The 56,732-nt window shown below is 68.1% G+C and carries 55 protein-coding genes, 1 tRNA gene and 2 pseudogenes (2 of these 58 only partly in view); 39 read left to right on the top strand and 19 right to left on the bottom strand.

All coding sequences use genetic code 11. From position 1 onward, the window contains the following. From mfd to ACFQWG_RS07390, 7 genes are all read left to right on the top strand, one after another. Positions 1-233, top strand: partial view of a transcription-repair coupling factor gene (gene mfd / locus ACFQWG_RS07420; RefSeq protein ID WP_380973819.1) — the end only. Its footprint begins 3,415 nt before the window's first position; 233 of the gene's 3,648 nt are visible here — the last part of the coding sequence; its start codon lies off the left edge, out of view; it ends in the stop codon at positions 231-233. An 89-nt stretch (positions 234-322) separates the two neighbouring features. Next, entirely contained in the window at positions 323-931 is a 609-nt protein-coding gene (locus tag ACFQWG_RS07415; protein WP_380973816.1) for a hypothetical protein, read from the top strand. A gap of 99 nt (positions 932-1,030) precedes the next feature. Next, positions 1,031-2,311: a phosphopyruvate hydratase gene (gene eno, locus ACFQWG_RS07410; protein ID WP_380973814.1), complete on the top strand. Its 1,281-nt coding sequence runs from the start codon at positions 1,031-1,033 to the stop codon at positions 2,309-2,311. Positions 2,312-2,455: 144 nt separating this feature from the next. Further along, positions 2,456-3,004 carry an FtsB family cell division protein gene (locus ACFQWG_RS07405; RefSeq protein WP_380973811.1) on the top strand — a complete coding sequence of 183 codons (549 nt, stop codon included), beginning with the start codon at positions 2,456-2,458 and terminating at the stop codon, positions 3,002-3,004. A 6-nt stretch (positions 3,005-3,010) separates the two neighbouring features. Then, positions 3,011-3,565, top strand: a complete 555-nt coding sequence (locus ACFQWG_RS07400) for a DUF501 domain-containing protein (RefSeq protein ID WP_380973808.1) — start codon at positions 3,011-3,013, stop codon at positions 3,563-3,565. A 22-nt stretch (positions 3,566-3,587) separates the two neighbouring features. Beyond that, positions 3,588-4,571 carry a Ppx/GppA phosphatase family protein gene (locus ACFQWG_RS07395; RefSeq protein ID WP_380973805.1) on the top strand — a complete coding sequence of 328 codons (984 nt, stop codon included), beginning with the start codon at positions 3,588-3,590 and terminating at the stop codon, positions 4,569-4,571. Between the two features lie 17 nt (positions 4,572-4,588). Beyond that, positions 4,589-4,662, top strand: a tRNA-Leu gene (locus ACFQWG_RS07390). Here ACFQWG_RS07390 and ACFQWG_RS07385 read toward each other — a convergent pair. After that, positions 4,622-5,011 (bottom strand): integrase core domain-containing protein, encoded by a 390-nt coding sequence (locus ACFQWG_RS07385; RefSeq protein WP_380976279.1) that lies wholly within the window; start codon positions 5,009-5,011, stop codon positions 4,622-4,624. The two genes, ACFQWG_RS07390 and ACFQWG_RS07385, sit on opposite strands and share 41 nt — an antisense overlap. 63 nt (positions 5,012-5,074) lie before the next feature. Then, on the bottom strand, positions 5,075-5,560 hold the full coding sequence (locus ACFQWG_RS07380; protein WP_380973802.1) for an IS3 family transposase: 486 nt from the start codon (positions 5,558-5,560) through the stop codon (positions 5,075-5,077). 195 nt (positions 5,561-5,755) lie between these two features. On the opposite strand from ACFQWG_RS07380, the pseudogene ACFQWG_RS07375 reads away from it, so the two are divergent. The 9 genes and pseudogenes from ACFQWG_RS07375 to ACFQWG_RS07335 all read left to right on the top strand — a co-directional run. After that, a pseudogene (locus tag ACFQWG_RS07375) lies at positions 5,756-6,571 on the top strand (IS256 family transposase); the annotation flags it as partial. Positions 6,572-6,705: 134 nt separating this feature from the next. Continuing rightward, positions 6,706-7,926, top strand: coding sequence for a site-specific integrase (locus ACFQWG_RS07370; RefSeq protein WP_380973072.1), 1,221 nt, complete (start codon positions 6,706-6,708; stop codon positions 7,924-7,926). Beyond that, positions 7,923-8,864, top strand: a complete 942-nt coding sequence (locus ACFQWG_RS07365; RefSeq protein ID WP_380973798.1) for a tyrosine-type recombinase/integrase — start codon at positions 7,923-7,925, stop codon at positions 8,862-8,864. Before ACFQWG_RS07370 ends, ACFQWG_RS07365 begins: the two co-directional genes overlap by 4 nt. Then, the gene (locus ACFQWG_RS07360; protein ID WP_380973077.1) at positions 8,861-9,853 is read left to right on the top strand and encodes a tyrosine-type recombinase/integrase; all 993 of its coding nucleotides are present in this window, start codon (positions 8,861-8,863) and stop codon (positions 9,851-9,853) included. The genes ACFQWG_RS07365 and ACFQWG_RS07360 overlap by 4 nt, the downstream gene beginning before the upstream one ends. A gap of 106 nt (positions 9,854-9,959) precedes the next feature. After that, a pseudogene (locus tag ACFQWG_RS07355) lies at positions 9,960-10,409 on the top strand (transposase); the annotation flags it as partial. A 272-nt stretch (positions 10,410-10,681) separates the two neighbouring features. After that, positions 10,682-12,169 (top strand): threonine synthase, encoded by a 1,488-nt coding sequence (gene thrC, locus ACFQWG_RS07350; RefSeq protein ID WP_380973795.1) that lies wholly within the window; start codon positions 10,682-10,684, stop codon positions 12,167-12,169. Continuing rightward, positions 12,166-12,882 (top strand): glutamine amidotransferase, encoded by a 717-nt coding sequence (locus tag ACFQWG_RS07345; RefSeq protein ID WP_380973792.1) that lies wholly within the window; start codon positions 12,166-12,168, stop codon positions 12,880-12,882. The genes thrC and ACFQWG_RS07345 overlap by 4 nt, the downstream gene beginning before the upstream one ends. 119 nt (positions 12,883-13,001) lie before the next feature. Continuing rightward, the gene (locus ACFQWG_RS07340; RefSeq protein ID WP_380973789.1) at positions 13,002-13,928 is read left to right on the top strand and encodes a Bax inhibitor-1/YccA family protein; all 927 of its coding nucleotides are present in this window, start codon (positions 13,002-13,004) and stop codon (positions 13,926-13,928) included. 46 nt (positions 13,929-13,974) lie between these two features. After that, positions 13,975-14,373, top strand: coding sequence for an FKBP-type peptidyl-prolyl cis-trans isomerase (locus ACFQWG_RS07335; protein WP_380973786.1), 399 nt, complete (start codon positions 13,975-13,977; stop codon positions 14,371-14,373). A 6-nt stretch (positions 14,374-14,379) separates the two neighbouring features. Here ACFQWG_RS07335 and msrA read toward each other — a convergent pair whose 3' ends face one another. After that, entirely contained in the window at positions 14,380-15,021 is a 642-nt protein-coding gene (msrA, locus tag ACFQWG_RS07330) for a peptide-methionine (S)-S-oxide reductase MsrA (protein WP_380973783.1), read from the bottom strand. Positions 15,022-15,269: 248 nt separating this feature from the next. On the opposite strand from msrA, the gene ACFQWG_RS07325 reads away from it, so the two are divergent. Beyond that, on the top strand, positions 15,270-16,598 hold the full coding sequence (locus ACFQWG_RS07325) for an AI-2E family transporter (RefSeq protein ID WP_380973780.1): 1,329 nt from the start codon (positions 15,270-15,272) through the stop codon (positions 16,596-16,598). Positions 16,599-16,681: 83 nt separating this feature from the next. Here ACFQWG_RS07325 and greA read toward each other — a convergent pair whose 3' ends face one another. Both greA and trhA read right to left on the bottom strand, forming a co-directional pair. Beyond that, the gene (greA, locus tag ACFQWG_RS07320; RefSeq protein WP_380973777.1) at positions 16,682-17,161 is read right to left on the bottom strand and encodes a transcription elongation factor GreA; all 480 of its coding nucleotides are present in this window, start codon (positions 17,159-17,161) and stop codon (positions 16,682-16,684) included. A gap of 134 nt (positions 17,162-17,295) precedes the next feature. Beyond that, positions 17,296-17,976: a PAQR family membrane homeostasis protein TrhA gene (gene trhA, locus ACFQWG_RS07315; protein WP_380973775.1), complete on the bottom strand. Its 681-nt coding sequence runs from the start codon at positions 17,974-17,976 to the stop codon at positions 17,296-17,298. 173 nt (positions 17,977-18,149) lie between these two features. Between trhA and ACFQWG_RS07310 the strand changes: the two genes are divergently transcribed. Continuing rightward, the gene (locus ACFQWG_RS07310; protein ID WP_380973772.1) at positions 18,150-18,914 is read left to right on the top strand and encodes an isoprenyl transferase; all 765 of its coding nucleotides are present in this window, start codon (positions 18,150-18,152) and stop codon (positions 18,912-18,914) included. Between the two features lie 179 nt (positions 18,915-19,093). On the opposite strand, the gene ACFQWG_RS07305 is transcribed toward ACFQWG_RS07310, so the two are convergent. The 5 genes from ACFQWG_RS07305 to ACFQWG_RS07285 all read right to left on the bottom strand — a co-directional run bounded on the left by ACFQWG_RS07305 (position 19,094) and on the right by ACFQWG_RS07285 (position 23,360). Beyond that, complete coding sequence (locus ACFQWG_RS07305; RefSeq protein ID WP_380973769.1) at positions 19,094-20,038, bottom strand: carbohydrate kinase family protein; 945 nt, start codon at positions 20,036-20,038, stop codon at positions 19,094-19,096. Positions 20,039-20,117: 79 nt separating this feature from the next. Beyond that, positions 20,118-20,372, bottom strand: a complete 255-nt coding sequence (locus ACFQWG_RS07300; RefSeq protein WP_380973766.1) for an exodeoxyribonuclease VII small subunit — start codon at positions 20,370-20,372, stop codon at positions 20,118-20,120. A 115-nt stretch (positions 20,373-20,487) separates the two neighbouring features. Continuing rightward, on the bottom strand, positions 20,488-21,819 hold the full coding sequence (xseA, locus tag ACFQWG_RS07295) for an exodeoxyribonuclease VII large subunit (RefSeq protein WP_380973762.1): 1,332 nt from the start codon (positions 21,817-21,819) through the stop codon (positions 20,488-20,490). 52 nt (positions 21,820-21,871) lie between these two features. Continuing rightward, positions 21,872-22,522 carry a hypothetical protein gene (locus ACFQWG_RS07290; protein WP_380973759.1) on the bottom strand — a complete coding sequence of 217 codons (651 nt, stop codon included), beginning with the start codon at positions 22,520-22,522 and terminating at the stop codon, positions 21,872-21,874. Between the two features lie 178 nt (positions 22,523-22,700). Then, the gene (locus ACFQWG_RS07285; protein ID WP_380973756.1) at positions 22,701-23,360 is read right to left on the bottom strand and encodes a DUF6318 family protein; all 660 of its coding nucleotides are present in this window, start codon (positions 23,358-23,360) and stop codon (positions 22,701-22,703) included. Between the two features lie 343 nt (positions 23,361-23,703). Between ACFQWG_RS07285 and ACFQWG_RS07280 the strand changes: the two genes are divergently transcribed. The 5 genes from ACFQWG_RS07280 to ACFQWG_RS07260 all read left to right on the top strand — a co-directional run bounded on the left by ACFQWG_RS07280 (position 23,704) and on the right by ACFQWG_RS07260 (position 29,619). Then, positions 23,704-24,729 carry a 4-hydroxy-3-methylbut-2-enyl diphosphate reductase gene (locus tag ACFQWG_RS07280; protein ID WP_380976277.1) on the top strand — a complete coding sequence of 342 codons (1,026 nt, stop codon included), beginning with the start codon at positions 23,704-23,706 and terminating at the stop codon, positions 24,727-24,729. 153 nt (positions 24,730-24,882) lie between these two features. Then, positions 24,883-25,965, top strand: a complete 1,083-nt coding sequence (gene ychF, locus ACFQWG_RS07275; RefSeq protein WP_380973753.1) for a redox-regulated ATPase YchF — start codon at positions 24,883-24,885, stop codon at positions 25,963-25,965. A gap of 29 nt (positions 25,966-25,994) precedes the next feature. Further along, positions 25,995-27,476 (top strand): ApeA N-terminal domain 1-containing protein, encoded by a 1,482-nt coding sequence (locus ACFQWG_RS07270; RefSeq protein ID WP_380973750.1) that lies wholly within the window; start codon positions 25,995-25,997, stop codon positions 27,474-27,476. Between the two features lie 177 nt (positions 27,477-27,653). Then, positions 27,654-28,706 carry a DUF4238 domain-containing protein gene (locus tag ACFQWG_RS07265; RefSeq protein ID WP_380973747.1) on the top strand — a complete coding sequence of 351 codons (1,053 nt, stop codon included), beginning with the start codon at positions 27,654-27,656 and terminating at the stop codon, positions 28,704-28,706. Between the two features lie 184 nt (positions 28,707-28,890). Further along, entirely contained in the window at positions 28,891-29,619 is a 729-nt protein-coding gene (locus tag ACFQWG_RS07260; RefSeq protein WP_380973744.1) for a hypothetical protein, read from the top strand. Between the two features lie 8 nt (positions 29,620-29,627). Here the strand turns inward: ACFQWG_RS07260 and ACFQWG_RS07255 are convergent, their stop codons facing one another. Then, a complete protein-coding gene (locus tag ACFQWG_RS07255; RefSeq protein ID WP_380973741.1) occupies positions 29,628-30,224 on the bottom strand; it encodes a GNAT family N-acetyltransferase in 597 nt (198 codons plus the stop codon). 203 nt (positions 30,225-30,427) lie between these two features. On the opposite strand from ACFQWG_RS07255, the gene ACFQWG_RS07250 reads away from it, so the two are divergent. The 5 genes from ACFQWG_RS07250 (at position 30,428) to ACFQWG_RS07230 (ending at position 33,675) form a co-directional block, all read left to right on the top strand. Continuing rightward, positions 30,428-30,649 carry a hypothetical protein gene (locus ACFQWG_RS07250; RefSeq protein ID WP_380973738.1) on the top strand — a complete coding sequence of 74 codons (222 nt, stop codon included), beginning with the start codon at positions 30,428-30,430 and terminating at the stop codon, positions 30,647-30,649. Between the two features lie 122 nt (positions 30,650-30,771). Next, entirely contained in the window at positions 30,772-31,191 is a 420-nt protein-coding gene (locus ACFQWG_RS07245; RefSeq protein WP_380973735.1) for a GNAT family N-acetyltransferase, read from the top strand. Between the two features lie 83 nt (positions 31,192-31,274). Next, positions 31,275-31,997, top strand: a complete 723-nt coding sequence (locus ACFQWG_RS07240) for a hypothetical protein (protein WP_380973732.1) — start codon at positions 31,275-31,277, stop codon at positions 31,995-31,997. Next, positions 31,990-32,850, top strand: coding sequence for a GrpB family protein (locus tag ACFQWG_RS07235; protein ID WP_380973729.1), 861 nt, complete (start codon positions 31,990-31,992; stop codon positions 32,848-32,850). Before ACFQWG_RS07240 ends, ACFQWG_RS07235 begins: the two co-directional genes overlap by 8 nt. A gap of 222 nt (positions 32,851-33,072) precedes the next feature. After that, on the top strand, positions 33,073-33,675 hold the full coding sequence (locus ACFQWG_RS07230) for a mismatch-specific DNA-glycosylase (RefSeq protein WP_380973726.1): 603 nt from the start codon (positions 33,073-33,075) through the stop codon (positions 33,673-33,675). Between the two features lie 308 nt (positions 33,676-33,983). Here ACFQWG_RS07230 and ACFQWG_RS07225 read toward each other — a convergent pair whose 3' ends face one another. The 3 genes from ACFQWG_RS07225 to ACFQWG_RS07215 all read right to left on the bottom strand — a co-directional run bounded on the left by ACFQWG_RS07225 (position 33,984) and on the right by ACFQWG_RS07215 (position 36,098). Continuing rightward, positions 33,984-34,418 carry a hypothetical protein gene (locus tag ACFQWG_RS07225; RefSeq protein WP_380973723.1) on the bottom strand — a complete coding sequence of 145 codons (435 nt, stop codon included), beginning with the start codon at positions 34,416-34,418 and terminating at the stop codon, positions 33,984-33,986. A 204-nt stretch (positions 34,419-34,622) separates the two neighbouring features. Then, positions 34,623-35,231 (bottom strand): O-acetyl-ADP-ribose deacetylase, encoded by a 609-nt coding sequence (locus ACFQWG_RS07220; protein ID WP_380973720.1) that lies wholly within the window; start codon positions 35,229-35,231, stop codon positions 34,623-34,625. Positions 35,232-35,234: 3 nt separating this feature from the next. Further along, positions 35,235-36,098: a D-hexose-6-phosphate mutarotase gene (locus ACFQWG_RS07215; protein ID WP_380973718.1), complete on the bottom strand. Its 864-nt coding sequence runs from the start codon at positions 36,096-36,098 to the stop codon at positions 35,235-35,237. Positions 36,099-36,500: 402 nt separating this feature from the next. On the opposite strand from ACFQWG_RS07215, the gene ACFQWG_RS07210 reads away from it, so the two are divergent. The 5 genes from ACFQWG_RS07210 (at position 36,501) to ACFQWG_RS07190 (ending at position 44,596) form a co-directional block, all read left to right on the top strand. Beyond that, positions 36,501-37,484: an ABC transporter permease gene (locus tag ACFQWG_RS07210; protein WP_380973715.1), complete on the top strand. Its 984-nt coding sequence runs from the start codon at positions 36,501-36,503 to the stop codon at positions 37,482-37,484. A 28-nt stretch (positions 37,485-37,512) separates the two neighbouring features. Further along, positions 37,513-38,529 (top strand): ABC transporter permease, encoded by a 1,017-nt coding sequence (locus ACFQWG_RS07205; protein ID WP_380973712.1) that lies wholly within the window; start codon positions 37,513-37,515, stop codon positions 38,527-38,529. A 139-nt stretch (positions 38,530-38,668) separates the two neighbouring features. Then, entirely contained in the window at positions 38,669-40,939 is a 2,271-nt protein-coding gene (locus ACFQWG_RS07200; RefSeq protein ID WP_380973709.1) for an ABC transporter ATP-binding protein, read from the top strand. Positions 40,940-41,372: 433 nt separating this feature from the next. Then, positions 41,373-43,109 (top strand): ABC transporter family substrate-binding protein, encoded by a 1,737-nt coding sequence (locus ACFQWG_RS07195; protein ID WP_380973706.1) that lies wholly within the window; start codon positions 41,373-41,375, stop codon positions 43,107-43,109. Between the two features lie 755 nt (positions 43,110-43,864). Further along, a complete protein-coding gene (locus tag ACFQWG_RS07190; protein ID WP_380973704.1) occupies positions 43,865-44,596 on the top strand; it encodes a hypothetical protein in 732 nt (243 codons plus the stop codon). Here the strand turns inward: ACFQWG_RS07190 and ACFQWG_RS07185 are convergent. After that, a complete protein-coding gene (locus ACFQWG_RS07185; RefSeq protein ID WP_380973701.1) occupies positions 44,550-45,218 on the bottom strand; it encodes a PH domain-containing protein in 669 nt (222 codons plus the stop codon). The two genes, ACFQWG_RS07190 and ACFQWG_RS07185, sit on opposite strands and share 47 nt — an antisense overlap. 342 nt (positions 45,219-45,560) lie before the next feature. On the opposite strand from ACFQWG_RS07185, the gene typA reads away from it, so the two are divergent. Further along, the gene (gene typA / locus ACFQWG_RS07180; protein WP_380973698.1) at positions 45,561-47,477 is read left to right on the top strand and encodes a translational GTPase TypA; all 1,917 of its coding nucleotides are present in this window, start codon (positions 45,561-45,563) and stop codon (positions 47,475-47,477) included. A gap of 100 nt (positions 47,478-47,577) precedes the next feature. Here the strand turns inward: typA and ACFQWG_RS07175 are convergent, their stop codons facing one another. Continuing rightward, positions 47,578-47,763, bottom strand: coding sequence for a putative acetyltransferase (locus ACFQWG_RS07175; RefSeq protein WP_291498018.1), 186 nt, complete (start codon positions 47,761-47,763; stop codon positions 47,578-47,580). 164 nt (positions 47,764-47,927) lie between these two features. Here ACFQWG_RS07175 and fdxA point away from each other — a divergent pair, with 164 nt between their 5' ends. From fdxA to ACFQWG_RS07160, 3 genes are all read left to right on the top strand, one after another. After that, positions 47,928-48,266 (top strand): ferredoxin, encoded by a 339-nt coding sequence (fdxA, locus tag ACFQWG_RS07170; RefSeq protein WP_291498019.1) that lies wholly within the window; start codon positions 47,928-47,930, stop codon positions 48,264-48,266. Between the two features lie 133 nt (positions 48,267-48,399). Continuing rightward, the gene (dapC, locus tag ACFQWG_RS07165; RefSeq protein ID WP_380973694.1) at positions 48,400-49,575 is read left to right on the top strand and encodes a succinyldiaminopimelate transaminase; all 1,176 of its coding nucleotides are present in this window, start codon (positions 48,400-48,402) and stop codon (positions 49,573-49,575) included. 85 nt (positions 49,576-49,660) lie between these two features. Further along, on the top strand, positions 49,661-51,049 hold the full coding sequence (locus ACFQWG_RS07160; protein ID WP_380973691.1) for a citrate synthase: 1,389 nt from the start codon (positions 49,661-49,663) through the stop codon (positions 51,047-51,049). A 166-nt stretch (positions 51,050-51,215) separates the two neighbouring features. Here ACFQWG_RS07160 and dapD read toward each other — a convergent pair whose 3' ends face one another. The 3 genes from dapD to ACFQWG_RS07145 all read right to left on the bottom strand — a co-directional run bounded on the left by dapD (position 51,216) and on the right by ACFQWG_RS07145 (position 54,898). Further along, positions 51,216-52,205 carry a 2,3,4,5-tetrahydropyridine-2,6-dicarboxylate N-succinyltransferase gene (gene dapD / locus ACFQWG_RS07155; protein WP_380973689.1) on the bottom strand — a complete coding sequence of 330 codons (990 nt, stop codon included), beginning with the start codon at positions 52,203-52,205 and terminating at the stop codon, positions 51,216-51,218. A gap of 90 nt (positions 52,206-52,295) precedes the next feature. Continuing rightward, on the bottom strand, positions 52,296-53,066 hold the full coding sequence (locus ACFQWG_RS07150; RefSeq protein ID WP_380976275.1) for a Maf family protein: 771 nt from the start codon (positions 53,064-53,066) through the stop codon (positions 52,296-52,298). A 134-nt stretch (positions 53,067-53,200) separates the two neighbouring features. Beyond that, complete coding sequence (locus tag ACFQWG_RS07145; protein ID WP_380973687.1) at positions 53,201-54,898, bottom strand: DUF885 domain-containing protein; 1,698 nt, start codon at positions 54,896-54,898, stop codon at positions 53,201-53,203. A gap of 383 nt (positions 54,899-55,281) precedes the next feature. Here ACFQWG_RS07145 and ACFQWG_RS07140 point away from each other — a divergent pair, with 383 nt between their 5' ends. Beyond that, positions 55,282-56,268, top strand: coding sequence for an adenylate/guanylate cyclase domain-containing protein (locus ACFQWG_RS07140; protein WP_380976273.1), 987 nt, complete (start codon positions 55,282-55,284; stop codon positions 56,266-56,268). A 147-nt stretch (positions 56,269-56,415) separates the two neighbouring features. After that, positions 56,416-56,732: the 5' portion of a response regulator transcription factor gene (locus tag ACFQWG_RS07135; RefSeq protein ID WP_291498028.1), read on the top strand. 364 nt of this gene lie beyond the right edge of the window; only the first 317 of its 681 coding nucleotides appear in the window; its start codon is at positions 56,416-56,418; the stop codon falls past the right edge of the window.

Genomic DNA, 56,732 nt, shown 5'->3' with positions numbered 1-56,732 from the left:
AGATGACGACCCAGGGGCGCTTCATCCGGGTCGCGCCCGTGGAGCTGGCCGACTCCCAGGTCATCAGGCTCAAGCGCCTCCACCCGGGAGCCGTCATCAAGCCGGCTGTACGGCAGGTGCTCGTGCCCGTGCCGACGACCGCGCGCGTGGGCGGGCGGCCCCTGTCCGACGAGGCCCTGCTGGAGTGGGCCCAGACCCTCGTCACGACCGTGCTCATCCCCTTCTCCTCGTGAGACGGGGGCGTCCCCGCGGGAGAGGCCGCGCCGCGAACTTGACGTAGACTGAGAAGCGGCCGATGAGGCCCGAGCGAGGGAGGACGCACGTGATTCGCACTCGAACAGGGAGGCTCCTGGCGGGGCTTTCCACAGCCGCGCTGGTCGGCGGCGGGCTCGGGGCCTGCTCGGCCCAGCCCGGGGTGGCCCTGAAGGTCGGGGACACGACCTTCACCGAGGCGGACATCACCCATGCGGCCGAGCAGTACGAGGCGATGACGGGCAGCTCCGTGGACCGCTACCAGTACGTGTGGTCGCTGAGCACGATCCCGGCCTTCCTCGACGCCGCGGAGTCCCAGGGGGTGTCCGTCGACGACGCCACCCTGGACGCCGACCTCCAGTCGTTGGTGGACAGCCAGTCCCTCGCCGAGGTGCCGGACGACCTCAGCCCCGCACTGCGCGAGATCCTGCGCTACCAGTTCGTCTACAGCGAGCTGTCCTCCTCCGACGTCGACCCGACCACCTTCAACGCCGCCTACGACGCGGCCCAGAAGAGCATCCCCGTGACCGTGAGCCCCCGCTACGGCTCGGCAGCGCCCACCTCCTCCACGGAGGGGGTGAGCACCGCGCTCGCGGACGTCGTCTCCGCCGACTCACTGGCCTCGGACGAGTCGGGCTCCACCGACCCCGATGGCGGCACCTCCCAGAGCGGTGACTGACATGGAGCGCCTGCTCTCGTAACCGGGGGGTGCCAGACCCCTCACCCGCACTACCGCGACCTCATCCACGAGCTCGCGGCAACACCGAAGGAGAACAACGTGGCAAGGATTGAGGCAATCGGAGCTCGCGAGATCCTGGACTCCCGTGGGAACCCGACCGTCGAGGTCGAGGTCCTGCTGGAGGACGGAACCGTCTCCCGCGCGTCCGTCCCCTCCGGCGCATCGACCGGTGCCTTCGAGGCCATCGAGCGCCGCGACGGCGACAAGGGCCGCTACCAGGGCAAGGGCGTCCAGGACGCCGTCGACGCCGTCACCGAGGTGATCGCCCCCGAGCTCATCGACGAGGAGGCCACCGAGCAGCGCCACATCGACGAGGCCATGATCGACCTCGACGGCACGGACAACAAGGGCAAGCTCGGCGCCAACGCGATTCTGGGCGTGTCCCTGGCCGTCGCCAAGGCCGCCGCCGAATCGGCCGGCCTGCCGCTGTACCGGTACCTGGGCGGCCCCAACGGCCACGTCCTGCCCGTCCCGATGATGAACATCCTCAACGGGGGCTCCCACGCTGACTCCAACGTCGACATCCAGGAGTTCATGATCGCCCCCGTCGGCGCGCCGACCTTCCGCGAGGCGCTGCGCATGGGCGCCGAGGTCTACCACACGCTGAAGTCCGTGCTCAAGGAGCGCGGGCTGTCGACGGGCCTGGGCGACGAGGGCGGCTTCGCGCCGAACCTCGACTCCAACGCCGAGGCGCTCGACCTCATCATCGAGGCCATCGAGAAGGCCGGATTCAAGCCGGGCGCGGACGTCGCTCTGGCCCTGGACGTCGCCTCCTCCGAGTTCTTCGCCGACGGCCTCTACCAGTTCGAGGGCGAAGGCCGCACGACCGACTACATGGTCTCCTACTACGAGAAGCTGATCTCGGACTACCCGTTGGTCTCGATCGAGGACCCGCTGTCGGAGGACGAGTGGGACGCGTGGAAGTCCCTGACCGCTGAGATCGGCGGCCGCGTCCAGCTGGTCGGCGACGACCTGTTCGTCACCAACCCGCAGCGCCTGCGCAAGGGCATCGAGATGGGCGTCGCCAACGCCCTCCTGGTCAAGGTCAACCAGATCGGCTCGCTGACCGAGACCCTCGACGCCGTCGAGGAGGCCCACCGCAACGGCTACCGTTCGATGACCTCCCACCGCTCCGGCGAGACCGAGGACACGACGATCGCCGACCTGGCGGTGGCGACGAACTCCGGCCAGATCAAGACCGGCGCTCCCGCCCGCACCGAGCGCGTGGCCAAGTACAACCAGCTGCTGCGCATCGAGGAGGAGCTGGGCGACGCCGCCGTCTACGCGGGCCGCACCTCCTTCCCGCGTTTCTCCTTCTGAGAGGCGGGTGCCCTGGGGGATCCCGACGGGATCCTCCCAGGGCGCTTCCATATCCGGGCGCCGGGCCCGCCGCGCGGCGCCGAGGTCGCGGACATGCCGCGTCGGCTCGCGCGCCGGGAGGCGGGGTCGGCGCACCATGGACCCATGGTCGAGTCCGCGTCCCCCCAGCGCCCCCACGCGCCGCGCCGCCCCGCCCGTCCGACGGCCTCGGACGTCCCGGCCGCGGGACGGGCGGGACGCTCCCCGCGTCGAAGCGCGCCCGGGGGCGGAGCGCGCCCGGGCGCCGCCCGGCCGGCGCGGAGCCTGAGCTTCGGGGGGCTCACGATCTCCGTGCGGATGCTGGAGGTCGCCGTGATGGCCGCGCTGCTCGCCGTCATGCTGGTGCCCTCGATCTACCAGTGGTGGCAGCAGGAGCAGGACTACCGCGACATCACCGCCCGCGTCGCCGCGGCCCAGGCGCGCAACGAGGACATGCGCCAACAGCTGGAGCTGTGGAAGGACCCGGACTACATCGACTCGCAGGCCCGCGCGCGCCTCGGCTACGTCAAGCCGGGGGAGACCCAGTACGCTGTCACGGACCCCGGGGAGGACCATCAGGCGCCCGCAGTTTCGGCCGCCGCGAGCGGCCCCGACCGCCCCTGGGTCCAATTGCTCGTCGCCTCCCTGACGGAGGCCGATTCCCCGGGGGAGTGACCACCGTTGACCGAGACCGCCGATGCGGCTCCGCAGGCCTTCGCAGCGCCGACGCCCGCGACCCAGGAGGATCTCGAGGTCCTGCGCGGCCAGCTCGGACGGATCCCGCGGGGCGTCGTCGGGATCGGCGCGCGATGCGTGTGCGGGCGGCCCACGGTCGTCGCGACGGCCCCTCGGCTGGAGGACGGCACGCCGTTCCCCACGACCTTCTACCTCACCTGTCCGCCGGCCGTGCGTGGATGCTCGACCCTGGAGGCCGAGCACGTCATGGAGGACCTCACCCGGTGGGTGTCCGAGGATCCGGACGCCCGTTCGGCCTACCTGGGGGCACACCGCGACTACCTGGCCCGCCGGGAGGCGATCGCCCGGGCCGCCGGGATCGGGGAGGTCGCCGAGATCAGCGGCGTCTCCGCCGGGGGGATGCCGACGCGCGTCAAGTGCCTCCACGCGCTGGTCGGCCACGCGCTGGTGGCCGGGCGGGGCGTCAACCCGGTGGGGGATCGGGCGCTGGAGATGCTGGCCGAACGCGGCCTGTGGCGCCGGGACCGATGCACCTGCTGATCGGCGTGGGACAATGGGCCGTGTGAAACGCGTGGCTGCCATCGACTGCGGGACCAACTCCATTCGTCTGCTCGTCGCCGACACCGAGTGGGCGGACCTGCCCGGCGGGGGCCGCCGCCCGCGGATCGTGTCGGACCTCACGCGCCAGATGCGCATCGTGCGCCTCGGCGAGGGCGTCGACCGCACCGGTGTCCTGGCCCCCGCCGCCCTCGGCCGCACGTTCGCGGCAGCGGCGGAGTACAAGGAGATGATCGACCGCCTGGATGCCCAGGAGATCCGCGTGGTCGCCACCTCCGCCACACGGGACGCCGCGAATGCCGGGGACTTCTCCCGCGGGATGCGCGAGGTCTTGGGCGTCGAGGCGCAGATCGTCCCCGGCACGGAGGAGGCCGCGCTCTCCTTCGCCGGCGCGGTGAGCGCCGCCCCGCCGGACGCCGTGCGCCCGCTGCTGGTCGTCGACATCGGAGGCGGGTCCACTGAGCTCGTCCTCGGCTCCGACGCCGTCGAGCAGGCCGTCTCCATCGACATGGGATCGGTGCGCGTCACCGAGAAGTTCCTCGCGGGATGCCCCGCGGACGAGGGCGTCCCCGCCGAGGCGGAGGCCGCGGCCGTCGCCTGGATCGACCGGAGGCTCGACGATGCCGAGTCGCAGGTCGACCTCACCCGGGTGGGCACGCTGGTCGGCGTCGCCGGGACGATCACGACGGTGACCGCTCAGGCGCTGGACCTGCCGTGCTACCAGCCTGAGCGCATCGACGGGGCGTCGCTGCCGCTGGACCGCGTGGACCAAGCGGTCCGATTCATGGTCGACCAGCCGGTCGCCGTCAAGGCGGCGCTGGGGTTCATGCCGAAGGGCCGTGAGGACGTCATCGCGGCGGGGGCCCTGGTGTGGAGCCGGGTGATCGCCCGGGTCGTGTCCCGGGCCGCCTCGCGCGGGCACGCCATCGACCACACCGTGACCTCCGAGCATGACATCCTCGACGGGATCGCTCTGTCGATCGCCTGACCGGCTCCGCCGGATCCGCCCCCATAGCCCAATTGGCAGAGGCAGCCGACTTAAAATCGGCTCAGTGCCGGTTCGAGTCCGGCTGGGGGCACCCAACGCACAAGGCTCGAACCTTGGCCCAGCGAATCGGCCTGACTTTTGGGAGCTTTGTCCGGCAGGTGCCGGATTGGCTGATTCCAGGTCAGCGGAATACGCGTCTTCGACCTCGACGGGGTGCGTATGTCGAGTTCTCCGTGGAGGCGCTGGTTGTTCCACCACCACACCCACTCAAGGGTCGCGAGTTCGACCTGCTTGACCGTGCGCCAAGGCCCTTGCTGGCGGATCAGTTCGGTCTTGTAGAGGTTGTTCACGGCCTCGGCCATCGCGTTATCGAAGCTGTCGCCGACGGTCCCGGTCGAGGGAACAGCGCCGAGTTCGACGATCCGGTCGGTGTAGACCATCGCGGTGTAGTTCGACCCGTGATCGGCGTGATGGATGAACCCGCCGAGCCGTCCGCCGGCGTTCTAGGCGGCTATATCGAGTGCCTGCATCGACAGGATCTCCGACCGCAACGTGGAGGCGACGTTCCACCCGACGATGCGGCGGGAGTAGACGTCTGTGACGAACGCGACATAAGCGAATCCTGACCACGTCGCGACGTAAGTCACGTCACAGACCCAGAGCCGCCGCGGCGTAGGCGCCGTGAAGCGACGGTTCACGAGATCGCTGGGCAGCAAGGTCGTCTTATCGGAGCGAGTGGTGAACACCCGCTTCGACTTCTTCACGCTACGGACGCCGGCCAGCCGCATGAGGCGCTCAGTCTGGTAGCGGCCAATGGCCCACCCTTGTCGACGCATCAGCGCGTGCCTCTTCCGGCGTCCGTAGACGCCGTAGTTCTCCGCATGCAACCTGGCAACCTCAGGTACGAGCAGCTCATCCTTCAGCTGCCGGGCCGACGGCGCTCGACCGAGGGCGGCGCGGTAGCCGTGGGAGGTGAGGAAGCCCTGCACTGCCGGTCGGAGGACGCGGCAGATGAGCTCGCCCCCGAAACACCCCGGTGTTCGTCGATGAACCGGATCATCTCGGTCAGGGGCGGCCTGGCTCCTTCGCAAAAAACACGCTGGTGAGCTCGACCCGTTAACGCGACATCGGGGACTGTCAGGAGAACGGTGGATCTGGGACTGGCCTGACCGAAAGGAAGGGCTATGAGCCAGACCATCGAGATGATCGATCCTGTGACAGGAGAGATCATCGATCAGCAACAGATCGCCGAGCAGCTGCTCGCGCAGGCCAAGGAGCAGGGAGTCAGCCTCGTCGGGCCGGGAGGCCTGCTCGGCGGGCTCACGAAGACGGTGCTGGAGACCGCGCTGGAAGCTGAGATGACCGAGCACCTCGGTTACGACAAGCACGCGTCCTCGATCGGTGAGAACGCGCGCAACGGGACCCGCTCGAAGACGGTGCTCACCGAGGTCGGTGCCGTCGAGATCGACGTGCCGAGAGATCGTGACGGGTCGTTCCAGCCGAAGATCGTGCGCAAGCGGCAGCGGCGGTTGGACGGGATCGACGAGATTGTCCTGTCGCTGACCGCGCGCGGGCTGACGACTGGTGAGGTCGCGGCGCACTTCGAGGAGGTCTACGGCGCAAGAATCTCGAAGGACACGATCAGCCGGATCACCGAGAAGGTGACCGGCGAGTTGGCCGAATGGTCCTCGCGACCGCTGGACCCGCTGTATCCGGTGATCTTCGTCGACGCGATCGTGGTGAAAGTCCGTGACGGGCAGGTGCGCAACACCCCCTTCTACGTCGTGATGGGCGTCACGGTGAACGGCGAACGCGACATCCTGGGCATCTGGGCCGGTGACGGCGCCGAGGGCGCGAGGTTCTGGCTGGGCGTGCTCACCGAGATCAAGAACCGCGGCGTCGAGGACGTGTGCATCGTGGTCTGCGACGGTCTGAAGGGACTGCCGGAGTCGATCACCACGACGTGGGAGCTCGCGGTCGTGCAGCAGTGCATCATCCATTATGCCGATGTCCGGGTTATGCCGATGGTGCGGGTGGTTCCCTTGGGGCGCGTGGGTTCCGCGCTGGCGAGGTCGGCATAATCCGGTGATCTGATCGACGCTCTTCTCATCCGTTCTTGGAGAGGAGAAGAGTCATGGTCAAGGTGTTGCGTTCGATCGTGTGCGGCCCGTTGGAGCCGTATGCGGCCGGGTTCGTGGGTGAGTTGCTTCGTCGCGGCTATTCGAGTGGTGGTGCCGATCAGCAGGTGTGTTTCGTTGCCCATCTGGATCGCTGGATGCTCGCCGAGGGCGTCGGCCTGGGCGGGTTGAGCACGCCGACGCTGCAGCGGTATCTGGGACAGCGGCGCGCGGCGGGGTATCGGGAGTACTTGTCGATGAAGGCGCTCGCGCCTCTGCTGGAGTATCTGTCGCCGTTGGGTGTGTTGCCGGTAGAGGAGCCTGCCGCGCTCGGTCCGGTCGAGGAGCTGCTGGAGTCCTACCGCAGCTACCTGCTCGTCGAGCGCGGAGTGACCGCAGGGACGGCTCGCGGCTACGTGGACAACGTCCGCCCGTTCGTGACCACCCGGCTGCGCGGCAGCGCGCTGGATCTTGCTGGGATCAGCGCGGCCGACGTCACCGGCTTCATTGGGACGGTCTGCCCGGGTAGGGCGATCGGTTCGGCGAAGCTGATCGTCTGCGCGCTGCGGTCGCTGCTGGGATGGCTGTACCTGACCGGGCAGCTGCCGGTGTCGCTGGCTGGGGCGGTGCCGTCGGTGGCGGGGTGGAAGCTCTCCAGTCTGGCGAAGGGACTGGAGCCGGGTCAGCTCGCGCGGCTGCTGGGCAGCTGCGACCGGCGCACGCCGACGGGTCGAAGGGACTATGCGGTGATGCTGCTGTTGTCCCGGCTGGGACTGCGTGCCGGGGAGGTCGCGCGGCTCGGGCTGGATGACATCGACTGGCGGCGCGGCGAGCTCACCGTTGTCGGGAAGGGCAACCGGAGCGAGAAGCTGCCGCTGCCACCCGACGTGGGGAGGGCGATCGCGGCGTATCTGCGTCACTGCCGCCCGGCCAGCGCGGAAGGGCGCAGCGTGTTCGTCAGGGTCCACGCGCCGCTACGCGGGTTGACCGCCGGCGGGATCACGATGATCGTGTTCGACGCTGCGCAGCGCGCGGGGCTCCCGAAGATGCACGCGCATCGGCTGCGGCATACCGCTGCGACTGCGATGCTCCGCGCCGGCAGCCCACTGCCGGAGGTCGGGCAGGTGCTGCGTCACAGGTCCGTGCTGAGCACCGCGATCTACGCCAAGGTCGACCGCGACGCGCTCCGCGCGCTGGCCAGACCCTGGCCGCGCATCGTCGAGGACGGTGTGTCATGACCGGGCCGTTGAGGGATCAGCTCGCCGACTACCTGACGCTGCGTCGCGCGCTGGGCTACCGGCTGGAGCGACCGGAGAAGCTGCTCAACCAGTTCCTGGAGCACCTCGAACACCATGGCGAGGAGGCGATCACCGTCGCCGGCGCGCTGGACTGGGCGCGGCAGCCGGCAAGTGGAGCGTCGAACTGGTGGGCCTACCGGCTGGGTGTGGTCCGCGGTTTCGCGACCTATCTGCATGCGATCAACCCGGTCCACGAGGTTCCCGCGCGAGGGCTGCTGCCGCAACGGCCGCTGCGCGCCAGTCCGTATCTGTACTCCGATGTCGAGATCGCGGCGCTGATCGCCGCCACCCAGGCGCTGCGCACCCCGCTGCGGCAGGCCACGTTCGCGACGCTGATCGGGCTGCTCGCGACCACCGGGATCCGGATCGGGGAGGCGATCGGGCTGGACCGTGGCGACGTCGACCTTGCAGACGGGCGGCTCACGGTGCGGTCCGGGAAGTTCGCCAAGACCCGGGAACTCGCACTGCATCCCAGCACGATAGACGCGCTGCGCGCCTACCGTCGGCTGCGTGACAGGTCCGCGCCGCGGACGGGAACACCGGCGTTCTTCGTCTCCACCGCCGGGACTCGGCTGATCTACTGCAACGTCCACAACACATTCCACCGGCTCGTCCAGGGCGTCGCCCTGACGCCGCGGTCGCCATCATGCCGGCCACGCATCCATGACCTGCGACATACTTTCGCCGTCAACACGATGCTCGACGCCTACGTCGCAGGTGAAGACGGGCAGGCCCGGCTCACGCTGCTGTCGACATGGCTTGGTCATGTCCACCCCCGCCACACCTACTGGTATCTGTCCGCGGCGCCGGAGCTGATGGCCCTGGCCGGGCAACGCCTCGAAGCCCACCTGACCGGCGAATCGAGGGCACGATCATGAGCGCCCTCGCACCCACCCTGCAGGCGTTCTTCACCGACCGGCTGATCCGGCAACGAAACGCCAGCGATCACACCATCGCCGCCTACCGGGACACCATGCGGCTGCTGCTCGGCTACGTCACCGCGCAGACGGGCACCGCACCGTCACGGCTGGACATCGACCAGCTGGACGCACCGATGATCGGCAGCTTCCTGGATCACCTCGAGCACGAGCGCGCAAACAGCGTCCGCACCCGAAACGCCAGACTCTCCGCGATCCACTCCCTGTTCCGCTACGCGGCGCTGACCCATCCCGAGCACGCCGACAGCATCGCCCGGGTCCTCGCAATCCCGCCCAAACGGTTCGACCGGGCCGTGATCGCCTACCTCACCGAGGACGAGGTCGACGCGCTGTTGGCCGCCTGCGACGCGGGCACCTGGACGGGGAGGCGCGACCACGCCCTGCTGCTGCTTGCCACCCAGACCGGGCTGCGGATCTCCGAACTGCTCGCCCTCACACCACACGACGTGCACCTCGGCGCAGGGCCGCACGTCGCCTGCCACGGCAAAGGCCGCAAGGACCGGATCACCCCGCTCACCCAGGCCACCGTCACCGTGCTGCGCGCCTGGATCGCCGAACTCGGCGCGGACCCGGACGCCCCGCTGTTCCCATCGCGGCGCGGCACCCGGCTCAGCCGGGACGCGATCGAGCGCCGCCTCGCGCACTACACCACCCAGGCCAGCAGCGCCTCCCCGTCGCTGCGCGGCAAGACCGTCACCGCGCACGTGCTCCGGCACACCACCGCGATGCGACTCCTGCACGCCGGCGTCGACACCAGCGTGATCGCACTCTGGCTCGGACACGTCAGCGTCGAAACCACACAGATCTACCTGCACGCAGACATGACCCTGAAAGAGAAGGCCCTCGCCCGCACCAGCCCACCCGGCCGGCCGCGAGACAGCCGATACCGACCCCCAGACACCCTCCTGGCCTGGCTCGAAGCCCTCTGATTATGCCGACCTCGCCAGCGCGGAACCCACGCGCCCCAAGGGAACCACCCGCACCATCGGCATAACCCGGACATCGGCATAATGCACGTTATGCCGATGTCGGCATAACGTGCATCTGATCCGCAACTCGTTCCGTTACGCGGGCAGGCAGCATCGCGACGCGATCGTGAAGTCGCTCAAGCCTGTCTACACGGCCCCGTCTGAGCAAGCAGCGAAGGACCGGTTTGCCGAGTTCACGGCCGAGTGGGGCGAGCGCTACCCGGCGATTGTGCAGCTCTGGAACTCATCGTGGGCGGAGTTCGTGCCGTTCCTCGAATACGACGTCGAGATCCGCCGCATCATCTGCAGCACCAACGCGATCGAGTCCCTCAACGCCCGCTACCGCCGCGCGGTCAGGGCACGCGGACACTTCCCGAACGCCGCCGCCGCGGTGAAGTGTCTGTATCTCGTGACGAGGTCGCTTGACCCCACCGGCCGGGGTCGGGCACGCTGGGTGACGAGGTGGAAGCCCGCACTCAACGCCTTCGCGATCACCTTCGAAGGCCGAATCAACTGAAATGCGCCAGGCCAGATCCACCGTTAATCTGACACACCCAGGGATCGGTCATCGCCGTCCCGAGGCCCCTTCCTCGTCCGATCGGCCGGCAGCCTCCGGAGCCGGACCGCCCCGAGACGCTGGGCCGGCCGATGGTACCCTCGGCCGTGGGGACGACGCCGGCAGGGCCCCGGCGGACCGGGCGGGGTCCGTGCAGCGGGCCCTCTCGCCTCGGGGCCGGGTCGCGTCGCCGCCTTCCTCCGTCCCGATCCTCTCGCCGAAGGTCCAGCGCCATGAAGTACGTCTCCACCCGCGGTCACATGCCGCCCGCGCAGTTCTGCGACATCCTGCTGGACGGCCTGGCTCCCGACGGCGGCCTCGTGGTCCCCGAGGCGGTCCCCACGGTCGGCTCCGATGAGCGCGAGCGGTGGAGGGGCCTGACCTACCCCGAGCTGGCCGCCCGGGTCATCGCCCTCTACGCCACGGACATCCCGGGACCCGACCTCGAGGCCCTGACCCGCGCGGCCTACTCTCCGCGGGTCTTCCGCAGCCCCGTTGTCGTCCCCCTCACGCGGCTGGACGGGCGGACGACGCTCGTGGGCCTCTCGGAAGGGCCGACGCTGGCGTTCAAGGACCTCGCCATGCAGTTCCTGGGCCAGGTCATCCCCTACGTCCTGGAGCGCGCGGGGCGCACCCTCAACATCCTCGCGGCCACCTCCGGTGACACCGGGTCCTCGGCGGAGTACGCGTTCAGGGGGAAACCCGGGATCGACGTCTTCATGCTGTCGCCGCGGGGGAGGATGAGCCCCGTCCAACGCGCGCAGATGTACGCCCTCGACGATCCCAACATCCACAACCTCGCGGTCGACGGCGTCTTCGACGACTGCCAGGACCTCGTCAAGGCGATCACCGCGGACACCGCCTTCAAGGAGGCCCACGCCCTCGGAGCCGTCAACTCGATCAACTTCGGCCGCATCTGCGCGCAGATCGCCTACTACTTCTGGGCGTGGCTGCGCGCGACGGACGACCTCCCGCCCGCGGCACGGCGGAGCCAACCGGTGTCCTTCGCGGTGCCCTCCGGGAACTTCGGCAACGTCTACGCCGGCCACCTCGCGCGCCGTATGGGACTGCCGGTGCGCCGCTTGATCGTGGCCACGAACGAGAACGACGTCCTCGACGAGTTCTTCCGCACGGGCGTCTACGCCCCACGCCCGCGCGAACGGACGCTCGTCACCACCAGCCCGTCAATGGACATCTCCAAGGCATCGAATCTCGAGCGGCTGATCTGGGAGGTGCTCGGCGCGCACGAGTTCGCGTCGCGCTGGCAGCGGCTGGCGGAGGAGGGGCGCCTGGACCTCGGGGACCACCGCTCGCGCCTCGAGGACGAGTTCGGCTTCGTCAGCGGCTCCAACACCCACGGCGACCGGATCCGGACCATCCGGACGCTGTACGAGAGGACGGGCGTCGTCATTGATCCGCACACGGCCGACGGCCTCGCGGTCGGGTGGCGGCAGGCGGAGGCGGGGGTCACGACCCTGGTCATGGAGACGGCGAAACCGGAGAAATTCGGCGACACGGTCTCCGAGGCGCTCGGGGCGGACACCCCGCCGGTGCCGCCGCACATCCGTGAGCTGCTGGCCCGGCCGCAGCGCGTGAGGGAGGTCCCCGACGACGTCGCGACGGTGCGCGCCTACCTCGCCGACCACGCCCTGCCCGCTGCGCGCGCCGACAGCCCAGATGGCGCCCCGGCGCCGCGCGGCCAAGACTTGGGGCCGGCGTGACCGCGCGGGCTGTGGCCGTGCGCCACGTCCCCTTCGAGGACCTCGGCCTCCTCGCCCCGCTCCTGGAGGCCCGTGGATACCGCACCAGCTATCTCGACGCCGGGATCGACCCCCTCACGGCGCAGGCCGCCGTCGAGCCGGACCTGCTGGTCGTCCTCGGGGGGCCCATCGGCGTCCACGACACCCGGGACTACCCCTTCCTCGAGGAGGAGAAAGCCGCCGTGAGGGCGCGGGCCGAGTCAGGGCGCCCCCTCCTGGGGATCTGCCTGGGCGCGCAGCTCGTGGCGGAGGCGTTCGGCGCTCCGGTCGGGCCGGCGGGGCGCGCGGAGATCGGCTACGCGCCGCTCCAGCTCACCGAGCCCGGGAGGACGTCGGCGCTGCGGTTCCTCGAGGATGTTCCCGTCCTGCACTGGCACGGCGATCAGTTCGGCATCCCCTCCGGCGCGGACCGCCTGGCCGGCACGCCGGGCGTCCCCAACCAGGCGTTCTCGCGGGGGCCCGGCGTCCTCGCCCTGCAGTTCCATCTCGAGGCCGACCATCGGCGCCTCGAACGCTGGCTCATCGGACACGCCTACGAGCTGGCGGCACGCGGTGTGTCTCCGGGGAAGATCCGCGCCGAGGCACTGGCCCATGGGGATCTGCTCGCGCGAGGCGCCTCGGAGGCGTTCGGCGCGTGGCTTGACGACATCGAGACCGCCGCGGATCGCCGCTGAGGGCCCAGGCCCTTCCCCCGGATCGCCGTGGGCGAACAGCCGGGCGTCCCATCCACTGGCGCCGCGGCCCGGAACGTGCGACATTGGAGACGCACGACCAGCGACCTCTCGGAGGAGATATGGCCAACCCGGTGTTCAACAGGCTCGAGACGGAGTGGAAGCAGACCACTCCCGCGGGTTATCCGACGATGCCCGGATACCGGCCCGGCGCGCATTCCGCGCCGGAGGCCCAGCCCGATCCGCGCCACCCCTACGGTGCCGCCGGCCCGGTCACCGGCGCCGCGGGGACTCCCCCCGCCTTCGACCAGCACGCGCTGGAGGACGCCGAGCGCGCCTATGCCTCCGCACCCGCCGACGCTGTGGACCGCGGCCGTATGACATATGACGATGTGCTGGTCAAGACCGGCCTCCTCTTCGGAGCCCTGGTCCTCTCCGCCGCCGGCGCGTGGGCGGTCACGGCCGCGAACAGCGCCGCGGGCGCAGGGCTGATGATGATCGGGCTGGTGGCCGGCTTCGTCTTGGCCATGGTCAACATCTTCTCCCAGACGATCCGCCCGGCCCTCATCGTCTCCTACGCGGTGGCCGAGGGCGTGGCCCTGGGCGCCCTGTCCGCCGTCATGGAGTACATGTACCCGGGGATCGTCGTGCAGGCGCTGGTGGCCACCGTGGCGGTCTTCGGCGTCACCTTGGCGCTGTTCGCCTCCGGCAGGGTCCGCAACTCCTCGAAGCTCATGCGCTTCACCCTCATCGGTCTCATCGGGATCCTCGTCTACCGGGTGCTTGACTGGGTCCTCGCCCTCACCGGGGTCGTCCAGGGCGGTCTCTCCGGCGCCACGTTCATGGGCATCGACCTGGGGCTGGTCGTGGGCGTGGTGGCGGTCCTCATCGGCGCGATGTGCCTGATCGGCGACTTCGACCAGGCGAAGGTCGGCGTCGCCCGCGGCGTTCCGGCGAAGTTCGCATGGTCGTGCGCCTTCGGCATGATGGTGACGGTCGTGTGGATGTACGTCGAGATCCTCAACCTTCTCAGCTACCTGCGGGACTGAGCCTCGCTCCGTCTCCGCGACCATCCTCCGAAGGGACACACCCGCCATGGACAACGTCACCGTCTCAGGTGATTTCGGCCGCAAGCCGGTCGTCGAGTTCGCAGGCGCCGATCCCGCGCACGAGCTCCTCGTCGAGGTGCTCGCGCCCGGGTCGGGACGCGAGGTCGAGCCCGGGGACCAGATCCAGTGCCACTACCTCGGCCAGGTGTGGAACGGGAAAGTCTTCGACAACTCCTACGACCGTGGGCAGGCGCTGGCCTTCCAGATCGGGGTCGGCATGGTGATCCGCGGTTGGGACGACGGGCTGGTCGGCCAGCGCGTCGGCTCGCGCGTGCTGCTGTCCATCCCCTCCGACTACGGCTACGGCGACCGCGGCGTCCCCCAGGCCGGCATCCAGGGAGGGGACACACTCGTGTTCGTCACCGACATCCTGGGAGCCAGCTGACCGGCGTCACCGGCGCGCTCCGGGGACAACGGGGCAGGCGACCCCCGTGCGCACGTGGCACTGGTAGCCGCCCGGGTTCTTCCACAGGTAGCCCTGGTGATAGTCCTCCGCCCGCCAGAACGCGACGCCCTCGCCCCCCGCGTCTGGGACCGAGGAGGCGATGGCGGTGGTGATCGAGCCGAAGCCACGCGAGGAGATCTCACGCTGGTAGGCGTCGCGGGTCGCGATCGCCGCCGCTCGTTGGTCGGGCGCCGTGGTCCACACCGCGCTGCGGTACTGCGGGCCGACATCGTTCCCCTGTCGGTCGCCCTGGGTGGGGTCGTGGATCTCGAAGAAAAGGGCCAGGATCTGCTCGGTGCTCACCTGCGCCGTGTCGTAGACGACGCGCACGGTCTCGGCGTGGCCCGTGGAACCGGTGCAGACCTCGGGATAGGTGGGGTGGGCCGTGTGGCCGCCCATGTAGCCGACGGCGGTGGAGACGACTCCCGGCGTCTCCCAGAAGATCTTCTCCACGCCCCAGAAACACCCGGCGGCCAGGAAGATCAGGGCCTGGCCGGCGCCCGGCGCGAGGTCCAGAGGGGTGCCCAGCACGACATGGCGGGCGGGGTCGGTGCGGGGGGCGCTCAGAGCGTCGATGGACCGGAACACGGGGTCCTCCTTCGAAGCGGATGTGCCGCTCCATTGCAGCACAGCCCCGATCACCCCGCGCGCCGAGTGGTCGCGCGCAAGCGACCACTCGGCGGATCGGCGTGCGCGCACGGTAGGGTTTGTCAGCGACGCGAAGCAGGAGGTGGGACATGGAGGATCCGGGCACCCCGGCGGTGAGGGGGCCATTCGCTGCCCTCTTCGACCGGCTTTCCTCACAACGAGGCGGGCACGGGAGCAGAAGGACGCCGATGCCGCTGAGGGAGAACCCGGTGCGTTCCGAGGGCGATGCCACCCAGGCCGTCAGCTGGCCTCTGCGCGTGGCCGCCGCCTGGTCGTGGCGCTTCCTCGCGGTCGTGGCGGCCGCGGTGGTCATCATCTGGCTGGCCTCTCAGGTTCCCGGCGTGATCCTACCCGTCGCCATCGCCATGCTACTCGGCGTCTTCCTCGCCCCGTTCGTCGAGTGGTGCTCCCGTCATCTGCATCTGGGACGCACCTGGGCCACGGTCCTGATTCTCGTGCTCGCCATCGTCCTGATCGCGGGTCTCGTCAGCTATGCGGGCAACTCGGTCTTCAACCAGTTCCCCCGGCTGATCAGCAGCGCCTCCGGGGGGATGGGCGCGGCCGTCACCTGGCTCTCGGAGGGCCCGCTGGGCCTCGACACGACGGCCGTGGAGAGCTGGCTCAACGACTTTCAGGACGAGATCTCCGGTTTCCTCCAGTCGAACTCGTCCCAGCTCGCCTCGGGCGCGCTGTCGATCGGGTCCTCGCTGGTCTCCGTGGTCACCGGCGGATTCGTCATGATCTTCTGCCTGTTCTTCTTCCTCAAGGAGGGGCGGCGCATCTGGCTGTGGGTCGTGCGCCTCCTCCCCGCCCCCGCCCGCCGTCCCGCCCACGAGGCCGCGATCCGCGGATGGGTGACGATCGGCGGTTACGTGAAGACCCAGATCAAGGTCGCCGCCATCGACGCGCTCGGCATCGGTCTGGGAGCGTTCTTCCTGGGTCTGCCCATGGTCGTGCCCATCACCATGCTCGTCTTCTTCGGCTCCTTCATCCCGATCCTGGGCGCGTTCCTGTCGGGGGCGATCGCCGTCTTCGTGGCCGTGCTCGACCAGGGGCTGACGGCGGGTCTCATCATGCTGGCGGTCATCCTGGTCGTCCAGCAGATCGAGGGCAACGTCCTGCAGCCCTGGCTGATGTCCGACGCGGTGTCGCTGCACCCTGTGGCCGTGCTGCTGGTGGTGACGGGGGCGGGCTCCGTCGCCGGCATCGTGGGCGCTGTCTTCGGCGTCCCCATCGCCGCGTTCATCAACGCGGTCGCCCTCTACCTCCACGGCTACGACCCGATCCCCGAGCTCGCCTCCCGGGAGGATCGGCCGGGCGGCCCGCCCGGAATGCTCGACGAGATGATCGCGTCGAGCTACCGCTCGACCGCGCTGGCGGGCGCCGACGTCAGGCAGGAGCCCGCCGCCGGGGACACCGCCGGGGCGGGCGGTGACGCCCTCGTCGGGGACGACCCCGCCTCCGCCGGCGGCAGCGGCGACGAGGGCGGGGCGGAGACCCCGGCGGGCGCCTCCTGACGGCATGACGACGGGCCCGCCGCCCCTAAGGGGGAGGGCCCGTCGGAGGCGGCGCGGGGCCGCACGGCCCCCGCACCGCGGGCTCAGCCTGTGAAGGGCTTGCAGCCGAGGATCGCGACTTCGATCTCCCGGCCGTTGGGAGCCTGGTAGGTGAGCGTGTCGCCCGCTTTGTGGCCGATGACGGCCGCGCCGAGCGGAGCCTTCGCGGAGAAGACCTGCACGCCCAGGTCGCCGCCCGCATCCCTGGAGCCCAGCAGGAAGGTCTGCTCGCGGCCCGCGATCGTGGCGGTCACGACCATCCCCGGCTCGACGATGCCGTCGTCGGCCGGCGTCTCGCCGACCTCGGCGTTGGCCAGCATCTCCTGCAGGCTGGCGATGCGGGACTCGTTGAGCGACTGCTCGTTGCGCGCGGCGTGATAGCCGCCGTTCTCGCGGAGATCGCCCTCCTGCCGGGCCTCATCAATGAGGTGGGTGATGTGGGGGCGGCGCTTCTGGACGCGCTCGTCGAGCTCGGCTTTGAGGGCGTCGTACTGCGCCTGAGTGAGCCACTGAGTGTCTGCCATGGGTACCTCCAAAAAGGACCGGCACCGAGGGGTGCCGGTGGTGAGACGTCGGACCAGTATAGCCGGGGGCGGAGGAGCATTCCGGAGATCGCCGGATCAGGGGCTGCGGCGCCCTCGTGCGGCCCGGCGACGTCTCACCCGAGGACGGCCAGGTACACGGCGACGCAGTGGCAGGCCCAGGCCAGCACCGTGAAGAGGTGGAAGATCTCGTGGAAGCCGAACCAAGCGGGACTCGGATCGGGGCGCTTGAGCGCGTAGACGACCGCGCCGACCGTGTACAGGATGCCACCGGCGAGGACCAGCCACACGACGGCGGGACCGCCTGCCGCCCACAGCTGGGGAAGATACCACACCGCGACCCAGCCCAGGATGACGTAGACCACAGTCGTCAGCCACCGGGGCGCCGTGGGCCAGAAGACGCTGAGCAGGACTCCCGCGGCGGCGCCTGCCCACACGACGGCCAGCAGGACCACCCGGTCCCGCCCCGTCAGGAGGGAGACCGCGAGCGGGGTGTAGGTGCCCGCGATGAGCAGGAAGATGTTCGAGTGGTCGAGCCGCTTCATGCGAAGCTCCCACCGGGGCGACCAGTAGATCCGGTTGTAGGCGGCGGAGACGCCGAACAGGATGAGAGACGTCGCCAGGAACACGGCTGACGCCCATGTCTGCGCGGCCGTCGGTGCCAATGCGACCAGCACGACGGAAGCCGCCAGGGACAAGGGGGCGGCGACGAGGTGGAACCACCCGCGCAGGTGCGGTTTGATGGCCACGACCTGGTCGGGCAGCCACCTGGTGGGCCTCAGCGACGCGATCTTCATTCCTGCTCCTGATCTGTTGGTGTTCTTCGGACCGCCGCAGGCGCGCGGTGCATCTCTACTACCTACGATACCGTAGGTTCAGTGTCGTGCACGAGTCCGCGATGTGTCCCGGGTTAGGCTTGGACCCACCGGCGCAGCGACTGGACCGGATGTGGTCGACCTGAGGAAGACGGATGGCTCACTGGAATCTCCTCTACGACGTGTACGAGCGTCGTCTGCGCGCCGAGCTCGAGGGGAGTCCGATCCCCCGCCACGTCGGAGTCATCCTCGACGGGAACCGCCGGTGGGCGCGCGCGACGGGCACCACGGCCTCCCACGGCCACCGGGCGGGCGCCGGCAAGATCGAGGAGTTCCTCGAGTGGTCCGAGGAGGCAGGCGTCGAGATCGTCACCCTCTGGCTGCTCTCCCCGGACAACATCGTCGGGAGGGACCCGGAGGAGCTGGCCGAACTCAACGAGATCATCGCCCGAACCGTGTCCGACCTGGCTGGACGACGCCGCTGGAGGCTCCGCATGGTCGGGGATATGTCGTTGCTCGACCCGGAGCTGTCCGCCCGCCTCCAGCACTCCGCGGCCGACTCCGCGGACGTCGACGGCATGTCGGTCAACGTGGCCGTCGGCTATGGCGGGCGTCACGAGATCGCGGATGCAGTGCGCTCCTACCTCAGCGAGGCCGCCGCCAAGGGGCAGACCCTCGAGGAGGTGGCGCTCACTCTCACCGACTCCGACATCACGGACCACCTCTACATGAAGGGCCAGCCCGATCCGGACCTGGTGATCCGCACCTCCGGGGAGCAGCGGCTGTCGGGCTTCATGATGTGGCAGTCCGAGCACTCGGAGTTCTACTTCTGTGAGGCCTACTGGCCGGACTTCCGCCGCATCGACTTCCTGCGCGCCCTGCGCAGCTACGGCCAGCGGGAACGCCGCATGGGGCGCTGACGGCCGCACACCTGCCCTGCGAGGACGATGACGAGCCGGGCGATGACGGTAGGGCATCGTCGCCGAGTGGTCGCAAGCTCGTGACCACTCGGCGACATCGGTCCGCTCACTCGGGCGGACGGGGGCGGAGCCCGGGGCATCCCCTCCGACGAGGACGCCGAAGCCCTCCGGTGAAACGGTCAGCGCATCCCGGCGAGCTCCGAGAGCCACGGCGGGTTGGCGCCCGCGCGCGAGACGGTGATGTCTGAGATCGCGGATGCCCGGTCGAGGATGGCGCGGACCTGGTCGTCCTCGATGGCGTGCAGGGCAGAGCGGGACATGGCCCCGACCAGGCCCAGCGACCACAGCGCGTCGATGATGCCCCCCATGAACGAGTCTCCCGCGCCCACGGTGTCCACCACCTCGACGTCCGCCGGAACGGCGGCGCGGCGGACCCCGGACACCGTGTGCGCCAGTGCCCCCGTCTTCCCGCGCGTGACGATGACGATCGCCGGGCCCATGGTCAGCCAATCGCGCAGGACGTCCTCGACGGGACGCCCGCCCGTCAGCCAAGCGATATCCTCATCGGAGACCTTGACCACGTCGGAGACGGCGACGAACTTGTTGACCGTGGCCAGGGACTCCTCCGGCGACCCCATGATCGCTGGCCGCGCGTTCGGGTCGTAGGTGATGATCGCGTGCTGCCGGGCGGCGACCAGCGCATCGAGCACAGCGGGTCCACCGGGTTCGATGACCGTGGCGATCGAGCCGGCGTGGACGACGCGCGCCGTGTCCGCGACCCGGATCGGGGAGGCTGGCGCCCACTCGAGGTCGAAGGTGTAGCTCGCCGCGCCATTCTCGTCGAGGGTGGCGAGCGCCGTGGGGGTGCGGTCGGCGCCACAGGACTCCGGGGTGATGAACACGTGCGAGTCGCCGAAGTGCTTCGTGATGACGTCCCCGCGCGGGTCGCGCCCGATCCACGTCTGCAGCGCGACATTGCGGCCCAGCCTGCCCAGCGTCATCGCCACGTTGGCAGGGGATCCGCCGGGGATCTCGGTGGCGGCTGAGGGATTCGAGGCGGGAGAGACGATGTCGACCAGTGCCTCGCCGATGGCGAGGACGTGGGGGTCGGTCTCGAGGTCCATGAAGTCTCCTGTTCGGCTGGGCGGATCGTCAGCGGCTCGCCGAGTGGTCGCTTCCTGGCGACCACTCGCGGTGTCAAGCCTAGTCGCCCGTGGGAACCGGCTCGGACGGCGCTCGGCCGTCTGCCGGCGTGCGGTCCAGACGCTGCTGTGCGTCGTCGAGGATCTGGCGGCACCGGGCGGCGAGTGCCTCTCCGCGCTCCCATAGCTGCAGCGTCGCTTCCAGCGGCGCCTGCCCGCTCTCGAGCTGCCGCACGATGCCGACGAGCTCATCTCGGGCTTGCTCGTATCCCAGTGTCGCGGGACCGGGCGCCGCGGATGTCGTAGGTTCTGCCATTGGGGCCTCCTTGGGGGTGGTGCCTATCGTGTGGAGTAGATGCCGCGTAAGTGTTCCGACCGCCTCGACGAGGACGTCGCTGCCGGGGCGCGGATCGCCCGGCGGGCCGGTTCGCCTACGGCGTGCCGGACGGGGCCGCGGGCCCCGGATTCGTTCCGAAGACCTGGGCGACCAGCCGGCCGCGGGCGAGGACGGCCTCCAGGAGGTCGCCCTTCTGCACGGCGGCGGCATCGCGGACCAGGTCGCCGGACGGCGTGCGCAGCATGGCGTAACCGCGGTCGAGGGTCGCTTGCGGAGAGATCGCAGCCAGGGTCGCCTGGGCCCGCGTCAGTTCTGTGCGCTCGATCGCGAGCCGTCGGCTGACCGACTGGGCCAGCCGCATCGCCTGGGCGTCGACGAGCGCTCGGTGTTGCTCCAGGACGGCAGTCGGGCGCAGGAGTACGGGCCGGGAGGCCAGGAGAGTGAGGTGCTCCCGCTCGCGGGCGAGTCGGGATCCCACGGCGGCGCGCATCTGTGAGACCGCATGAGCGAGCCCGTCGTGCTCACGCTGACGATCCGGGACGATCCTGCGTGCGGCGTCCGTCGGGGTCGAGGCTCGGTAGTCGGCGACGAGATCCAGCAAGGGGGCGTCGCCCTCGTGCCCGATGGCGGAGACCAACGGGGTCCTCACGGCTGCCGCAGCGCGCACCAGCGCCTCGTCGCTGAATGGCAGGAGGTCCTCCACGGCTCCGCCGCCGCGGGCGACGACGATGACGTCCACCTCCGGGAGGGCATCCAGTTCGGCCATCGCCGCGCTCACCTGCGGGACGCAGGATGGGCCTTGAACAGCGACCTCGCGAATCTCGAAGGTGATGCCCGGCCAGCGGGCGGTCGCATTGACGATGACGTCGTCCTTCGCTTTCGCGTTCCGTCCGCAGATCAGGCCGACGCGCCGGGGCAGGAAGGGCAGCGGGACCTTCCGGCCCTCCGCGAAGAGCCCCTCAGCGTCCAGCGCGCGACGGAGCTCCTCGATGCGGGCGAGAAGATCGCCGATCCCCTGGAGGTGGACCTCGGCGGCACGCAAGTTGAGTGTGCCGCGGCGCTCCCAGAACGTCGGCTTCACGCGGACGACGACGCGTGCTCCCTCGTCGAAGCCGGGACCGGTGCGGTCCAGGACGCCCGGAAAGGTGGAGACGGTCATTGAGGTGTCCGCCTCGGTGTCACGCAGGACGAAGAAGGCCATCTTCGTGCCCGGGCGGGGTTTGTACTCGACGACCTGGCCCTCGACCCACATCTCCGACATGCGATCGACGTAGACCTTGATGTTCTCCGTGAGCCGTCGCAGGGGCCAGGGGTTGTCGCGGGTGGTGTCCGCGGCGCGGGCGGCGGGCGCGGGGCCGGGCGCACCGGGGCCGCGGGGTGCGGGTCTTCCAGCACCGTTCGCTGAGTGCTGTTGGGGGGTCGTCACCTGTCCAGCATGTCATTTCCGCGGCGGTGTCGTCACGTGGGGCGGTGTGTCGTCAGTGTCCCTGGAGGTGCTCGGCGGTGTCGGTGACGACCGTGTGCGACGTGCGTACCTCGAAGGCGGAGGAGGTCTCGCGGGTCTGGATGATGCCGGGGACAGAGAGGGTCTCTCCGGTGAAGGGGTTTGTCACGGTGGCGGCCCAGGTCGTGATCAGGCTGATGGTCTGCGCGCCGGCGGCGGTGGTGTAGGTGTGCTGGTTGGTCGTGTCGGGCCAGGGGGCGCCCGGGTCGGCGGTGACGAGAGGCGCGTTGCCGTCCTGGAAATCGAAGGCGAAGCTGTCGGCATGGAGGCGGATCGGGACGGTGTACCCGAGGACGGTCACGGTGAGGGTCTGCTCCGTGTCGAGGGCGTGCACCAGAGTGGGGACACCGGTGTAGGACCAGTCCGCAGGTTGGACGGCGAGGCCGGCGGGGGAGACATGGGCGGTCGCCAGGGCCTGGTAGAGGATGTCGGCCGTCGAGGGTGGGGTGAAGGAGTTCTCCTCCGGGTCGGTATCCGCAGGGAGCGGGCCGATGAGCGGGCAATCGTCATCGGCCCACTGGCCTTGCTGGATCTGGCCGAGACACCCGGAGGGGACCGAGGGCGGCAGTCCCGCCACGGCCGCGACGGTCCAGTAGGTGCCGTCCTCGGACGGGCTGCTGTCCAAGCCGGGAATGAGGAGTCCGGAGGCGATGCCGGCTTCGATGAGGACAGAATCTCCGGAGTTCGTTGGACCCACATTCCAATAGCTCAGATCGTCGGGTGGAGGTTCCGCATTCGCAGCTACGCGTGGCACTATGGCTAAGGTGATTACAATAAGCACGAATGGTCGGAGTCTTAAAGGTCTACTTAGAACCTGGGTCATCGGCCCCAACACCTCCACATGCCTTCCATTTTCCTGAGCTAAAACAGGTGTGAATCTCAATGAGCTCGTCTCTTGGATTTAATACTCTTACTGTTTTTCCGTCATAACTCCCGCGTCCGGAAGTAGTCAAATGAACCAAGATTGCATACTTGTTCTTTTCGTCAGGAAAGACAATCGCCGGTTCGATTCGTGATATAGCGTATCGTAGGCCGTCTGTCCAGCCTCCATTACTAGCCCGGCCATCAATAATCGACGCGCGACCCGCGCAAAGTTCACATTCCTCGGTGCTAATCTCTTTGAGAAGTTCTGTATCTCCGGTATTCGCCGCGTGCTCGGCTACCGCGATGAAATAACGTGCGAATTCCTCGGCGGCCTCGGGGGTGTTGTCCCCGATGCTGATGGGTGAGGCGGGCGGCTGGGGCTCGGGTCCGTCGCTGGGCTTGAGCAGGTGCCCGTCCGGTCCCACGGCGTACCCGCCTGACATGGACAACTCGGGCGTGGGCGAGCGGCCGGTGGGGTCGGCCGCGCCGGAGGGTGGGTTGTTGCCGGAGTCCTGGTTGGAGCACGCGGCGAGGAAGCAGCCGGCCAGTCCGATGGCCAGGACCGGGAGGAGACGAGTGAACACGCCGGTGTGAGTCATGCGTCACACCGTAGCTGGTACAGGTTCCTAGACACCAGACCTCCACAAGAATTTGTGGATAACGTGCAGTCCCTTGTGCGGTGGCCTGAGAATCCCCAGACCGTCTTGCCGAGTGGTCACGTGCGAGCGACCACTCGGCGATGGCGTCATGGTGCACCGGGCCTTTGGGGCAGGAACGGCCTCGTCGATGGCGATGAACGCCAGCGCGGACGTGGCAGGTGTGCCCGATCTCCCCGAGACCTGCGCGCGGCGGACCGTTACATTGGGGGCTATGAGCCTCCAGACAGCCGCCTCCTCTCGGGTACCGCACCTCGCTGCGGCGGACGCTGCCGCTCCACGGTCCATGGGGCACTCGTCGGCAGCGGGCACTGGCACCATCCTCGTCGCAGCGCCCCGTGGATACTGCGCGGGAGTGGACCGGGCGGTCGACGTCGTGGAGAAGGCGCTCGACCTCTATGGTCCGCCCGTCTACGTCCGCAAGGAGATCGTCCACAACAAGTACGTCGTGGAATCCCTGTCGCGGCGCGGAGCCATCTTCGTCCAGGACACGGAGCAGGTCCCCGAGGGCGCCCGTGTCGTCTTCAGCGCCCATGGCGTCTCCCCCCAGGTGCGCGCGGTCGCTCAGGCGCGCAACCTGGCCACCATCGACGCGACCTGCCCTTTGGTCACCAAGGTCCACCGTGAGGCGGTCCGTTTCGCGAAGGAGGACTACGACATCATCCTCGTCGGCCACGAGGGCCATGAGGAGGTCGAGGGAACCTTCGGGGAGGCGCCCGAGCACATCCAGGTTGTCGGCTCGCCCGAGGAGGTCGACGACGTCGTCGTGCGCGATCCCTCGCGTGTCGTGTGGGTGTCCCAGACGACGTTGTCGGTCGATGAGACGCGGGAGACAGTGGACCGGCTGCGCGAGCGGTTCCCTCTGCTGGAGGATCCGCCCAGCGACGACATCTGCTACGCCACGCAGAACAGGCAGGTCGCCGTCAAGACCATCGCCCCGCGCGCCGACGTCATGATTGTCGTGGGCTCGGCGAACTCGTCGAACTCGGTACGCCTGGTCGAAGTGGCCTTGGAGTCCGGCGCCGGCGTCGCGCACCGCGTCGACAAGGCGGACGAGCTGGACCCCGTCTGGTTCCAGGGCGCCTCGACCGTGGGGCTGACGTCGGGGGCATCGGTGCCGGAGGTGCTCGTGCGTGACGTCGTCGAATGGCTCCAGGCCCGTGGCTTCCCCACCGTCGAGGAGGTCCGCACCGAGACCGAGACCATCACTTTCGCCCTGCCGCGGAACCTGCGCGCGCAGATGGCGGCCAGCGGCATGGGGGAGACCCGTCCCCACGCCAAGCGCCGCGTCGGCGTGAACCACACCAGCTGAGACCACTGCGAGGTGGGGGCGCCGGTCCGCGCCCCCATCGCGCTCTTCTCATTCATCCGCTCATTGAGGCGCCGCCGATCCCGTCGACTGGTCGCGCGCACGTGACCACTCGACGCAGAGGGGAGCCGGCGGGGCGGCACCTACAATGAACGGGTGTCGCTCACCATCGGAATCGCCGGACTGCCCAACGTCGGCAAGTCGACCCTGTTCAACGCGCTGACGCGCGCGACCGTTCTGGCGGCGAACTATCCGTTCGCCACCATTGAGCCGAATGTCGGGATCGTCCCGCTGCCCGACCCCCGGCTGGAGCGCCTCGCCTCCCTCTTCGACTCTGAACGCATCGTGCCGGCCACAGTGTCCTTCGTCGACATCGCCGGCATCGTGCGCGGCGCCTCCGAGGGGGAGGGGCTGGGCAACCAGTTCCTCGCCAACATTCGCGAGGCCGACGCCATCTGCCAGGTCACGCGCGTCTTCCAGGATCCCGATGTCGTCCACGTCGACGGACGGGTGTCTCCCAAGGACGACATCGAGACGATCTCGACGGAGTTGATCCTTGCGGACATGCAGACGCTGGAGCGCCAGATCCCGCGACTTGAGAAAGAGGTGCGTGGGCGGAAGACCGAGGCTGTCGTGCTGGAGACCGCGCAGGCGGCGCTCGCGCTGCTCGAGCGCGGCGAGCTGCTGTCCGGGACCGCGGGGGCGGGCCTGGACGCCGAGGCGCTGAAGTCGTTCCAACTCATGACCTCCAAGCCGTTCATCTACGTGTTCAACATGGACGATGCCGGGATGGACGATCCTGCGCTGCAGACGGAACTGCGCGACCTGGTCGCGCCCGCCGAAGCCGTCTTTCTCAACGCCGAGTTCGAGGCCGAGCTGGTTGAGCTGGATCCTGACGACGCCCGCGAGATGCTCGAGGAATCGGGCCAGAGTGAATCCGGGCTGGACAAGCTGGCACGTGTCGGTTTCGAAACGCTCGGGCTCCAGACATTCCTCACGGCGGGCCCGAAGGAGGCGCGGGCCTGGACGATCCACCAAGGCGATACTGCCCCGGAGGCCGCCGGGGTCATCCACACGGACTTCCAGAAGGGCTTTATCAAGGCGGAGATCGTCGGCTTCGACGACCTCATGGAGCTGGGTTCCGTGGCCGAGGCGCGCGCGCATGGCAAAGTCCGCATGGAGGGCAAGGACTACGTCATGCAGGACGGGGACGTGGTGGAATTTAGGTTTTCGAACTGACATCTCGCGGCGAGGAGTGAGGGAGCGCAATGTCCAACGATCCCTTGAGTCTCGATGAGGCCGGCGAGTGGGCTGGTCTGTGGTGGCTACCGGACGACCCAGACGAGACGGTCCCGGGCGTCCTCCGATACGACGCAGACGGTGGCCTTTCACTGTCGTTGATCGGCGCGTTCGAGGACCGCATCATGTCGACCCCCAGACCTGGGGTGACCGCGTACCACGAGGGCACCAGGACATGGGACGTGATCCATGGCAGTGCCGAGCAACGCGAGATCACCCTCCTCGGCACCGTTCCGCGCAGCAGTAAGAGGACATTCGGAGCCCGAGTGGCGAGCCCCGACAAGCAGACCGTCACCGCGACGGTTGCCATCATCGGTGCGCATGTCAGCGGCGATTCGGATCCGGCGTTCGCTACGGCAGAGGTCTCGGTCGAGGACTTGGGCCTCTGGGCGGCGTCTTCAGTGTTCGAAGGATTCGTCGGCGTTCCCGACGGCAAGATTGACGGGACCGGACGTATCTCGGTGAAGCCGGTCGAGGCGCAGTCGGTCGTGGTCGATGACACCGAGTATCGCCTTGTGCATACTCACACGCTCCCGTACTTCGAGCAGCGCAAGGGTGGCGCTGTCGGGCGTATGAAGGACACGGTATCCATCCGCGTTGCGCCGGCCGAACCGTTTTCGCTGAGCGTTGCTCTGCACGAGGCGAGTCTGGTCCAGGACCTGATCTCCTTAGCGACGCATCGCGCGGCTGGGGTGATCTGGCTCCGATTGGAAGTGGCTGGTTCCGAGTCACAGCTGCCTGACGGTCGGACCTTGCCGCGCCGACGTGCCGACGTGCTCTACTCGCCCGCCGCACTCGGCAAGCATGACGCGAAGGTCGTCGATCACCATCGAGTGTTCTTTACTTGCGATTCGCTCCCATTCGAGGAGGTCCTGCCCCGTTGGTGTGAGGCTCATGGCCGCATGCAAGCAGCGACGAACATGATCTTGGGCTTGCGCTATGCGCCGGCTCGATTCGTAGAGAACAATCTTCTGACGGCAGTCGGGGCTGCTGAGGTGCTGCACCGCAACCTCCACATCGACGAGAAGCCGTTCCCCAAGGCGGAGTTCACGTCGATGCGCGAGGCGATGCTTGCACAGGTCCCCGATGAGTACCGAGACCGGTTCAAGGGGGCTATCCGCAACGATCCGACGCTCCGGGATCGGCTCCACGCACTCGCTGCGCGACCCGATCAGGAAGCGATCGCGCAGCTAGTGCCGGACATCGACCACTGGGCGAGGAGGACGACGCGGGCGCGCAATGATCTCGCGCACGAGGGCAGGACGCCCAACCATTCCATCGAGGAGCTGATCGCCGTCGTCGAGGTGACGACCGCGGTCGTGATCCTCAACGTCTTGCACGAACTGGGGTTGTCGGCGGAGCGACAGCGAGAGATCGTGCGGGATCACCCAACGCTCAGGTACACGGCGGGTCTTGCTCGCGAGTGGTTGGTCGCCCCCGAATTTGACTGATCGCCCTGCTCGCTGCTGGGCTCAGGACGGCCATTCGTCTGAGCGTGTCGGGGCCGTCGGGAAGACTGTTGATGTGAAGAAGGCGCGGTCATCGAGATCGGCGCACGCCGCGCACGCGCGACGTAGGGGCTGCATGGGAGAGAGCGATTCAGGTGCGACCGCATAGGAGGTGCGCGCATGACTGACAGGAGGAGCACGGCGAAGCTGCATCACTATGTGCCGCAGGGATACCTTCGGGGCTTTGCGACGGACATAGAGCGGGTCAGGGTCGTGCCACTCGACCGCTCTCGTCAGGCATACACGCCGAGCGTGAAGAACGTAGCTGCCCAGAACCACTTCCACACAGTCGGTGAGTTCGATGAGCCGGATGCGTTCGAGAAAGCGCTGAGCGTCGTCGAGGGCCAAGCTCTCGGCATCATCAGGGGCTTTGCCAACGGTGAGTTTCCCCCCTCCGAGGAGAACAGGTGGGCCTTCGCCCACTACACGGCGTTGCAGAGCGTGCGCGGGCCGGACACCCGGAGGACGACCGAGCATCTCCGCGCGACCATGGTCCGGCTGGAGGTGGGGGCCGGTGGCCGCAAGAATGTCGGTGCCTGGATTCGTGACAATTTCGGAATCGACCCGACGCCCGAGCAGGAGGATCGGATCTGGGACGAGGCCACCCAACCTGGTGGACCGCCAATCAGTTTTTCCAACCTGGCTCACATCCAGAACATGGTCGAGACCGCGATCGAGCTGACGCCTTACTTTGCCACCCGCCCCTGGACACTCGTTCGCTTCGAACGACGCTCCCTCATCACGTCGGATGCTCCGGTCAGCCTGGTGCGCCGACCGGACGACCAGCCGTGGGCGGGAGTCGGTTTCGCGACGGCATGGGGCGTCACGTTCCCGCTAACGCGCAAGCTGGGGCTGCTCATGAGTGACCCCATGGCGATGTTGGAAGGTTTTGAAGCGGACGATCCGCGCGTCCAGCAGGTCCGCGAGATGGTGCTTGCTGGACGGATCGACCAAATCCAGTCCGGGACCACAGCAATGGAGAAGCTGTTCAACCAGCACACGGCGCAGTCGGCCCGCGAGTACGTCTTTCACCACCCTGAGGACGAGCGCTTCGTCCCTGCCGACTTGCCTGAACCGGATCTCATCAACATCAAATCGATGGGGGGACTCGTCAACATGGACTTCGACGGTGAGCCGCTGTTCGCGCCGCAAGTACACGAGGGTCAGGCGTGACGTTCGGAAGCGAAGAGGGTAGGTACCTGTCGTAGTCGCACCGAGCAGACTGCCTTGCGTGTGGGCATGTGGTGGAGTTCCGGTTCAATGTATAAACAAGGAGCCCCCGCCGTGGCGGAGGCTCCTGAGGTATGTGCATCAGTCCAAGCCCGATGCTCGCAGCAGTAACGATACGCTTGGGGACGTGAGTAGTCAACATCCCATTGAGGCCTTGGCTGGCTCAGTGCGTCTGGCTCCGTACCTGAAGGAAGCTGGCGACAACGCCAAGGCTACTGATCTGTACCTGTGGGCAGGGGACCTCGCCGGAGCTCTCCACTCCATGATCGCCTTCGTCGAGGTCGCCGTGCGAAACGCACTCGACGTCCAACTGGTCGAGTGGAACCGGACACAGGTCGGCCAGCGCGGTCGGGACCGGGCGTTACGAGACTGCACTGCACCGTTGCTGTATGAACTGATGGGTCCGAAGCGACTCAAGTTCGCGCGAGAGAGTGCTGAGAAGGAAGCGCGCCGCCGCCCCAAGGGGCATCCCCGGAGAGGCGTTCCGGTGACGAACGATGACGTGGTCGCCCAGCTGATGTTCGGAGCGTGGGTCAATCTCGTTGTTCCGGTCAGCGGCTCGTCACGGCGGCAGCAGCGCCTGTGGGACGAAGGACTGAACGCCGCGTTCCCAGGAATCGACAGCTCAGATGCCGGGCGGGCCAAGGTGGGACGCCAGTTGGAGCGCATCCGGAAACTGCGAAACCGGGTCGCACATCACGACAGCCTTCTCGGCGTCGAGATCGACTATCGCCTCAACGACATGCTGGCCGTTCTGCGAGCGATAGACCCTCGATTGCCTGCCCTCGCGATGGCACGGAGCCGAGTTCGAGCTGTTTCGAAGGACGACCCACGCCGGCGGTGGAATGCGAGATGACCTGTCGCTCACATCTGCTCACGTTGCTCACTGATCTTCACAACACGCGGAACGCGGTCGAGTTTCGATTCAATGTGTAGTCGTGACTCGATGTGACGCTCTGCGACGGGCTTGTGCCGAACGGCTCGCCGCATGCAGATGAGGCGGGAGCGTTCATCCCACGAGGCCACCTGCACGAATCCGCGTGACTCGTACATGCGGATGGCGCTCTGGCGCCAGTCCCACACCGTCAGCGTCACCGGAACGGACCCGGCCGCGACGATCGCAACATCGAGCAGAGCCGAACCGACGCCGCGACCCCGTACGCCAGGAGATGCCCACAGGCGCTTGACCTCAACCGACTCAGCCTGCGGCTTCACGACAACGACGCCGACCACCCTCCGGTCGAGTTCGGCCACGAAGACCAGGCAGTCCGACAACGCGCCGGCCGGATCTTCGACTTCGGCTCGGTACTTCACAGGAAGCTCCCCCATGGGAGAAAGACACCCGCCGGCTCCCTGTTCGGTCTTCTCCTTCTCTGTTTGGACGAGATACGCTTGAAGCGCCTTGCCGATCGCCGCGGCGTCGTCGGGCTGGGCATCGCGGATGAACGGCTTCAGCGTCACGACGGACATCTCCTCGAGTCTTGCAACTTTCTGGTTGTGCGCCGCGAACTCTACCGCGGGTCGTATGCAGGCCGGGTATCGACTGATCTGACTGCAGAGGTTGATCGGCCGCCGGGCATGGTGGAGTTCTCGCTCGACGTGCGACGCGCAAGAACCGCGGCTCGGGAGGGGAAGCCGCCGGACGACATGGAGGGCGGGCGACGATGAGCAAGTACGATCCCTTGTGGCGGCGAGTGGGCGGGCAGACGTCCCACTCGTTCGTCATGACGTTCGACCAGATCCGTGAGGTCCTGGGTTTCGGGATCGACCACTCGTTCCTCACCTTCAAGAAGGAGCTTCCGGCCTATGGCTACACGGTCGGCAAGATCTCCCTCAAACAGCAGACCGTGGTGTTCGAACGCGTGGATTCGACGCAGGCGCGATGACAGCCGGATGTCCACGCGTCCGCCGGCGTGCGCGCCGGATCGGTGAGGACCCTGTGCGTAGCGGTGCCCGGCAAACAGGGACGTCCTCGTCCCGGGAACGCTGTCGCCTCCCGGACCGACTCATGGTCGGACGCGCGCGAACATTGCGCGACGCCGCGCGTCTCGTGCGCCGCAAGGTTTTCGTCGACGAGCAGGGCGTGCCGGAGGACGAGGTGTTCGACGGCGCGGATGGGCGAGCCGTCCACGTGGTGGCCTTCACTGGTGAGGAGCCCCTCGCGACCGCACGGTGCCTGGAACTGGAGAGCCGCATCTGGCGCGTCGGGCAGGTCGCCGTCCTCGAGCCTGCTCGCGGCCTGGGCACGGGGACGCTCGTCATGCGCGCGGCCCTCAAACACGTCGTCTCGTGCGGCGGTGTCGAGATCGTGCTCGCCGCGCAGAGCGGCGCCGCGGAGTTCTACCGGCGGCTCGGCTTCGCGCAGTGCGCCCCGGGTGATGCTCTCGAGTCGGGAGTCGTCCTCGTCCCGATGTCCCTTACGCTGTGAGACCGCCGGGCACCTCCCGGCCGCGACGGGCGTCGGATCATCCGGCGACCCGGGAGAACAGGTCCGACAGCGAAGAGCGGGCCATGCGATACCTGCTGACCCTGACCGGATGGACCCACACAGACCTGCGTGAGCTCTTCGAGCGAGCCGGCCAGTACCGTGCCAGGACCGGCGCAGGGACCGAGGGCGCCGCCGTGATGTTCTTCCCGCCCGCGAGTCTCCGCACACGGGTGTCCTTCGAACGCGGAGCGGCGGAGATGGGACTCCAGCCGATCGTCCTCCTCTCCGAGACTCTGGACACAGACGAGGATCTCGTTGATCTCGCCGGCTATCTCGCCTCATGGGCGAGGCTCCTCGTCGTCAGGCACAAGGACAGGACAGTGCCGGAGAAACTGGCAAGCACCGAGGCGCTCCCGGTGATCAACGCGATGACCGCTGCCGACCACCCCTGCGAGATCCTCTCCGACCTCTACGCGCTGTCCCAGGCAACCGATGTATTCGGTCTGCGCATCCTGTTCGTCGGGGCGGACGGGAACATCGCGCGCGCCTGGCGGGAGGCCGACCGATCCTTCGGACTAGATGTCCGCCAGACTCGCCCAGTCGGCCTTCGGGTTCCGGGGATGCCATGGGAGGAGGACCTCGCGATCGCGATGACGGCAGCGGATGTCGTGATCACGGCCGCTCCGGGACGCCACGAGGGCGAGCTCGTCGGCCTACCGAGTGACGGCGGATCTCCTCGACGCCGCCCCCGCAAATGTCCGGTTCATCCCATGCCCACCCTTCGTGAGAGGATGCGAGGTGGCTGAGAACGCCGTTGACCACCCGTCCTTCGTCGGGTACCGCTTCAAGCGACTCCTCGTGCCGGTGCCGCAGGTGGTGATGTCCTGGGTCTTGGAGGACGGATGGCGCCGGCGGGCCGCCCTCGCCCGGCACCGGCCTAGGCTTGGGCCCGTGGGAGCGTGGACAGGGGACGAGCAGCGACGGCCGGCCGCGGTTCCGCGCTCGACAACGGGGGATAGGGACTCCTCGCCGCCGTGCCTGTCGGAGATGACCCTGGAGGAGCTCTGGAGGATCTTCCCGATCGTCCTGCGGAGGCACGATCCCGCCTACGGGCAATGGTTCGAACAGGTGCGTCACGAGTTGCAAGCGCAGTGGGGCCCGCTTGCGGTGCGCATCAGCCACATCGGTTCCACCGCGGTGCCCGGGCTTCTCGCCAAGCCGACGGTTGACATCCTCCTTGAGCTGTCGATCGGCGTGGCTCCTCGCCAGGCGCTCGAAAGGCTCATCGCGTCGGGATGGACACGGATGTCCGGAGACGTCTTGGAGCCGATGCGCCTCGCGATGAACCGCGGGTACACGCCCCGAGGGTATGCCGACCGGGTATTCCACCTGCACGTCCGACACCCGGGGGATCCCGACGAGCTTTACTTCCGCGACTACCTGATCGACCACTCCGACGTCCGTGACGAGTACGGCGCTCTCAAGCGCGGTCTGCAGATGCGTTTCGAGCACGATCGGGAGGCGTACACGGAGGCGAAGACGCCGTTCATCCGTGCAGCGACGGCGCGAGCGCGAGCTCAGTACGGACCGCGTCACGCGCTCGGCAGAGAGCCCTCGGGAGCAGCTCCAGTGGTTCCCCACGGCATCGTCCGCTCCTGAGGATGAGGGCCGCGCCGACCGGGCAAGCGCGGTCCGCTGGTCTGCTCGCCGAGTGGTCGCTCGCGAGCGACCACTCGGCGAGCGAGGGGAAACGGGACAGGGACTGCTCCGAGGCGCGACCGGAAGCAGGCGGCCACGGATCGCGATACAGTGCCGGGGGTGAACAACCTGACGTCTTCCGACAAGCACCGGGTTTGCGCCATTCCGAGAAGACCGTCCCCATTGGGAGGACGACGCCCCACTCGCGAGGATCTCGCTCGGTTCGCCTCCGACGATCCCGACGCGATCGATGACGTCCTGCCCGCGTCGGGGGAACGCCTCAGGCTCCTCATCGTCGGCATCAATCCAGGACTGTGGACGGCCGCAGTCAACGCGCCCTTCGCGCGCCCCGGCAACAGGTTCTGGCCGTCGCTCCATCGCTCGGGCCTCACAGATCACCTGGTCGACGCCTCGACCGGACTGTCCGATGAGGACGAGTCGCAGCTCCTCTCCCGCGGGATCGGGTTGACCAACATCGTCGGCCGGGCCACGGCTCGGGCCGACGAACTGACCCGGGAGGAACTGAGAGCCGGCTGCGCGCATCTGATCAGACGGGTCGCCAAGCTGCGGCCGCGGGCGGTGGCAGTCGCGGGGATCACCGCTTTCAGAATCGCATTCGGCCGGCCTCGGGCGCGTTTGGGGGTTCAAGACACCGGGGACGTTCCGGGATGGCCGTCGAACTCGCAGTTGTGGGTCGTGCCCCAGCCCAGCGGGCTCAACGCCCACGAGAACGTCGACTCCCTCGCACTGCGTTGGCGCGAGGTGTGGGACGCGTCCGGCGACTGAAGGACCAGAGGCCAGGCATTCCCGTTGGGATCGGTGCGCGCCGAGTGGACGCGTGCATGCGACCACTCGGCGTTGGTGTGAGACACGGGGGCGATCGAGGTCTTCCTGCAGAACACTCCGGCGTTCGTCGCCGACGGGACGTCAGACCGGCGCGGACTTCGCCAGACGTCCCCATGCAAAGGGGTATCCCCGTGGATCTGCTGCAGAATCTCCTGTGAGAGAAGTCGGAGGAACGCTAGCCCGCAGGCGTGGACTGGAGAGGCCCCGAACCGGCGACGGTGACGGGAACGTCCCGTGCCGTTGAGATCTCAGGCGAAGAAGGACTCGCCGGAGGGGCGGGTTGGACGGACTTCGGTGACGGTGTCGAGCGCGCAGACGTAGAAGCCGAGAAGAGTGGTGCCGGTTCGGCGGCACTGTGCGACAAGCGTCTCCCGCCAGGCTCGGGCAAGGTCCGCAGGGAGGTCTGTTCTCGTCCCGGCCGCGACGAGGACGGCAGGCGCGGACAGCGCCTCAAGGATGCTACCGACGTAGAGATGACGGTCCGCGTTGCTGCACCGCCAGTGCGTCTCGTCCACCATGATGGGGTTGCCCGCGATTCGGTGCTCCGCATCACAGACGATGACGGCTAGCGAGTCAGCGACGCGATCGCGCTCGCCCATAACGAGGTCGACGACATCGGCAGCGAGTCCGGAGGCGGACAGCGGGTTTAGGTTCCAGTTCTCAGGAAGATCGCGGAATGTCATGTGCCGAGCATTCCAGACCGAAACGGACTGCGGCGAAAATCCACTATATCTGTGGATCAGCGAGTCACAGGTGCGAAAAACCGTGTGGGTGGTCGCGCGATGTCGATCCGTGGCAGTCTCATGGATCCGCCGAGTGGTCGCGTGCGAGCGACCACTCGGCGAGGATGACGTGGAAGGGCGAACGGGACGCCCGGGCGGAGCCGGTCAGAGGACATCGGCGAACTCGGACTCGAAGGCTTCTCGGACCGGTGTGTTGACGGCCACAAACAAGACCTCGTCCACCTCGGGCCAGATCTGTGCCGTGCGCGCGCCGGCGGAGCCGGCGCCGTCCTCGTCGATGGGGAGGATGGCGCGCCGGGCCGCGGCGGCGACAGCGCTCGGGGGCCAGCCGTACGCGCCCGCGCCGATGGTGGGGAACGCGACGGACCGCGCTCCGATCTCGGCGGCGACACGCAGTGAGGAACGGAAGCACGACTCGAGCACGCCCGGATCCGTCTCACCGGCGTGCCGGTTCGGGCCGACCGTGTGGATCACCCACCGGGCGGACAGGTCGAAACCGGGTGTCGCCGCCGCCTGCCCCGGGGGGAGGCCTTCCGGCAGGGAGGTCGCGCGCAACTCGCGGCAGGCGGCCAGAAGCCGGGGACCGGCCGCCCGGTGGATGGCGCCATCGACGCCCCCGCCGCCGAGGAGAGAGGAGTTCGCGGCGTTGACGATCGCGTCGACGGACAGGAGCGTGATATCGCCCGTGACCACGCGCAGACGAGGCGCGCTCCTGAGCGACGAGGCGGGAGGACAGCCGGTGGCGTCGCCCATCGTTTACGCCATCGGGTCGACGTGGAGGATGAGGATCAGCGTGTGCTCCTCGCCCGGCGACAGGCTGACCGCGTCGTCGCGGACGTTGCCCACCTCGACGCACACGAAGTCCTGCCAGTCATGAGGGCCTAGATCCGAGAGCTCCGCGGCGCCCTCGGCCCATGGATTCCATACGATCGTGCTGGCCGAGCTGTCCTTGTCGATCGTGATCGCGCGGCGTCGACGGGGGTCGTGAAGCACGAGGGCGGCGGCGGAGCGGTAGATGCGATCCGTGGGCCCGACGAGGGCGAGCTCACCGACCTGTGTACGCCGCCGGCCGTCGTCGCGGACCGCATCCAGGTAGTCCGAGCCCTCGAGGCCATCGATCGTGACATCCTTCACGTCGCCGACCGCGAAGTAGGTGTGGAGGGCCTCCTCGATCCGGACAGCGTGGTCGTCGTCGTTGACCACGGTCAGGCTCAGGACCAGCTCGTCGGTGACGGAGACGCGCAGAAGCGCATGGAAGCGATGGGGGAAGAGCCCGGCCGAAACGTCTTCGCCTACGGGAGCATGGTCGAGGCGGAAGCTCCGCGAAGCGAGGCCCGGGCTCTCCGGGGCGTCCTCGGCATCGAGCATGCGCCACCGCGTCGTGCGCGCGAAGCCATGGGAGGGGCGCATCGCACCGCCAGGCCCCGTCCCGAACCACGGCAGGCACACCGGAATGCCGCCCCGCACGGGCACGGATCCGTCGAGGACCGCTCTCGGGGACATCCACAGGACGGGTGCCTCGCCATCAGGCGCCCAGGACATCACCTGGGCGCCGAAGGGCGTGACCGTCCCACTGCTGCCCGGGCCGGCGAGGGAGGCGCGCTTGTCGAGGATCGTCATGCCACCGAGCCTAGACGCATTCCTGTGACCAGTGGGTTCAGTGAAGGCCTGTGATCGCCCGCGCCTCAGGGGGAGGCCGAGGCTCCCGAGTGGTCGCACGCACGCGACCACTCGGCGTTCACTCGAGGCCTGGGAGGGGGGCCGCGGGGAGGGACGAAAGAGGCAGAGGAACTGGGCATGATGGGGCGTGGCCGGGGCCACGCGTTTTCGACCGGGGGCAGGTCGTGGCCTACAGTAAACAAACGGTATTCTGACCGAGTCGTAGGAGTCTCGCGATGGATCCGGGCGACGGCTGGTCGCGTCGGATCCACGCGGACTCCTCGGTGAAGCTGAGCGCCGACGAACGACCGGATTCGTCCCGAAGAGGTCGGGGTCGGTGCGCCCATCGAAAGTAAGTGCCCGATGACCCGATATCTGTTGAGGCGACTTCTCAACTACATCGTCCTGCTGTTCATCGCCGTGACCTTCGCCTACTTGCTGGCAGGTTCGGCGATGGAGCCCCGATCGGTGTTCGACTGGACGAATCCGCATCTCAACAAGGATGCGATCCTCGCTCAGCTGACGAGTTTCAACCTCAACACCGACGTCCCTCTCGTCGAGCGCTACTGGACATGGCTGCAGGGCGTCGTCGGGCACTGGGACTGGGGGCGCACGCCGAACGGCGACTACGTCAACCAACTGCTCGCGGTGCGCATCTGGGTCTCGGTCCGCTTGATCTTCCTGGGCTCGTTCATCGGGATCATCGGCGGCGTGGCGCTGGGAGCCTGGACGGCGACGCGTCAGTACAAGATCTCCGACCGCGTGGTGTCGATCCTGTGCCTCATCATCATCTCGACCCCGACGATCGTCCTGGCGACCCTCCTCCAGATCGGGGCCACTCATTTCAACCAGGCGACGGGGACGAACGTCTTCGAGTTCATCGGCGAGACCGGCCAGATCGGCTCGTATCCCGGCGGAGCCCTGGTCGATCGGGCACAGCATCTGCTGCTCCCGACGATCTCGATGTCGCTGGGCGGCATCGCCACCTACTCTCGTTACCAGCGCAACCTCATGCTCGACACGTTGGGCGCCGACTACGTGCGCACGGCCCGCGCCAAGGGGCTCACGAAGGGACGGGCGATGAGCCGCCACGCGCTCCGCACGGCGCTCGTCCCCATGGCCACCTACTTCGCCTTCGTCATCGCGCAGCTCTTCCAGGGCGCCACGATCACCGAGAGGATCTTCGGGTGGCACGGCATGGGCGAGTACTCCGTCTCCTCGATCACCGGTCAGGACGTCAATGGCACGGTCGCCGTCGTCGCCTTCTCGGCGGTGTGCACGTTCTTCGGGTTGATGCTCTCCGATATCTTCACCGTCGTCGTCGACCCGCGTGTGCGGGTGAGCTGAGCGAGGGACGGAACAGGAGAGCATGCACATGTCATTCCGCAACACTCGCCGCACGGACCGCGAGCAGAACAGCCGCAATCCCGAGCAGGACGCCCACGACGTCTCCACCGCGGAGCGCAGGGACAATCATGTCCTCACCGAGGGCGATCCTGTGAACCCGCAGGATGCCGACGGCCACCAGCGGTATAACCGGCGTCAGCTGATCACCCGCCGCTTCCTGCGCAACAAGACGGCCGTCGTCGGCCTCATCGGCTTCATCCTCATCGTGCTTTTCGCGATCTTCGGGAACTTCATCGCCCAGTGGGGGTACACGGAGGTCGACTCTCACGCCTTCCTCAAGGGGCCGTCCGCCGACCACTGGCTGGGCACGACCCAGAACGGGCGCGACGTCCTGGCCATGACCGTGGCCGGCCTGCGCAAGTCGCTGGTCATCGGCATCTCTGTCGCCGCGATCCAGACCGTGGTCGCGGCCCTGGTCGGTGCGGCCGCCGCCTATTTCGGCAAGGCCGTCGACACGATGATGCTGTGGGTCATCGATCTGCTGCTGGTCATCCCGTCATTCCTGCTCATCGCCATCATCACCCAGAAACTCGGGGGCCACAAGGGCTCGACGCTGACGTTCATCTTCCTGCTCGCGGCCTTCGGCTGGATGCTCACCGCCCGCGTCATCCGTTCGATGACCCTGTCGGTTATCAGCCTGGACTATGTGCGCGCCGCGAAGTACATGTCGGTGCCGGCCTGGACGATCATCGTCCGCCACATCATCCCCAACGTCTCCTCCTACCTCATCGTCGACGCGACCCTGGGGGTCGTCTCCGCCGTCATGCAGGAGACGGTGCTCTCCTACTTCGGCTTCGGCGTCCAGCCCCCTGAGACCTCGCTGGGCACGTTGCTGGCCGACGGCCAGACCATGGCCACGACCTTCCCCTGGATCTTCCTGGCGCCGGCCACCGTCCTGACGCTGATGCTCGTCTTCATCAACTTCATGGGCGATGGCCTGCGTGACGCCATCGATCCCTCCTCGAAGTCGGGCGGTGAGGCATGATCCGCGGGTCCAACAGGTCCAGGGCCGCCCTCGTCCCTGGTGGGGGAGGATCCCCGCATCGCGACGAGGACGCCGTCGGCGCGCACCGCGCACCGACGCGGGCGTGGACAACGACGACACAGACTGAGGGAGGCCTGCGATGAGCGGGACGGACCGGCGGCCGGCGGCCAGCACCGCCCAGGAGCGCGCCACCCACAAGAAGGTGCGGAAGGATGCGGATGCGGCCGAGCTGCCCCGGCGCGCCAAGGGCGTCCCGGTGCTCGAGGTCTCGGACCTCCATGTCACCTTCCCCTCCGAGGACGGACGCGTCCACGCCGTGCGAGGCGTCAACTTCTCGCTGATGTCCGGTGAGGTCCTGGGAATCGTCGGAGAGTCCGGCTCGGGGAAGTCTGTGACGTCCATGGCCGTGATGGGCCTGCTCGACGAGAACGCCCGCGTGGAGGGCTCCGTCAAGATGCACGGCACGGAACTCCTGGGGCGCTCCGACTCCTACATGTCGCGGATCCGCGGCGACAAGATCGCCATGGTGTTCCAGGACCCGCTGTCGGCCCTCACTCCCGTGTACACGATCGGCTCCCAGCTGGTCGAGGCGCTCCAGATCCACAACACGTACACGGACAAGGAGGCCGAGGCGCGCGCCATCGAGTTGCTCGACCTGGTTGGCATCCCCAATCCGGAGATCCGGTTCAAGTCCTTCCCCCACGAGTTCTCCGGCGGCATGCGCCAGCGCGCCATGATCGCCATGGCGATCGCCAACGACCCCGATCTCATCATCTGCGACGAGCCGACGACCGCCCTGGACGTCACCATCCAGGCCCAGATCCTCGAGCTCCTCAAGACGGCCCAGGAGGAGACCGGCGCCGCCGTCATCATGATCACCCACGACCTCGGCGTCGTCGCGGGCCTGGCCGACAAGGTCGCTGTGATGTACGCGGGACGCGTCGTCGAGCGCGGGACGGTGGACGACATCTTCTACGGCACCCGCATGCCCTACACGATCGGTCTGCTCGGCGCCTTGCCCCGCCCGGACCAGACCTCCGAGGAGGCGCTCGCCACGCTGGAGGGCAACCCCCCGTCCATGCTCGAGCTGCCCACGGGCTGCCCCTTCGCGCCGCGGTGCCCCCTGGTGGAGGACCGGTGCCGGGCCGGCGAGCCGACGCTCGTCGCGACGGACGCCTACAAGGACTCCGCCGAGGCCTCCGCGGGGGACGCGGGCGGCGGGGAGCTGGTCGCGGCCGGTGTCGTCGAACCGCACCGGGTGGCATGTATCCGGCACGAGGACATCGCCCGCAACCACTGGCACTTCGCGGACATCTACCCGATCCCCAGCCACATCGACCGAGCCGCCGGGCGGCGCGGGCGCGAGGAGCGGGACGTGGTCCTGGAGGTCCGCGATCTCACGAAGTTCTTCCCCCTGACGAAGGGCGCGGTGTTCAAACGCCGGGTCGGCACCGTCCACGCCGTCGACGGCATCTCCTTCGAGATCCGTCAGGGCGAGACGTTGGGCCTAGTCGGAGAGTCCGGATCGGGCAAGACCACGACCCTGCTCGAGATCCTGGACCTCAAGGCACCGGAGAACGGGCGCATCGTGGTGCTGGGCAAGGACACGTCCCAGATGAGCAACCGGATCCGCAAGGAGACTCGCAGGGACCTGCAGGTCGTCTTCCAGGACCCGATGGCCTCGCTGGATCCGCGGATGCCGGTGTTCGACATCATCGCCGAACCTCTGAAATACAACGGGTACTCGAAGGATCGCATCGAGAAGCGTGTCGAGCAGCTCATGGCGCTGGTCGGACTCGAACCAGCCCACGTCAACCGCTACCCGCGGCACTTCTCCGGCGGCCAGCGTCAGCGCATCGGCATCGCCCGGGCCCTGGCCCTCGAACCGAAGCTCCTGGTCCTCGACGAGCCCGTGTCGGCCTTGGACGTCTCCATCCAGGCGGGGGTCATCAACCTGCTCGACCAGCTCAAGACCGAGCTCGGTCTGTCCTACCTCTTCGTCGCCCACGACCTGTCCGTCATCCGCCACATCGCGGACCGCGTCGCCGTCATGTACCTGGGGAGACTGGTCGAGGTCGGCAGCGTGGAGGAGGTCTTCGACCGTCCACGCCATCCCTACACCCAGGCCCTGCTGTCGGCCATCCCGATCCCGGATCCCGCCAAGGAGCGGGCGCGCCACCGCATCATCCTGCGCGGCGACCTGCCCTCCCCGGCCAACCCGCCCTCGGGATGCCGTTTCCGCACCCGGTGCCCGCTTTTCCTCACTCTGCCCGACGAGCTCAGACAGCGCTGCGTCGACGAGTCGCCCGAGCTGCGTGTCATCGACGAGGGCGGCGCCGGCCACGCTCAGGACACCCACGTCGACGACCGTGCGGCGTGCCACTACGCGAAGCCGCAGAAGGTCTTCTGAGGCCGTCCGCCGCATGTGTCCCGCGGCGCTCCGATGAGGAGCTGCCCGGAGGCCCGTGTCCGGGGACGGTGCTCTCCGGAGTCGGAGCAGTGGGCGGGTGGGTTCGCGAACCCGGCTGCTCCCGGTTCTCGCTGAGCGCCGAGTGGTCGCGTGCTGGTGACCACTCGGCGCAGTCCCTCGTCTCGCCCCCGGCTCCCGCGAGAGACTCCGGACTCTGGAGACGCCGTTGGAGGGGAACTCGGCTTCTGGTCGCTCTGCGGCCGACGCGGGCGTGGTCACGATTGGTCACGATTCGGCCGCTAAGTGCGGTCACAGGGTGGCCCGATTGTCGAACATTGCTTCCTGTTGGCTAGCCTATGACCCACGGCGACCGCAGACTCCCACAAGGAGCCTTTCGCCAATCCCTATCCACTCCACGATGGAGGTAGACATAATGCGGCGCACTTCCCGTGCCATCGCAGCTGTCGGTGCCGTGGCGGCGCTGGCGCTGACCGGATGCTCAAGCGGAGGCGGCCAGTCCGGCCAGTCAGGAGATGCTGGGTCCAGCGGCTCGGCCACCGCGCTCGCGGCATCCGACGTCAACGAGCAGCCCCGCGATGCCCTCCAGCAGGGCGGCACGCTGCGGATGACCATCGCGTCTATGCCGACCAACTGGAACATGATGGAGACCGACGGCAACACCGTCGACAACAGGGACATCTACGAGTTCCTGCTCTCGCAGACTGCCAACTGGATCTTCGCAGCGGACGGAACCTACGAGCCGAACACGAATTACCTGGAGTCCTATGACGTCCAGGACGCCACCGCGGACAAGGGGCAGGTCGTCACCCTGAACCTCAACCCCGACGCGAAGTGGAACTCCGGGCGCTCCATCACCTGGGAGGACTACGAGTCCCAGTGGAAGGCCTGCAACGGCGAGAACGAGGACTTCCTGTGCGCGAGCACGGACGGTTTCAACCAGATCGCCTCCGTCGAGCAGGGAGACAGCGAGTTCCAGGTCGTCGTCACCTTCAAGGGCGCCTACCCCGACTGGGCGGGCACGCTGTCGAGCCCGACCGCCAAGGAGGTGACGGCGGACGCTGACACCTTCAACGAGGGGTGGCAGGAGTACAACAACGACTGGACCGCAGGGCCCTACATCGTCGACTCGGTCGATGACGCCCAGCAGCTCATCACCCTGGTGCCGAACCCGCAGTGGTGGGGCGACAAGCCGATGCTGGACACCGTGACGTTCCGTGCGCTGGACGCTTCGGCGCAGGGCAACGCCTTCGCGAACTCGGAGATCGACATTCTCAAGGGCATCATCAACGGCGACCAGTACGCGCAGGCCGCCACGCGCTCCGATGCCGAGGTTCGCCGTGCCGGCGGTCTGCAGTGGCGTCACTACACCTTCAACTCGGAGTCCGGCGTGCTCCAGGACGTCAAGGTCCGTCAGGCCATCGTCAAGGGCATCGACCGCGAGGCCGTCGCCAACTCCGACCTGGCAGGCATTCCCGACATCGTCCCCTCGGAACTCATGCTCGGCAACCACTTCTTTATGCCGGGCCAGGAGGGCTACGTCGACAACTCGGCCGACTACGCCTACGACCCCACGAAGGCCGGCGAAGAGCTCGACGCACTCGGGTGGACCCTCAATGAGACCAGCGGGTACCGCGAGAAGGACGGCGACACGCTGGAGTTCGACTACGCGATGATGGCGGACGTGCCGACCTCGAAGAACGAGGGCGAGCTCCTGCAGGCCCAGCTCAAGGAGATCGGCGTCAAGGTCGACATCACGAACGTCGAGTCCGACTCGTTCTTCTCCGACACGATGCCCAATGGGAAGTTCGGCGTCTCCACCTTCGCCTGGCAGGGTACCCAGTTCCCGATGCAGAACGTCGGCCAGATCTACGGATGCGACGCTTCCCTGGCCCAGAACGGCGGCTCGAACTACTCACGCTATTGCGACCCGACGGTCAAGGAGCTGATCCCGCAGATCGACACCGAGGAGGACCATGACACGCGGGTCGACCTGGCGAACCAGGCCGACAAGGCGATCTGGGACGCCGTCGAGACGCTGCCGATCTACCGTCGCCTTGAGCTGACCGCGGTTCCGAAGAACCTGGCCAACTATGGCGCCTTCGGGATGCAGACAACGCGGGCCGAGGACATCGGTTACGTGGCCGAGTGACGGGATCGCGCGGAGCGCGATCACGCACCGATCCCGGTGACTCCTGATAGGTGTGTGACGCCTTCACGAGAAGACCGGTGAACGGCAAGCAGAGTGGGGCCCACGGAGCATCTCCGTGGGCCCCACCGTCTGTTGGCCTGCTTTGTTGTTTCCGCGAGTGGTCGCATGCACGTGACTACTCGCGGAAAGGAGAGGCGCGAGAACTGGGCTGGGCTCGTCCACAGGGTCTGAGGAGCCCAGGAGACTGTCCCCAGGACGACAAAGGGGGCCCCTGCGAGCCGGATCGCACCATCGACACTGGCCTCATGAACACCCTCCTCGACCCGCAAGTGGCCCACGTCTGCGTTCGCGGAAGCCCGGTGCTCGGCCTCAGATCGACCACCGTCGAGGAGTTCTTCGCGCCGGTTCCCGGATATGAGCAGGGGGGTGCCGTAGATCTTCCGGATCTCCGTCCGACGGCGGTCCTGATCGGTCGGGGACACTCCCACGCCTCCCTCGCGCGAGGGCGCAGAAGGAACTCCGTCTGGCACCTGGCTCGCGGATGGCACGCCTCGCGACCGCTTGACGACGAGGAGACGTTGCTTGCCGTGCAGCGGGTCCTGCCTCGTGACGCGGTGTTCGCAGGCGAGACCGCCGCGCTCGTTCACGGTGTCGACCTGCGGCCGCCCTGGCAGCAGGGCGAGCCGTTCCGGATCTGCAGCATTCGCCCCGCCGGACACCGGGCCACGCGGCGGCCCGGAGTCCGCAGCCGGGTCATGGAGCTCTTCGAGGGTGATGCGGTCCGCGCGCCCAGCGGTATCCGTGTCACATCGCCGTTGCGCACCGCATGCGACCTCGCTATGAGCTCGACGATCGACCGCGCGACGACATGGATCGAGGGGTTTCTCCGGGCCGGCCTGATCACGAGCGAGCAACTGAGGACGGCGGTCGACGAGCGACGCGGACGGCGGGGCGTGCGGATCCTTCGACGAGCCGCGCAGCTAGCGGATCCGCGATCAGAGTCTCCCCAGGAGACGGCTGTCCGACTGCGCCTGTTGGAGGCGGGGCTGCCTGCACCTGATCTTCAGATCGAAGTGCGCACGGGCCAGGAAGAGCTCATCGCCTCGACGACCCTGCGCATCGACCTCGGATGGCATACGAAGAGGAAACCAGGCGAGGACGGAGGAACGCCGGGACCAGAGGGTGGAGTCGCCATCGAGTACGACGGTGCCGCTTTCCACCCGCGCGAGGGGCCGGTCGCCGCGCATGATGCCACGCGCCTGACAGTCCTACGGGCGCATGGATGGGATGTCTCGGTACTGGTCTCAGAAGACCTGAGCGGAGATGAGCGGTCCTTCGAAATCGAGGTGGGAAGGCGGCTGGGGCGGGAGGTCCGCGCCGGTCCCAGGGCCGCGTGGCGACCGACGAGGACGAACATCTTCCGCAATGCCTGGACGAGGGCTAAAGAGCCATGGTGGACACGATGGCGGCCGCCAGGAGGACGATGATGCCGACGGCCGGCCAGGGCATCCACCGTATCGACGTTGAAGAGGGAAAACCCGATGAGCCGAGGACATCGGGGATGGGGTCTTCGGCGAGGTTGTGTGCGATGCGCTCTCGTGCAGCGGTGGACACGGGGTCCCGGCGATCAGGATGGCGCTGGAGACCGAGCTCCTCGGAGAGAAGCTGTGCGGCGATGACAGGCTCGACGTCGATGATGTGATGGACGCGGATCGCGTCGTCGATGACGGGCGCCGTCGGGGGGTGCGCGCGGGCCCTTCCGATCCGCAACCCTCCTCGAGCGGGGGGAGCTGCGCAGAGATAGCGGTGGGAGCCCACCGACACATAGAGCCCCAGGTCGGAGCGCGCATCCGTGAGGTCTGCCCACGGGATGAAAATCGTTCGGAAGTGATTGCGCGCCACGACGCCGCCCGGCGCCAGTGTCAGGCGCGGCCAGATCCACAACCAGGCAGTGAAGGCGGTGACGAGCAGCGGCCAGGGAAGGGACAGGGCGGCAACGCGCCATCCGTCGTCGAGGACGACTACGACCTCGAAGACCAGTGCCAGCACGGCGACGATCACCGTGCCCAGGATCCCGCGGCGTGAACGGATGGTGATCGTGTGCGTCATCAGGAACATCCTACCGGCGACGGGCGTCCGAGGACCGGGCGGCGGGATACACAACTCGGTCGGGACAGACTGCGGTCCCGACGCCGGCCGGCCCCGTGCCAATCGGATCGTCCACTGGATCGCCGACGTGTCACATTTCGCAGGAGCGGGGCTGTGAGCGCGGCCTCCGAGCGTTTAGTCTGGAATGAGGATCGGCTTCGTACTCGCTCTTCCATTTCGGAAGAGCTGGACGGCCCCTCTCGAAGGCGCCGTCCGGGCGGTACGACGGTCCATCATCGTCGAGTGGTCGCATGCTTGCGTCCACTCGCGGGCGGTAGCCCATCAGAGTCCGAGGAGACCTTCATGTCAGTGCGTCCTGATCTGCGCAATGTCGCCATTGTCGCTCATGTCGACCATGGCAAGACGACATTGGTGGACGCGATGCTGTGGCAGTCGGGCGCGTTCTCCGCCCACGCGACGGTCGAGAAGACCGGCGAGCGGGTGATGGACTCCGGCGACCTTGAACGCGAGAAGGGCATCACGATCCTCGCGAAGAACACGTCGATCCACTACCACGGGCCCGCTGCGAAGAAGCTCGGTCTGGACGACGTCACGATCAACGTGATCGACACTCCCGGACACGCTGACTTCGGTGGAGAAGTCGAACGTGGCCTATCCATGGTCGACGGGGTCGTCCTGCTCGTCGACGCCTCGGAGGGGCCGCTTCCCCAGACCCGGTTCGTCCTCCGCAAGGCCTTGGAAGCAAAACTCCCGGTCGTCGTCGTCATCAACAAGGTCGATCGTCCTGACTCCCGGATCACTGAAGTCGTGTCTGAGACCACTGACCTCCTCCTCTCGCTCGCTGAGGACATCATGAACGAGGGCGTCGAGGCCGATGTCGACTCGCTGCTGGACGTTCCGGTCATCTACGCATCGGCGAAAGCAGGTGTCTCGTCCCTGACGAATCCCGGGGATGGCAACCTTCCCACCGAGGATCTGGAACCGCTCTTCTCGACCATCCTCCAGCACATCCCCGGTCCCACCTACGAGGAGGGCTCGCCGCTTCAGGCCCATGTCACGAACTTGGACGCCTCGCCGTTCCTGGGCCGCCTGGCGCTGTTGCGCATCCACAACGGCACTCTCCGCAAGGGGGAGACAGTCGGCCTGGCCCGCCACGATGGAAGCATCAAGCCGGTGCGTATCACCGAGTTGCTGCGCACGGAGGGCCTGGAGCGTGTTCCCGCTGAGGAAGCGGGTCCCGGCGAGATCGTCGCCGCCGCGGGTGTGGAGGACATCACGATCGGCGAGTCGCTGGTCGATCTGGAGGATCCGCGTCCGCTGCCCCTCATCAAGGTGGACGACCCTGCGATCTCGATGACGATCGGGATCAACACGTCTCCGATGGCCGGACGGGTCAAGGGGGCGAAGGTTACCGCACGCCAGGTGAAGGACCGGCTGGACCGCGAGCTCGTCGGCAATGTGTCCATCCGTGTGCTTCCCACGGACCGTCCGGATGCGTGGGAGGTCCAGGACCGCGGCGAGCTGGCGCTCGCGATCCTCGTCGAGCAGATGCGCCGCGAGGGATTCGAGCTGACTGTGGGCAAGCCGCAGGTGGTCACCAAGGAGATTGACGGCAAGCTTTGCGAACCGATGGAGCGCATGACCATCGATATCCCCGAGGAGCACCTGGGCGCGGTCACCCAGCTGATGGCTCAGCGCAAGGGCCGGATGACGTCGATGGCGAATCACGGAACGGGGTGGATCCGGCTGGAGTTCATCGTGCCGTCACGAGGCCTCATCGGTTTCCGCACCCGGTTCCTCACGGAGACACGGGGCACGGGCATCGCCTACTCGATCGCCGAGGGGTATGAACCATGGCAGGGCATCATCGAGCAGCGTCTCACAGGCTCTCTGGTGTCCGACCGCGTGGGAAAAGCGACGCCCTACGCGATGACGAATCTCCAGGAGCGCGGCTCTTTCATCGTCGAACCCGGTTCGGAGGTCTATGAGGGCCAGGTCGTCGGCGAGAATCCGCGCGGCGAGGACATGGACGTCAACATCACACGCGAGAAGAAGCAGACGAACACGCGTTCCTCAACGGCCGACGTCTACGAGTCCCTGACGCCCTCGCGCAAGCTTAGCCTGGAGGAGTCCCTGGAGTTCGCGGCCAATGACGAATGCGTCGAGGTGACTCCGGAGGCGGTGCGTGTGCGCAAGGTCGTCCTCGACTCTCAGGAGCGTTTCAAGATCGCCGCGCGTCAACGCCGCGGCCAACACTGACGGCAGAGGTCCTGGCCGGTCAAGGCGGCGGCCGGAATCCTCAAGACACCGTAGTTCCGCCGAGTGGTCACGTGCTTGCGACCACTCGGCGGAACTAGCCTCACCATGGCGCAGGCGGCACTTGCTTGCCGGTGACCATTGTCTCGGCCATGACCCGCACATCGCCGCGGCGTGTGCGAACACTCACGTGATCGGGCGCGGTTTCCAGCAGCTCACCCAAGGCGTCGTGAAGCCCGTCGGCCAGCCGGTACCGCACCACCACGCGGATTCCCGGTTCCCACGCCATCCAGGGGAGCGCGGGGGCACCTCCAACAGGACCGTGGGGGGCGGTGCCAGGTCGGTGCGAGGGGGATCGGCTCATTCCGGCGTCGGCGTTCACATGGGCGATAATAGGGCTCAGTGAACGTCGCGGCGCCTGGGTGCCGCCGACGCGCAATCGAGGAGGTTCCGATGACCTATGTGATCGCGCAGCCGTGTGTGGATGTCAAGGATCGCGCGTGTGTGGATGAGTGTCCGGTGGATTGCATCTATGAGGGTGCACGTACGTTGTACATCCATCCGGAGGAGTGCGTGGATTGCGGGGCGTGTGAGCCGGTGTGCCCGACGGAGGCGATCTTCTATGAGGATGATCTGCCGGAGGAATGGTCGGATTATTTCCGCGCGAATGTTGATTTCTTTGCCGGCCTGGGTTCTCCCGGTGGCGCGCAGCGCGCCGGGGTTCAGGATTTTGACGATCCGATGATTGCGGCGTTGCCCCCGCAGAACCAGGACTACCTCAACTCCCACTGAGAGAGGCACGGCGGAGTCGTTCCGGACCGGCTCCCGCGCCGACTGGACGCATGCTGGCGACCACTCGGCGCATCGTGGGGGCTTGGGGACTTAGTCTGGAGGGCGCCGAAGCGTCCGGACTCAGGAGGCCCACATGACCACGCTGCCCCGCCCGCTTGGGCTGCCTGACTTCCCCTGGGACACCCTTGCGGTGGCCCGCCGCACCGCGCAGCAGCATCCGGGCGGGATATGCGACCTCTCCGTAGGCACGCCGGTCGATCCGACCCCTCTCTTCATCCGCGAAGCCCTCGCCGAGGCCTCAGACGCGCCGGGCTACCCGCAGGTCGTGGGAACCAGCGAGGTCCGCGACGCGATTCTCGCCTGGGCTGCGCGACGGAACATGGTCGATGTCGGCCGGCAGGGCACAATCCCGACGATCGGCTCGAAGGAAGCGGTGGCCTGGCTTCCAGCTCTGCTGGGCGTGTCGCAGGGCGACATCGTGCTGGTCCCCGCTGCGGCCTACCCCACCTATGACGTCGGCGCTCGCCTCGCGGGCGCGACCGCCGTCCCCGTCGATCCGACTCATCCGGAATCGTGGCCCGACGCGGCCATGGTCTGGCTGAACTCACCGGGAAACCCCGACGGGCACGTCCTCACTCTCCCGCAGCTCCGTTCGGCCGTCGCCTGGGCTCGCGCACACGGCGCGGTCATCGCCTCTGACGAGTGCTACGCCGCGCTTCCCTGGTCCCCGCCCTTCATCGACGAGGGCGTCCCCTCCCTGCTGGACCAGCGGGTCTGCGACGGCGACCCGCGGGGCCTGCTGGTTCTGTACTCGCTGTCCAAACAATCGAACCTGGCCGGATACCGTGCCGGGCTGCTCATCGGCGACCCGGCCCTCATCGCGGCGGTCACGGAGGTCCGGCGCCATGCCGGTCTCATGGTTCCCACCCCCGTCCAGCACGCCATGGGAGCCGCCCTCGTCGACGTGGAGCATGTCAGCGCCCAGCGGGAACGATACCGGGCGCGCAGAGAGCGCCTCCTCCGGGCCCTGCCCGAGGCCGGTCTGGAGAACGATCCGGAGTCGGTGGCCGGCCTGTACCTGTGGGTCAGGGACGCTCGAGGCGGAGCCAGCGGGCGCGAGCTCGTCGACCGTCTCGCCGGCCTGGGCATTCTGGCTGCTCCCGGAGACTTCTACGGGACGGCGGGGACCGGCCATGTCCGGATCGCGCTCACAGCGACGGACGAGCGCATTGACCAGGCCGCGCGGCGCCTGGAACAGTCGGCCGGAGGGACATCCGCACCGCCGGAATCCTCGGGCGGAGGGGAGTGACGGGTACTACAGTTGGGACTACAGTCCCACCTTCGTCAATGATGACGACCACAACAGAGCACCACGATGAGGAGGCCGACACCTGATGGTCAGCACCACCAGCCCCGATAAGAGCGTCCCAGGGACCACACAGGACGCGCCGTCCCAGACCCCGGTGCCAGGAGCGAAGGGGCATCCGGACGGCGTCCTGAGCGTCGACGGACGTCGTGTCGAGCTTCCCCGCGTCCGCGCGACCCAGGGGAGCGACGGCCTCAGGGTCGGGCGGGTCCTCTCGGAGGCGGGCGTCGTCACCCTGGATCCCGGATTCACGAACACCGGCTCATGCGAGTCCTCGATCACCTACATCGATGGGGACCGGGGGATCCTGCGCTACCGGGGATACCCCATCGAGCAGCTCGCGAAGAACTCAAGCTTCCTCGAGGTCGCCTACCTGCTCATCTATGGGGAGCTGCCCGACGCCGCCACACTCGAGCAGTTCATCCGCCGCATTCAGCGCCACCGTCTCCTGCACGAGGACTTCAAGGCGTTCTTCACGGCGTTCCCGCACGACGGCCACCCGATGGCGATCCTCCAGGCGGGGGTCGCGGGCCTCGCCACCTACTACGAGGACACCCTGGACCCGCGCGATCCGGAGCAGCTCAGCGAGGCGGCGGTCCTGCTCATCGCGAAGATGCCGACGATGATCAGCTACATCGCGAAACGGGCCGCCGGGCTGCCGCTGCTCTATCCGGACTCCCAGCGCGGATATGCCGAGGACTTCATCCGCATGACGTTCGGCATGCCCTACCAGGCGTATGACATCGACCCCGCGCTGGTGCGCGCCCTGGACATGCTCCTCATCCTCCATGCCGACCATGAGCAGAACTGCTCGACATCCACGGTGCGCCTGGTGGGATCCTCGCAGGCGAACCTCTACGCGTCCGTCGCCTCGGGCGTCGGGGCGCTCGCGGGCCCGTTGCACGGCGGCGCCAACGAGGCGGTCCTGCGGATGCTCACACAGATCCGCGATTCCGGCGATACGGTGCAGTCCTTCGTCGACAAGGTGAAGAACAAGGCGGAGGGCGTGCGTCTCATGGGTTTCGGGCACCGGGTCTACAAGAACTACGACCCCCGGGCCGCGATCGTCAAGGACGCCGCCCACGATGTCCTCACCCGCCTGGGCAAGAAGGACGACCTGCTGGACATCGCGATGGAGTTGGAAGGCATCGCATTGGCGGACGACTACTTCAAGGAGCGCAAGCTCTACCCGAACGTCGATTTCTACACGGGCCTCATCTACTCCGCGATGGGTTTCCCGACGAAGATGTTCACCCCGTTGTTCGCCCTGGGACGCCTGCCCGGGTGGATCGCCCAGTACAAGGAGATGGCCGAGGATCCAGCCACGAAGATCGGCCGGCCCCGCCAGGTCTACATCGGCGAGGCGGAGCGCAGCTACGTGCCTCTGCGCCAGCGTTCAGCCCGCGTGGACGGCTGACAGCGGAGCCGCTTGGGCCGGCTGACGCGCTCTCATAGCGTCCGCGTCACCTGCAGTTCCGCCGAGTGGTCGTCTGCACGCGACCACTCGGCGAGACTAGTGTCGTGAAGCGGGGTGGCGGGGCCGGCAACGCGGGACGCCCTCGCCGATGACGCGGCGCGGATCGTCAGTTCTTGTGGAGGGCGTCGTTGAGCTCGATGCCGTGACCGCCTCGGGGAAGCGCCTCGACGCGTCCGGACACGGAGTTGCGGCGGAACAGGACGTTGGACGCCCCCGACAGCTCGCGGGCAGCCACGGTGCGGGGATCCATGAAGACGCCCCCGGAGCCGGGGACGACTCCGCCGCTGGAGAGGACCGCGACCTTCGTGCCGGCTGTGAGGTACAGGCCCGACTCGACGACGCAATCGTCGCCCAACGAGATCCCCAGGCCTGAGTTCGCGCCGAGCAGGCAACGCTCCCCGAGACTGACGCGCTCGCGGCCGCCTCCCGACAGGCGCCCCATCGTCGAGGCGCCGCCGCCCACGTCCGAGCCGTTTCCGATGACAACCCCCTGCGAAATGCGTCCCTCGATCATGGACTTCCCGAGCGTGCCGGCGTTGAAGTTGACGAACCCGGCGTGCATCACAGTCGTTCCCTCGGCCAGGTGCGCGCCGAGCCGGACCTTCGCCCCGTCCGCGATGCGCACCCCTGAGGGGATGACGTAATTCACCATCGGGGGGAACTTGTCGACGCTCGTGACCGTCACCTGATGGCCGTCGCGCAGGCGCAGACGCACCCGCGTCTCCTCGAAGTCCTCCGTGGCGCACGGGCCCGCTGTCGTCCACACGACATTGGGCAGGCGGGAGAAGATGCCGTCCAGATTGATGGAGTTCGGCAGGACCAGACGGTGTGAGAGCAGATGCAGGCGCAGATAGGAATCCGCTGTCGACTGCGGTTGGTCGTCGAGGTCCGCCTGGCAGGTCACCACCGTCGTGTAGATCCCGCGGGCCGTGTCCTCGCGCTCTAGGCCGCCGAGTGTGGCCAGCAGGTCGGAGTCGGTTCCCTCCGAGGTGTCGGTGCGCCCGCCGAGGTGCGGTCGCGGGTACCAGACGTCCAATGTCTGTCCGCTTTTCGTCGCTGTCGCGAGGCCGATGCCCCATGCCTTCCTGGTGTCCATGAGCACACTGTAGAGCCCGACGGCACGAGCGGCGGGGCGGTCCGCCGAGTGGAGTCCAGCGATCGTGCACTGGCCATCAGACTGGAACCGTCAGCGCCGCAGGTCCCACAGGTCGGGCCAGAAGATCCCGAGGTCGCGCAGCATGATGCGCACCAGCGGCAGAGACAGGCCGACGACAGAGTGGTAGTCGCCTTCGATACCGGTGATGAAAGGCCCGCCCAAGCCGTCGACCGTGAAAGAGCCGGCAACTTCAAGCGGCTCGCCGGAGTCGACGTAGGCGTCGATCTCGGCGTCAGAGATGTCCCCGAAGTGCACGATGGTCGATGCTGTGCTGCCGGCTTCCGCAGTGCGATGCCAGCGCGGCGCGCCCAGCCGGTCGTCGCGAGTAGTCGCGTGCATGCGACCACTCGGTGAGTCGGGGAGGCCGGACAGGCTCTGCCGTCCGACCGTGCGATCCAGCACGATCGCGTGGTGCCCGGTCCACAGGACGGCGCTGCGGTTGCGCATCTCGCGGATGCGGCGCCGCGCCACGTCGGGGTTGTGCGGCTTGCCCAGCATGCGTTGACCCATCTCAAGCATGGAGTCGCATCCGAGGACGACCAGTCGATCGGCGTCCGGTACATGATCGGCGTCCGGCTCGAGCGTCTCGACGGAGGCGGCGACGGCTCGGCACTTGGCGGCAGCCAGCGCGGCGACCTCGTCGGCGGGCATGGTCGGGCCTCCGTCGAATGCCCGGCCGCCCGGCAGCCCCGCCAGGACGGCGTTCTCGTCGATCTGGGAGACGCGGACGATCGGTGTGATGCCGGCTGCGCGCAGTGTGGCCAGGCGTGCTGGCGACTGCGACGCGAGGACGAGGCGGATCATAGAGATCCTTTCGTAGGGGTGCTGACATGCTGATGTCGCCGAGTGGTCGCTTGCTCGCGACCACTCGGCGAATCAGGGGGAGCGGCGCGGATCTGTCTCACAGGACCATTCGATCGATGAGCCCGGCGGGGTCAGGACAGGACGGCCTCGCGCAGGGTGGCCATCGGGAGGCTGCCGAGGCGCAGCGCCTTGGAGTGGAACGCCCGGAGCGAGGCCTCCTCCCCTCGGGAGCCCGCGGTGGCGAGGTAGTCCTCGCGCATCTGGGTCCACAGACGTTGACCCACCTTGTACGAGGGCGCCTGCCCAGGCCACCCGAGATACCGGTTGAGCTCGAAGGACAGGAACCCGTCGGCCATCGCGACATTCTCCTTGAGGAACCGCCACGCGAAGTCGCGGTCCCAGATCCCGCCGCCCCCGGGACGCTCCTTGCCGAGGTGGACGCCGATGTCGAGCGCCACCCGGGCTGCACGCAGCCGCATCGAGTCCAGCAGCCCCATCCGGTTGGCGGGCTCGTCTTGGTGGCCCAGCTCCGCCATCAGCCCCTCCGCGTACAGCGCCCATCCCTCTCCGTGTCCCGAGTTCCACGAGGCCATGCGGCGGTAGAGATCGAGGGAGCCGGCCTCGGCGAGCGCCTGGGAGATCTGGAGGTGGTGGCCGGGAACGCCCTCGTGGAAGACGGTGGTGCGCTCCTGCCAGGTGTGGAAGACGGTCTCGCCCTCGGGGACGGACCACCACATGCGGCCCGGGCGGGAGAAGTCCTGTGAGGGCGCCGTGTAGTAGATGCCCCCGTTGTGGGAGGGGGCGAGCAGGCACTCGATGCGGTGGGCGGGGGCGGGGATGTCGAAGTGGGTTCCGTCGAGGTCGGCGACGACGGAGTCCGCCAGCCCCTGCATCCACTGCTGCAGGGCGGCGGTGCCGTGGAGCTGCAGATCGGGCTCGTCGTTGAGGCGAGCCATCGTCTCCCGGACCGTGGTTCCCGGGCCGTACAGGTCGGCTGCGATGGCGCGTTGCTCGGAGTCGATGCGCGCCAACTGGTCGAGGCCCCACTCGTAGGTCTCGTCCAGGTCCACGACGGCGCCCGTGAAGAGTCGGGAGAAGCGCTCGTAGCGCTCGCGTCCGACCCCGTCCCGCTCAGGCGCCCGGTCCAGCAGATCGGATTCCAGGGCTCCCGCCAGTCGGCCGTAGGCCTCGCCGGCCGCCCGGGCGCCCTCGCGCAGGGCCTCCGACAGGCCCGGGACGTCCCGGGCCGCGGGGTTGGCCGCGCCCTCCTCCGCGAGGGAGGCCAAGACACCGGCGGGGCCCGCGAGATCGCGCGACTCCTCGATCCCGATGAGGATCTGGCGGCGAGCGGCGACGAGGCCGCGCGAGGCGGCCAGCCGCAGCGACTCCTCGTAGCCCGCCAGCGCGTGGGGCACGGCGTGGAGGCGGTCGGCCACCGCCTGCCAATCCTCGGCCGTCTCCCTCGGCATCAGGTCGAAGCTGTCGCGGACCTCCTGGATCGGAGAGGCGATGTTGTTGACGGCGGCCAGGTCCTCCCCGGCTTCGGAGACGCCGATCTGGGCGCCCAGGCCCTCGACGATGGCGGACGCGGTGACACGGTCGACGTCGTCGCGGGGCCGGGTCTGGGCCCGGAGCGCGTCGGCGACGAGAGCGCGGTCGAGGTCGAGCTGACGCGCCCAGCCGTCCGGCGAGTAGTCCGGCAGCGCCCCGGGCGTTCCGGGAAGACCCCAGTCGGTGGCGGCGATCGGGTTGATGCGGGCGACGGTGAGGACATAGTCGTCGGCGCTGCGGTCGAGGGCCGACGGGACGCGGGTGCTCTGCGTGTTCACGCGGCCCAGCCTAGCTGCGCCGGACCGCGGGACAGGAGGGTGGGAGGCCGCGGGACGCTGGTCACTGGAGGGCGCGGGCGTCGACGCCTCGCCCCGGAGCGAATCGAGCACTACCCTTGGGGGAGTGACAGGGGACACATCCGGGTGCTCCTCTGCCGCCGCGCCCCGCGTCCATGCGCTGGGGCGTCGTTCGCGTCAGGACCGCAGGACCAGGAGGACGAAGCAGCGTGACCCCCACCGATATCGCGGCGACCCGTCCCGTCGACCCGTCGACCGCGGGCGGAGCCGGGGCGTCTGGGGGCGGTCCGTCGATTGACGAGGGCGTCCCCGCTGTCGACCCGGGTTCCCGTGGGGGACCGTCGGCGCGCCGATCGGCCTCGACGATCTCGGCCTATGAAGACTTGCTGCTGGGGGGCAGGCCGACCCTGACCGCGCGCGACCTCGCGAGGCGCGCGGAGACGGAGGTCTCGGACATTGAGGACTTCTGGCTCGTCATGGGCTTCCCGTCCGTGGAACCCGATGAAGTCGCCTTCACCGAGCGGGACCTGGAGGCGTACCGGCAGTGGAATGAGCTCACGCGGTCGGGGGCCGTCGACGTGGCGACGGGCCGATCCCTGCTGCGCGCACAGTCCCATATGGCCGACCGGCTGGCGCTGTGGCAGGTCGAGGCGCTCGTCGAGGACGCGATGCGGCGCATGGACCTCGACGACACCTCCGCCCGCATGGTGGTGCTCGACCAGATGCGCACGCATGTGGACTTCCTCGGCCGTTCGCTGGTCTACTCGTGGCAGCGCCAGCTCGACGCGCTGCTCGAGCGGGTGGACCACGAGGTGTCCCGACGCGGCAGGGAGTCGGCGAGGAGGCGTTTCCCCCTCAGCCGGTCTCTGGGGTTTGTCGACATGGTCTCCTACACGTCGTCCTCCACGATCCTCGGGGGCCGCTTGGTCGGCCTCGTCGAGCGTTTCGAGGACGCCTGCCGCAACGCCGTCACCGAGGCCGGGGGCCGTGTCGTGAAGATGATCGGGGACGCCGTCTTCTTCATCGCCGACGATCTGCCCACCGGGCTGCGCGTCGTGACCTCGCTCATTGAGCGCCTCCAGGCCGATGAGGACATCCTCCCGGTGCGCGCCTCGTTCGTCCGCGGTGACGTGTTCTCCCGGTCGGGCGATGTCTTCGGGCCGCCGGTGAACCTGGCATCGCGGCTGGTCGATGTCGCTCCGGTCGGGCAGATCCTCACGGATCCCGCCACCGCCGCCGCCGTCGCGGCGGGCAAGGGAGGATCGGGCTACGAGCTCGAGGAGTTCCCCAGCGCCGAGCTCCGAGGGTTCGGGACAGTGTCGCCGTATCTGCTCTCGCGGTCGGATGAATGATGGCCGACCGGACAGCGGCGGCGCCCTCGTCGTTCCCGAGCGGAGGGGCAGGCGGACGACGTCCACGCATGATTCACATTTTGGACTAGATTTTACTCGGTCAAGAAATATGAAAAAGAGAAGGGTGCAAAGGGATAGGATGACCCAGTGACTACAGTGCTCCTCGTCGAAGACGATCCCGCGATCTCCGAACCGCTCGCCCGTGCCCTGGGCCGTGAAGGGTACGAGGTGCGGGCGCACGGCACTGGCCGAGGCGCGCTCGGCGAGCTCGACGGCGCCGACCTGGTCGTGCTGGACCTCGGGCTGCCCGACATGGACGGGCTCGACGTCGCGCGTGAGATCCGGTCCCAGGGTCGGTCCGTGCCGATCCTCATCCTCACCGCGCGCACGGACGAGGTCGACATGGTCGTCGGTCTGGACGCCGGAGCCGACGACTACGTGACGAAGCCGTTCCGCCTCGCAGA

The organism is Schaalia naturae (assembly GCF_042665795.1).
In the GTDB taxonomy this organism is placed as follows: Bacteria; Actinomycetota; Actinomycetes; order Actinomycetales; family Actinomycetaceae; genus Pauljensenia; species Pauljensenia naturae.
This window is presented reverse-complemented; position numbering and strand designations above follow the sequence as displayed.

Coding starts and splice junctions, on each gene's coding strand:
- trhA (WP_380973775.1), bottom strand. CDS start 17,976: ATGAAGATCGCGTCGCTGAGGCCCACCAGGTGGCTGCCCGACCAGGTC.
- ACFQWG_RS07280 (WP_380976277.1), top strand. CDS start 23,704: ATGGGGCACTCGTCGGCAGCGGGCACTGGCACCATCCTCGTCGCAGCG.
- ACFQWG_RS07215 (WP_380973718.1), bottom strand. CDS start 36,098: ATGACGATCCTCGACAAGCGCGCCTCCCTCGCCGGCCCGGGCAGCAGT.
- ACFQWG_RS07270 (WP_380973750.1), top strand. CDS start 25,995: ATGTCCAACGATCCCTTGAGTCTCGATGAGGCCGGCGAGTGGGCTGGT.
- ACFQWG_RS07310 (WP_380973772.1), top strand. CDS start 18,150: ATGGCTCACTGGAATCTCCTCTACGACGTGTACGAGCGTCGTCTGCGC.
- ACFQWG_RS07205 (WP_380973712.1), top strand. CDS start 37,513: ATGTCATTCCGCAACACTCGCCGCACGGACCGCGAGCAGAACAGCCGC.
- ACFQWG_RS07250 (WP_380973738.1), top strand. CDS start 30,428: ATGAGCAAGTACGATCCCTTGTGGCGGCGAGTGGGCGGGCAGACGTCC.
- ACFQWG_RS07160 (WP_380973691.1), top strand. CDS start 49,661: ATGGTCAGCACCACCAGCCCCGATAAGAGCGTCCCAGGGACCACACAG.
- ACFQWG_RS07225 (WP_380973723.1), bottom strand. CDS start 34,418: ATGACATTCCGCGATCTTCCTGAGAACTGGAACCTAAACCCGCTGTCC.
- ACFQWG_RS07220 (WP_380973720.1), bottom strand. CDS start 35,231: ATGGGCGACGCCACCGGCTGTCCTCCCGCCTCGTCGCTCAGGAGCGCG.
- greA (WP_380973777.1), bottom strand. CDS start 17,161: ATGGCAGACACTCAGTGGCTCACTCAGGCGCAGTACGACGCCCTCAAA.
- ACFQWG_RS07285 (WP_380973756.1), bottom strand. CDS start 23,360: ATGACTCACACCGGCGTGTTCACTCGTCTCCTCCCGGTCCTGGCCATC.
- ACFQWG_RS07245 (WP_380973735.1), top strand. CDS start 30,772: ATGGTCGGACGCGCGCGAACATTGCGCGACGCCGCGCGTCTCGTGCGC.
- ACFQWG_RS07340 (WP_380973789.1), top strand. CDS start 13,002: ATGGCCAACCCGGTGTTCAACAGGCTCGAGACGGAGTGGAAGCAGACC.
- ACFQWG_RS07305 (WP_380973769.1), bottom strand. CDS start 20,038: ATGGACCTCGAGACCGACCCCCACGTCCTCGCCATCGGCGAGGCACTG.
- dapD (WP_380973689.1), bottom strand. CDS start 52,205: ATGGACACCAGGAAGGCATGGGGCATCGGCCTCGCGACAGCGACGAAA.
- ACFQWG_RS07335 (WP_380973786.1), top strand. CDS start 13,975: ATGGACAACGTCACCGTCTCAGGTGATTTCGGCCGCAAGCCGGTCGTC.
- thrC (WP_380973795.1), top strand. CDS start 10,682: ATGAAGTACGTCTCCACCCGCGGTCACATGCCGCCCGCGCAGTTCTGC.
- ACFQWG_RS07385 (WP_380976279.1), bottom strand. CDS start 5,011: ATGGTCTACACCGACCGGATCGTCGAACTCGGCGCTGTTCCCTCGACC.
- ACFQWG_RS07300 (WP_380973766.1), bottom strand. CDS start 20,372: ATGGCAGAACCTACGACATCCGCGGCGCCCGGTCCCGCGACACTGGGA.
- ACFQWG_RS07175 (WP_291498018.1), bottom strand. CDS start 47,763: ATGGCGTGGGAACCGGGAATCCGCGTGGTGGTGCGGTACCGGCTGGCC.
- ACFQWG_RS07210 (WP_380973715.1), top strand. CDS start 36,501: ATGACCCGATATCTGTTGAGGCGACTTCTCAACTACATCGTCCTGCTG.
- ACFQWG_RS07185 (WP_380973701.1), bottom strand. CDS start 45,218: ATGACGCACACGATCACCATCCGTTCACGCCGCGGGATCCTGGGCACG.
- ACFQWG_RS07360 (WP_380973077.1), top strand. CDS start 8,861: ATGAGCGCCCTCGCACCCACCCTGCAGGCGTTCTTCACCGACCGGCTG.
- ACFQWG_RS07370 (WP_380973072.1), top strand. CDS start 6,706: ATGGTCAAGGTGTTGCGTTCGATCGTGTGCGGCCCGTTGGAGCCGTAT.
- ACFQWG_RS07190 (WP_380973704.1), top strand. CDS start 43,865: ATGGAGCTCTTCGAGGGTGATGCGGTCCGCGCGCCCAGCGGTATCCGT.
- dapC (WP_380973694.1), top strand. CDS start 48,400: ATGACCACGCTGCCCCGCCCGCTTGGGCTGCCTGACTTCCCCTGGGAC.
- ACFQWG_RS07195 (WP_380973706.1), top strand. CDS start 41,373: ATGCGGCGCACTTCCCGTGCCATCGCAGCTGTCGGTGCCGTGGCGGCG.
- typA (WP_380973698.1), top strand. CDS start 45,561: ATGTCAGTGCGTCCTGATCTGCGCAATGTCGCCATTGTCGCTCATGTC.
- ACFQWG_RS07240 (WP_380973732.1), top strand. CDS start 31,275: ATGCGATACCTGCTGACCCTGACCGGATGGACCCACACAGACCTGCGT.
- ACFQWG_RS07200 (WP_380973709.1), top strand. CDS start 38,669: ATGAGCGGGACGGACCGGCGGCCGGCGGCCAGCACCGCCCAGGAGCGC.
- ACFQWG_RS07325 (WP_380973780.1), top strand. CDS start 15,270: ATGCCGCTGAGGGAGAACCCGGTGCGTTCCGAGGGCGATGCCACCCAG.
- fdxA (WP_291498019.1), top strand. CDS start 47,928: ATGACCTATGTGATCGCGCAGCCGTGTGTGGATGTCAAGGATCGCGCG.
- ACFQWG_RS07405 (WP_380973811.1), top strand. CDS start 2,456: ATGGTCGAGTCCGCGTCCCCCCAGCGCCCCCACGCGCCGCGCCGCCCC.
- ACFQWG_RS07365 (WP_380973798.1), top strand. CDS start 7,923: ATGACCGGGCCGTTGAGGGATCAGCTCGCCGACTACCTGACGCTGCGT.
- ACFQWG_RS07265 (WP_380973747.1), top strand. CDS start 27,654: ATGACTGACAGGAGGAGCACGGCGAAGCTGCATCACTATGTGCCGCAG.